We start from the raw sequence: 55,451 nt of genomic DNA, 5'->3' as shown, positions 1-55,451 counted from the left end.
GCCTGGTCGAGCGCGCGGGCCGCAAACCGGGGCTGAGCTCGGTCGGCTCGTCCGTGCGCAGCGGGCTGATCGCCAACGCGGCCCTGCGCGCGCTCTCCGGCTTCCTGATCTTCTTCCTGGCGTTCCTGCTGCGCGAGCACCCGCTGTCCGGGCAGAGCGCCGCCGTGTCGCTGGGCGTGGTCGGCGTCTCGGCGGGCGTGGGCAACGCGCTCGGCACGGCGGCGGGCTCGATGCTGCGCTCGCGGGGCCCGGAGATCATCATCGTGGCGGCGCTGCTGGCCGCGCTGGGCGCGGGGGTGTGCGCGGCGGCGTTCTTCAGCGGGGTGCTGATGGCGGTGCTCGGGGCGACCGCGGGCTTCACGCAGGCGTTGGCGAAGCTGTCCCTGGACGCGATGCTCCAGCGCGATGTGCCCGAGGAGGTGCGGACCTCCGCGTTCGCCCGTTCGGAGACCGCGCTCCAGATGTCGTGGGTGGTGGGCGGTGCCATAGGGATCGTGCTGCCGCTCAACGGCGTGCTCGGGATGTCGGTCGCGGCGGGCCTGCTCGCGGTGGGCGCGCTCACGTCCGTACGGGGGCTGCTGAGCTCGTCGCGGCGCGGCACACCACACCCGCGCGTGGCGTGATCTCGGCGGACCGATAGCCTTCGGCTCATGACCGCCTCGTTCACCTCCGGTAAGGCCCGCCGGGCCGGCATCGCCCTGGGCGCTGTCTCCGTCGGCCTCCTCGCCCTCTCCGCCTGCGACAAGCCGACGCCCCTCGCGACCGTGACGGTCGGGACGACCTCGGTGAACGCCGAGGCCGCCTGCCGCAACGACGGCAAGGTGCTCTCCGAGGAGAAGCTCACCACCTGCCTGAGCAGCGTGAAGACCTCGAAGACGATCAAGTACTCGCCGGGCTCGACCCTGCGTCTGGGCGTGGACCCGGACGTGGTGGAGCACGGCGACAAGTGGATCGCGCTGCTCGACGGTTCGCCGATCTTCGGCGAGCCCATCAGCACCACCTACCGCTCGTTCCCCAACGCCGACGTCTTCGCGACCGGCGGCCAGTCCGCGGCGCCGAAGTCCCGGAAGATCAACATCGTGCAGGTGAACGAGGACAACAAGCCGAAGTCGGTGTGGGGCTTCACCCTCAAGCACGACAACGGCTGACATGCGCGTCCTGGTCGTGACCGCCGTCCCCGCCGAGCGGGACGCGGTCACGCGGGCGTGCCCGGCGGGCGCGGACGTCCTCGTGGGGGGCGTGGGCCCCGCCTCGGCCGCCGCCGCCACGGCCACCGCTCTGGCCCGCACCCCGTACGGCCTGGTCGTCTCGGCCGGGATCGGGGGCGGGTTCCCGTCCGCCGCGCCCGTCGGCGGCCTCATCGTCGCGTCCCGGATCGTCGCCGCCGACCTCGGGGCCGACACGCCCGAGGGATACCGGGACGTGGAGGCGCTCGGCTTCGGGCGCTGCGCCCATCTGCCGCCCGAGCCGCTCGCGCGGGCGGCCGCCGGGGCCATCGGCGCCGTGTACGGGCCCGTTCTCACCGTCTCCACCGTCACCGGCACCGCCGCCCGCGCCGCCGAGCTGGCCGCCCGGCACCCGGGGGCGGCCGCCGAGGCGATGGAGGGCTTCGGGGTCGCGGAGGCCGCGGCCCAGCAGGGGGTTCCCGTGCTGGAGATCCGGGCCGTCTCCAACGCCGTGGGGCCGCGCGACCGTTCCGCCTGGCGGATCGGGGACGCGCTCGCCGCACTCACCGACGCCTTCGGGAAGCTCCCGCCCGTACTGGAGAGTTGGAACGGTCATGACTGAGCCGCTGCGCATCGCCTACTCGCCCTGCCCCAACGACACGTTCGTCTTCGACGCCTGGGCGCACGGCCGCGTCCCCGGGGCGCCGCGGCTCGACGTCACCTTCGCGGACATCGACATCACCAACGGCATCGCCGAACGCGGCCCCGGCGACGGCGGCTTCGACCTGCTGAAGGTGTCGTACGCCGTGCTGCCCTGGGTCCTGGACGACTACGCGCTGCTGCCCTGCGGCGGGGCGCTGGGGCGCGGCTGCGGCCCGCTGGTGCTCACCCGCGAGCCCGGTGTGGACCTCACCGGCAGGACCGTCGCCGTGCCGAGCGAGCGCTCGACGGCGTATCTGCTCTTCCGGCTCTGGGCGGCCGACGTGGTGCCCGGCGGCGTCGGCAAGGTCGTCGTGATGCCGTTCCACGAGATCATGCCCGCCGTGCGCGACGGCCGGGTGGACGCCGGACTCGTCATCCACGAGGCCCGCTTCACGTACCAGGAGTACGGGCTGCACTCGCTCGCCGACATGGGCGAGCACTGGGAGTCGACGACCGGGCTGCCCATCCCGCTGGGCGCGATCATCGCCCGCCGCTCGCTCGGCGAGGCCCGGCTGCGCGAGCTGGCCGAGGCCGTCCGGACCTCCGTCCGCATGGCCTGGGACGACCCGGAGGCCTCCCGGCCGTACGTACGGGAGCACGCCCAGGAGATGGACCCGGCGGTCGCCGACCAGCACATCGGGCTCTACGTCAACGAGTTCACCCACGACCTGGGCGAGGACGGCTACGCGGCGGTGCGGGGGCTGCTGACGCGGGCCGCGGCCGAGGGGCTGGTGCCTCCGCTCGGCCGCGACGCGCTCAGGTTCGTGGACTAGCCCGGGTTCGTGGACCGGCTCAGGCTCGGGGACCGGTTCTGGTTCGTGGACCGGTTTGGGTTCACGGACCGGTTCGGGTTCGCGGTCCAGCGGACTAGACGTCGAGCTGGTCCGCCACCGCCCGCAGCAGGCCGGCGATCTTCTTGCCGGCCGCCTTGTCGGGGTAGCGGCCGCGCTCCAGCATCGGCGTGATGTTCTCCAGCAGGGTCGTCAGGTCCTGGACGATGGAGGCCAGTTCGTCCGGCTTGCGGCGCTGGGCCGCGGCGACCGAGGGGGCCGGGTCGAGGACGGTCACCGAGAGCGCCTGGTCACCGCGCTGGCCCGCGACCACGCCGAACTCGACGCGCTGGCCGGGCTTGAGTGTCTCGACCCCGGCGGGGAGCACGGACGAGTGGACGAAGACGTCGCCGCCGTCGTCGCGGGAGAGAAAGCCGAAGCCCTTCTCGCTGTTGAACCATTTGACCTTGCCGGTAGGCACGTCTGTCCTCGTCCTCGTACTCGTCGTGGGTGCTCGGGGCGCCGCGGAGAACGGCTCTGGATAGCACTGCAGCGGGTCGCCTTGGGACCCGCCGACACCAAGGCTAATGGTCCAGAGGCTGCTGACAAGACGTCCCGGCGGGTCCTTACGGGCAGGGAACTACCCTGACCGAGTGAGTAACGAAACCCAAGCGAATTCGGCCAGGGACGAGTCGAACAGCGGGGACCGGCTGGTTCGCGCCGGTGTCATCGTCTTCTTCGTCGGCGCGCTCGCCACGCTGGTCACGGTGGCGCCGCTGTTCCTGCACACCTCCCCGTTCCCGCCCGTCGCCTACGCGGTGTGCATGCTGATGGGCGTCGGCTTCCTGATCGCCGGGGCGGGTGTGGTGCGGTCGGTGCGGGCGGGCCGCGGGGCGGCCTAGGGAGCGGGCTGGGGAGCGGCGGGGGGAGCGGCCCGGAGGGTGTCCTGCGCGCTGACGTACGCCTTCCACCACGGGCGGAACTCCGTGAGGTCGGCGAGGACGACGTCCGCGCCCGCCTCGCGCAGCTCCCGCGTGCCGATCGGGCCGGTCGGCACGGCCACCGAGAGCGCGCCCGCGGCGTGGGCGCCGCGGACGTCGCCGGTGTGGTCGCCGACGTACACCGAGGCGCCGTGCGCGCGCAGCGCCTCCGCCTTGGCCTCCGCCCACAGCCCGCCGATCAGCTCGTCGGGCTCCAGCCCGAGGTGGGTGAGGTGCAGGGCGGCCTGCGGCCGGTTCTTGGCGGTGACGACGATGGCGCGCCCGCCGAGCTCCTGGACCGCGCGTATCGCGTCGGCCGCGCCGGGGAGGGCGTGGGTGGGGGCGATGGCGTACGTGGGGTACAGCTCGCGGTACCGCGCCGCCATCTCCGGGACGCGGTCCTCGGGGAACCAGTGGCTCAGCTCCCACTCCAGCGGGGGGCCGAGGCGGCTGACGGCGGCGTCGGCGTCGATGGGGGTGTGGGTGTCCTCGGCGAGGCGGGTGTAGCAGGCGTGGATGCCGGGGCGGGAGTCGATGAGGGTCATGTCGAGGTCGAACCCGACGGTACGCGTAGCCATGCCCCCCATTGTGTCTCCCCCACCCCGCCCCTCCCCTGAACCCTCCGGGGGCGAGAGCCACCTTCCCTGGGCCGCGCCCCGGACTCCCGAACGGGGCCGCGCCCCGGACTCCCGAACGGGGCCGCGCCCCGGACTCCCGAACGGGGCCGCGCCCCGGGCCCCGTCTTTCGTCTGCGGACCGTGCTGGGCCGGTCGCGCAGTTCCCCGCGCCCCTGAGGCACCTCCCCGCAGCCGAACTCCCCCACTCGCCCCCTCCAGGGGCGCGGGGAACGGCGCGAGCAACCGGCCACGGCCCGCAGCCGAAGTCCGAGCCCTGAAGGGGCGCGGGGAACGGCGCGACCAGGCACCCACGGTCCGCGGACGAAGTCCCGGCCCGACAAGGGGCGCGGGGAACTGCGCGACCAGCCCACCACCCAGGTGCAGACAAAGACCCGGCCCTTCAGGGGCGCGGAACTTCGCGGCCAGCCGGCGTCGGCCCGCAGGCAGAACTCACGGCCGCCCGCCCAGGGCTTTCGGGAAGGGGTGGGGTGGGGGAAAACCCCTCAGCGGGGACGCCGCGCCCGCCAGAACAGGAAGGCCGCCGACCCCACCGCGGCCCCCCGCACCACCCACGGCCACACCCCCGCCACCGCATCCCCCATCGCCCCCTCCGCGATCGGCGTGCCCCAGCGGCCGTCCTGGCGGCCCCACAGCCAGGCCGCGCCCGCGGCCACCGCCAGGCCGGGCAGGCCCAGGACCGCCCACTTCGTCTCCGCGGGCGTCAGACGGCGTGACACGTACGCCAGGAGCCAGCCACCGCCCAGCGCCAACCAGTTGCCCAGGGCCGCGCCCACCACCAGCAGCGCCGCCGCGGCCAGCAGCAGCGGGCTGGAGAAGGACGGGCGGGGGAGCCGGATCCTCCGCGCCAGAGGCTCGTCGAGGGCCGCCTCGACCGGCTCTTCGGCGCCCTCGGCCACCTTCGCGGCCTCGGCCGCCTTCGCCGCCTCCGCCCTCGCCGCCTCCGCCTTCGCCAACTCCTCCGGCGGCCGCAGTATCTCCGGGATCTCCACCCCGCCCACGAACCCCGCCACCGACTCCCCGGGGCCGCCCCCGAACGGGCCCGGTTCGATCCGCCACCAGTCCGGCTCGCCGTCGGAGGAGCCGAGTTCGTCCATGCCGGCGAGGTGCGGCGGCGACGCGGCCGTCACCGGCGGAGGCGGAGGCGAGGAGGGAGATGGGGACGAGGGCGCGGGGGCGGGCGGGGGGTTCGGGGACGACTCGCGCGGGCGGGGGAAGAGCTGACGGCGTCCCCGGCCCCCGTCCCGCTGCCCCGGCACCCCCCGACCCGCCGTCTCCACCTCCGGCGGCGCCTCGTACGCCCCGGCCGTCGAGACGGACTCCACCACCTCGTCCGGCGTACCGAGCCGCCCCAGGATCCGGCGCACCGCCGCCGGGGAGTCGGCGCCGAACTTCGCCCGTCTGCGGTCGATCTCGTCGCGCAGCCCGGACACCAGACGCATCCGTGCCGCGGAGGGCAACTGCCGCCGCTGGGCCAGGTCGCCGACCCGGCTCAGGTAGTCGTAGACCAGCTGGTCGCTCTCGATCCCCACACCGTTCCCCTTCGTGCCCCGCCGGGGCCCGCCGCCGCCTCCCTGCCCTGACGGTAGCGCGCAGCGGCTACCGTGGGGCGGATGGGGACTGGCGAGCGCGACCAGGAGGCGCACGTGTCCGAAGCACCGACCGGAGCGGGTGGAGTGAGCGGACCCGACAGCCGTGCTGCCCGCGCCGACCACGCCGCCGGTGGCCACACCGCCGACGACCACGCCGCCGGCGGCACCCGCGTGCCCGCCGCGCCCCGCACCCTCGCCGAAGCGCTCCGCTCGCGCCCCGACTCCTCCCTCGCCGCGCTCCTGCGCGCCCGGCCCGATCTGCTCACTCCCGTACCCAACGACCTGACGCAGCTGGCCACCCGCGCCGGGACGCGGGCCTCGGTGGTGCGGGCGCTGGAGCGGCTGGACCGGTTCGCGCTCCAGACCGCGCAGGCGCTGGCCGTGGCGCCCGACCCGGCGCCCTATCCGGTCCTGCTCGCGCTCCTGGCGGGCGACGAGGGCGACCCGGCCGTCGAGGAGGCGCTGCCGGGGGCGGTCGCGGGGCTGCGGGAGCAGGCGCTGGTGTGGGGGACCGACGAGCGGCTGCGGCTGGTGCGCACCGCCCGCGAGCTGCTGGCGCCCTCCCCCGCGCACCCCTCCCCCACCGGCCTCGGCCCGACCGTCGCCGAGGCCACGGCCGGGATGTCGCCGGGGCGGGTGCAGGAGATCCTCCGGGCCGCCGGGCTCCCCGCCACCCATGACCCGGTCTCCGCGGTCGCCGCGCTGACCTCGCTCTTCACCGACCGGACGCGGATGTCGGAGCTGCTCGACACCGCCCCGCCGGAGGCGCTCGCGGTGCTCGACCGGCTGGTGTGGGGGCCGCCGTACGGCGAGGTGTCGGCGGATCCGGCGCCGCCGGTGCGCTGGCTGCGCGACCACGGGCTGCTGCTGCCGACCTCGGCGCGGACGGTGGTCCTGCCGCGCGAGGCCGCCCTGCATCTGCGCGCCGGGCGCGCGCACCGGGCGCCCGAGCCGGTGGCGCCCGCCGTCGCGCCGGCCCGGGAGTACAAGCCGCAGGTGGTGGACTCCGCGGCGGCGGGGCAGGCGCTGACCGCGCTGACCATGGTCGAGGACCTGCTGGCCGAGTGGAACGAGGGCGGGCCGGCCGTGCTGCGCGCGGGCGGTCTGAGCGTGCGTGACCTGAAACGGACGGCCGCCGCCCTGGACACCACCGAGCAGGCCGCCGCTTTCTGGCTCGAACTCGCCTACGCGGCCGGGCTGCTGGCGTCCGACGGGGAGGCGGACGAGCGGTACGCGCCGACGCCCGCGTACGACGACTGGCTGGACCTGCCGCCCGCCGAGCGCTGGTCGCGGCTGGCCGCCGCGTGGCTCGCCGCGACCCGTACGCCGGGCCTGGTCGGCGACCAGGACGCCCGCGCCCGCACCCTCGCGGCCCTCGGCCCCGACCTGGACCGCTCCCCCGCCCCGGAGGTGCGCCACCGGGTGCTGGCCCTGCTCGCGCTGCTGCCCGAGGGGACCGCACCCGACCCCGAGACGCTGCTGGCCCGGCTGCGCTGGGAGCACCCGTCCCGTACCGGCCCCGAGGACCTGCGGCCCCGGCTGGCCCGGTGGACGCTGGCCGAGGCGGAGTGGCTGGGCGTGACGGGCCGGGGCGCGCTCGCCGGGCACGGACGGGCGCTGCTCGCCGCGGCCGGCGACACCGCCAGGGCGCCCCGGTCCGGCGCCACCACCCCGCCCGCCGGTCTCGCGGCCGCCGCCGCGCTCGCGCCGCACCTGCCCGAGCCCGTCGACCACGTCCTGCTCCAGGCCGACCTCACCGCGGTCGCGCCCGGCCCGCTGCGGCGCCCGCTCGCCGCGACCCTGAACGTGCTGGCGGACATCGAGTCGAAGGGCGGCGCGACGGTGTACCGGTTCACGCCCGCCTCGGTGCGCCGCGCCCTCGACGCCGGGCAGGCCGCCTCCGACCTGCACGCCTTCCTCGCCGCGCACAGCGCCACCCCGGTCCCGCAGCCGCTCAGCTACCTCATCGACGACGTGGCCCGCCGCCACGGCCACCTCCGGGTCGGCGCGGCCTCGGCGTACGTGCGCTGCGACGACGACGCGCTCCTCGACGAGATCGTCGCGGACAAGCGGTCCGCGGGGCTGCGGCTGCGGCGGCTCGCCCCGACCGTGCTCGCCGCCCAGGCCGACCCCGCCGCGCTCCTCGAAGGGCTGCGCGCGATGGGGTACGCCCCGGCCGCCGAGTCCGCCGAGGGCGATGTGGTGATCACCCGCGCCGACACCCGCCGCACCCCGCCCCGTGCCGTCCCCGCGCCCGTGCCGGAGGGCCCGCCGCTGCCCGACGAGACGCTGCTCGGCGCGGCGGTCCGGGCGATCCGGGCGGGCGACGAGGCCGCCACGGTCGTCCGCAAGGAGGTTCCGCGCGCCACGCCCGCCGAACCGGGCGGGCTGCCGCGCACCACGGCCGCCGAGACGCTGGCCACCGTCCAGGCCGCGGTGATGACCGGCTCGGCCCTGTGGATCGGCTACGTCAACGCGGACGGCGCCGCCAGCCAGCGGGTGATCGCGCCGGTGCGGGTGGAGGGCGGGTTCGTGACGGCGTACGACCACACGGCCGACGAGGTGCGCACCTATCCGCTGCACCGGATCACCGGGGTCGCGGAGCTGGCGGACGACCCCGCCTGAGCCGACGGCCGTCCCCCCGGGCCGGCCGTCGCGCCCCCGCCCGCGCCCCGCTGAGGCACACTGGAGGTTTCGCCGCCTCCACGTACGTACGGAATGAGGGTGCACCGCGTGAACGGGCCACTGATCGTCCAGTCGGACAAGACCCTGCTCCTGGAAGTCGACCACGAGCAGGCCGACGCCTGCCGCCGGGCCATCGCGCCCTTCGCCGAGCTGGAGCGGGCGCCGGAGCACATCCACACCTACCGGCTGACCCCGCTGGGGCTGTGGAACGCGCGTGCGGCCGGGCACGACGCCGAGCAGGTGGTGGACGCGCTCGTCGAGTTCTCCCGCTACCCGGTGCCGCACGCCCTGCTCGTCGACGTCGCCGAGACGATGGCGCGCTACGGACGGCTCACCCTCAGCAAGCACCCCGTCCACGGTCTGGTGCTGACCAGCACCGACCGGCCGGTCCTCGAGGAGATCCTGCGCTCCAAGAAGATCGTCCCGCTGGTCGGCGCGCGGCTGGACGCGGACACGGTCGCGGTGCACCCCTCCGAGCGCGGCCAGATCAAGCAGACCCTGCTCAAGCTCGGCTGGCCCGCCGAGGACCTCGCGGGGTACGTGGACGGCGAGGCGCACCCGATCGAGCTCGCGGAGGACGGCTGGGCGCTGCGGCCGTACCAGAAGCAGGCCGTCGAGGGGTTCTGGCACGGCGGCAGCGGGGTGGTCGTGCTGCCCTGCGGCGCGGGCAAGACGCTGGTGGGGGCGGGCGCCATGGCGCAGGCCAAGGCGACCACGCTGATCCTGGTCACCAACACCGTCTCGGCCCGGCAGTGGAAGCACGAGCTGGTCAAGCGCACCTCGCTGACGGAGGAGGAGATCGGCGAGTACAGCGGGACGCGCAAGGAGATCCGGCCGGTCACCATCGCCACGTACCAGGTGCTCACCACCCGCAGGAAGGGTGTGTACCCGCACCTGGAGCTCTTCGACTCCCGGGACTGGGGGCTGATCGTCTACGACGAGGTGCACCTGCTGCCCGCGCCGGTCTTCAAGTTCACGGCCGACCTCCAGGCCCGCCGGCGGCTCGGTCTCACGGCGACGCTGGTGCGCGAGGACGGGCGCGAGTCGGACGTCTTCTCGCTGATCGGCCCGAAGCGGTTCGACGCGCCGTGGAAGGAGATCGAGGCGCAGGGCTACATCGCGCCCGCCGACTGCGTGGAGGTCCGGGTCAATCTGACCGACTCCGAGCGGCTGGCGTACGCGACGGCCGAGACCGAGGAGAAGTACCGGTTCTGCGCGACCACCGCCACCAAGCGGAAGGTCACCGAGGCGCTGGTGCGGAAGTTCGCGGGCCAGCAGATCCTCGTCATCGGGCAGTACATCGACCAGCTCGACGAGCTGGGCGAGCATCTGAACGCGCCGGTGATCAAGGGCGAGACGCCCAACGCGCAGCGCGAGAAGCTCTTCGAGTCCTTCCGGCAGGGCGAGATCTCGGTGCTGGTCGTCTCCAAGGTCGCGAACTTCTCCATCGACCTGCCCGAGGCGACGGTCGCCATCCAGGTCTCCGGCACGTTCGGCTCACGCCAGGAGGAGGCCCAGCGGCTCGGCCGGGTGCTGCGCCCGAAGGCGGACGGCCACCAGGCGCACTTCTACTCCGTGGTGGCCCGCGACACCCTCGACCAGGACTTCGCGGCGCACCGCCAGCGGTTCCTGGCGGAGCAGGGGTACGCGTACCGGATCGTGGACGCGGACGATCTGCTCGCGGGGGACGTGGGCTGACGGGGGCCGAGTCCGGCGGTCCCCCGGACCCGTGACCGGCCGGGTCATTGTCTGCGGGCCGTGGTCGGTTGCTCGCGCGGTTCCCCGCGCCCCTCGGGTGCGCCGGGCCGCAGGCGGGTGGCGGCCCGGGCTGACAGGGCGAGTGCCAGCAGTGCGTACGGTGATGCCAACGGCTGCTGCCACCAGGGCAGGTGGAGGTCCAGCTCCCCCTCGTGCGGCACCAGCCACAGCGTGCGCGCGGTGAACACCACCGCCACGGCGACGGCGGTACGGACCCGCCCCTCGGCCACCAGGACCGCCAGCAGCGGAACGCACCACACCCAGTGGTGGGACCAGCTGACCGGGGAGACGAGCAGCGCGGTGAGGGCGGTGACCAGGACCCCCCACCGCTCGGGCGCCCGCCGGGCGATCCACAGCCCGGTCACCGCGACGAGCGCCGCCACCGCCACCCCCGCCGCGCCGGGCGCGGGCGTGTGGAGCAGCCGGGCCACCAGCCCCTGGAGCGACTGGTTGTCGACGATCCACACCTTGCCGACCCGTTCGGTCTCGAAGAGCCGCCGCGTCCAGAAGTCCACGCTGGCGCCGGGCAGGACGAGCCCGCCCAGCAGCACGGTCCCGGCGAACGCGGCGGCGCCCGCCCCCGCCTCCCGCCACCGCCCCCTGAGCAGCGCGTACAGCAGGAAGAGCGCCGGGGTGAGCTTGATGCCCGCCGCCACCCCGGTCGCGAAGCCCTTGCCGGGGGAGCCGGGCGGCCTGGTGAGGTCCCCCAGGACCAGGCAGGTCAGGGCGAGGTTGATCTGGCCGAACAGCAGCGTCTGGAACACCGGTTCAAGCCAGAGCCCGGCGGCGGTGGCGGCGAGCAGGGCGGCCGGGTGGACCGTGATTCCGGCGAACCGGCAGGACAGCCGTACCAGGAGGGCGAGCAGCAGCGCGTTGCCGACGGCGAAGGCGGCCTTGAGCACCGGTACGGGGAGCCAGGTGGTCGGCACGAACAGGAGCGCGGCGAACGGCGGGTAGGTGGCGGGCAGGTGCCAGCGGGTGACGGTGAAGCCGTACAGATCGGTGCCGTGCGCGACGGCCGCGCCCTCCGCCCGGTAGACCAGGGCGTCCGCCATGGGGACGCGCAGGGCGAGGCAGAGCGCTGCCAGTGCGGTGAGTGAGAGGGCGAGCAGGACCACGCCGGTCGCGGGTGTGACGGCTGCGGCGGCTGCGGCGGATGTAACGCGTTCGGCGGATGTGACGGGTTCGGCGGGTGTGACGGCTGCGGCGGATGTGGCGGGTGTCGCTCTGCGCGAACGATCGGTCACGTTCCGGTACTTCACGGGCGTGACCCTAGAGGATCCGACGAGCGGGCCGGGGCAGGCTCAGCGGGCAGGGAGGGTGAGGGGGGCCGGGTGTTCGGCTGCGGGTCGCCGCGGGCTGGTCGCGCAGTTCCCCGCGCCCCTTGGGGGGATCGGGTCAGCGGTGGCGGCGGCGGACGCCCGCTTCCTCCGAGTACTCCCCGAGGACGACAACGCTCAGGGCGGCGCCCGCGAAGGCCTTGGCGGCGCGCAGGGCGTTGCCGACGCGGTGCGGGGCGTGCTCGGCGCCGGTGGCGGTGGCGCCCCGGGGGGCCGGGACGGTGGGCGCGGGGGTGCAGGTCACGGTGCTCATGTATCCATGGTGCTCCCGGGCCCCTCCTCTTTCATCGCTCTGCGGTCGGAACCGTCCGGCCCCCCATGTCCACCTCTGGTCCAAGGCCGTCCCCTACGGGTAGGACCCCGCTCCCTAGGGGCTGCCCCGGGGTCCCGGCCGGCCCCGGGAAAATTCGTTCGCCCCGCCCGGCCCCCCTGACTACAATCGCCGCTTCCCCGCCTCCCTCCGAGGAGCGCCGCCGCCCGGACGGAAACCGGCCGGCCGCCGAAGCCGCAAGGCGATCCCGCCCGATCAGCCTCCCGGAGGAACCCCGTGTCCCCGCACGACCCCGAAGACCCCCTCAGCCGTGAGCGCGCCCACCTCGCCGAGTCGCGCGCGGCCCTGCGTGCGATGCGCGAGGACGTGCAGAACCTCGACATCAAGGACGTCACCGCGAACTGGGTGAACGCCGCCGTCCTCCAGCGCCAGATCGACGACCGCATCAAGGCCCTGGCGGACCTCTCGCACACCCCGCTCTTCTTCGGCCGCCTCGACTATCTGCACGCCCCCGGCGCCGAGTTGGCCGAGGGCGCCGGGGGCGAGCGGTTCTACATCGGGCGCCGCCACGTCCACGACGCCGAGGGCGACCCGATGGTGATCGACTGGCGTGCGCCGGTCTCCCAGCCGTTCTACCGCGCCTCCCGCAAGGACCCCCAGGACATCGGGCTGCGCCGCCGCTTCGGCTACACGGGCGGCGAGCTCACGGCGTACGAGGACGAGCACCTCACCGACCCCGCCGAGGCGGCCACCACCAGCAAGCTGCTCCAGGCGGAGATCGAGCGCCCGCGTGTCGGCCCGATGCGCGACATCGTGGCGACGATCCAGCCGGAGCAGGACGAGATCGTCCGGTCCGGGCTCGGCGGATCGGTCTGTGTGCAGGGCGGCCCCGGCACCGGCAAGACGGCCGTCGGCCTGCACCGGGTCGCGTACCTCCTCTACGCCCACCGCGACCGCCTCGCCCGCACCGGCACGCTGGTCATCGGCCCCAACGCCTCCTTCCTCCACTACATCGAGCAAGTGCTGCCCGCGCTGGGCGAGTTGGAGGTCAAGCAGGCGACCGTCGACGACCTGGTGGCGCACGTCGAGGTGAAGGGCGTCGACGACGCGCCCGCCGCGATCGTCAAGGGCGACGCCCGGATGGCCGAGGTGCTGCGCCGGGCGGTCCGCAGCCATGTGAGCATGCCCACCGAGCCCCTGGTGGTGGTGCGCGGCTCGCGCCGCTGGCGGATCCCGGCGTACGAACTGGAGGAGATCGTCCGCGAGTTGCAGGAGCGGGACATCCGGTACGGGGCCGCCCGGGACGCTCTGCCGCAGCGCATCGCGCACGCCGTGCTCGTACGGATGGAGCAGGCGGGCGAGGCGCCCGACGACCGGGTGCAGGACGCGGTGGCGCGCAACGCGGCGGTGAAGGCGGCCGTGAAGGAGCTCTGGCCGCCGGTCGACCCCGCGAAGCTCGTACTGCGGCTGCTCTCCGACGCCGACTTCCTCGCCGCGCACGCGGAGGGACTGCTCAGCGCGGACGAGCAGAAGACGATCCTGTGGGCGAAGCCCGCCCGCAGTGTCAGGGCCGCCAAGTGGTCGGCGGCGGACGCGGTGCTGATCGACGAGGCGAACGACCTGGTGGCGCGGACCCACTCGCTCGGCCATGTGGTGGTCGACGAGGCGCAGGACCTCTCCCCCATGCAGTACCGGGCGGTCGGCCGCCGCTGCTCGACCGGCTCGGCGACCGTCCTGGGCGACCTGGCGCAGGGCACCACGCCCTGGGCGACGGCGAGCTGGGACGAGGCGCTGAGGCATCTGGGCAAGCCGGATGCGGTGGTGGAGGAGCTGACGGCGGGCTTCCGCGTGCCGCGCGAGGTGATCGCGTACGCCTCGCGGCTGCTGCCGTCGATCTCGCCGGGCCTGGCCCCGGTGGAGTCGGTGCGTGAGACCCCCGGCTCGCTGGCCGTGCGCGCCTCGGCCCCGGACGAGCTGGACGCGGACGTGCTGGCCGCCTGCCGCCAGGCGCTGGAACACGAGGGATCGACCGGCCTGATCGCGGCGGACGCGCGGATCCCGGTGCTCGCCGAGGCGCTGACGGCGGCGGGCCTGGCGTTCCTGGACCCGGGCGAGGAGACCACGGCCGAGTCCCGGCTCACCCTGGTCCCCGCCTCCCTGGCGAAGGGCCTGGAGTACGACTACGTGGTCCTGGACGAGCCCTCGGCGGTGGTCGACGGCGAACCGGACGAACGTACCGGCCTGCGCCGCCTGTACGTGGCGCTGACCCGGGCGGTCTCGGGCCTCACCGTCTGCCACGCGGCGCCCCTGCCCGCCCAGCTGACCTGATCCGCCGCCGCTGAGCCCCAGGCCGCCCCAGGTCGCCGATGTCCGCCTCGCGTAGCGCTTTCGTCCTGGCGACGTCATGAATCGGCCACGGGCCCGGGCATTTCGGACACCCCGCTGGCGACGCGTCGCGCTCGTCCCGTAGGAACTCTGTTCGTAGAGATCGCCAAGGCGGTCCACAGCATCGGTCCACAGCGTCATCGCTTCAACGGGGGAGTTCACACCATGAGCAGTTCTGTCATGCGCAAGGGCGGCGGCCGGGTCAAGCTGGCGTCCGTCGGCCTGGTGGTCGTCGGTTCGCTGGCGCTGAGCGCGTGCAACGGGGACGACGGCGCCGACCAGCCGGTCGGCGGGGCGAAGCCGACGCCGTCCGCACCCGCGTCCCAGGCGCCGTCCACCCAGCCCCCGGCGCCCTCGGGCGGCGGCGGAGCCGGCCAGGCGAAGGGCGGCCAGACGTTCAAGCTGGGCGAGGCCGCGCGGTTCCCGTTCACCTACGGCACCACGACAAAGGGCGAGATCGCGCTCACCGTCGACGCGATCGAGAAGGGCGCCCCCGCCGACCTGGCCCCGCTCAAGCTCGGCGACAAGGTCAGCGGGAAGGTCCCGTACTACATCCGCTACACGGTCGAGAACGTCGGCACGACGGACCTGGCGTACGCCTCCGTCGGCCACATGAAGGGTCACCTCGGCGACGACACCGAGGCGCAGAACCTCATGGTCATCGGCCACTTCGACAAGTGCCCGAACGAGTCCCTGCCCAAGGACTTCACCCACGGCAAGACCCAGAAGGGCTGCGCGGTCGCGCTGGCGCCCTCCGCGACGACGAAGGTCGTGTCGGCGGAGTACTGGGGCAGCCCCTTCACCATGGGCCAGGGCCTCTACTGGAAGTAGCCCGCTCCTAGCCGGCCGCGTACGGGACGAACCGCGCCCACGCGGCCGGCGACAGGGCGAGCGCGGGGCCCTGCGGGTCCTTGGAGTCGCGGACGTGGATGGTGGCGGGGCAGGCGGCCACCTCCACGCAGTCGCCGTCCCCGCTACTGCTGTACGTGGATTTGCGCCAGTCGAGGGCGACTTCGACGCAGTCGTCACCGGATCCGCTGCTGTAACTGCTCTTGAACCAGGCGAGTTCGGTGCTGGTCATAACGCTCCTCGCAGTTGCTCCAACAGGCGCACGGAGTCCTCGGGAGTGAGGGCTTGCGTGCGCAGTTTCGCATACCGCATGTGGAGCGTGCTGATCTCTTTGGGATCGGAAACGAACAGGCCGCCTCGCTGCCCCTCGCAGTAGCCGAACCACCGGTTGGCCGGGGTTTCGAGCAGCTGGATGGGACCGCCCAGTCCGGCGTGAACTCCCGTGGTCATCGGCATGATTTGCAACTGGATGTTCCGAGCGGAAGTGCACTCCAGGATGAAGTCGATGAGCTCGCGGGTCACCTCCGCTCCACCCGTGCGCCGCAGGAAGACGTGCTCCTCGATGATGAAACTGAACGACGTGTTGGGCCGGTCCCGCAGCAGTTGCTGCCGCTCCTGCCGGGCCGCCAACTGGACCTCGACCTGGGCGTCGGCCAGGGGCGGCACGCGCTCCCCGAACAACGTCCGCGCGTACGCCTCCGTCTGCAACAGCCCCGGTACGAGCCGCGACTCGTACGTGTAGAGGCTGATCGCGCACCGCTCGTACTGCGCCCAGCGGCGGAACCAGCGGGCGAGGCCCGGCTGGCGGTTGAGGTACTGCATCGCGCTGCGCAGCGCGTTCGTGTTGCCGAGGGCCGCCTCCGCGCTCTCGACGAAGTCGGGGTCGGGCATGCGGCGGCCCAACTCAACGGACGCGACGGTGTGTTTGGAGAAGCCGACCAGGACGGCGAAGTCCTCGCGGCTCAGCCCCGCGTGTTCCCGCAGGGCCTGGAGGACCGCGCCGAACGTCCGCAGACTGTCCGACGGCTCCGGCTCGCTGTCGTACCCCTCGTGGTCCCAGGCCATGTGGCTGCCCTCCGGTGAGTGGATCTCCCCGCGCGTAACTCACCCAGAGTTACGGCCCGTTGGCCGTACTGTCTACAGGACGGCCGCGTACGCTCGCGCGGAGTACGCGCTTCCAGCCTGGTCACGGGCGTGCGAGCGGCGTCACTGTGGCCCCATGCACCCCGAGAACGGAACGACGACCGCCCATCTGTCCACTACCGTACGTATGTTCAGGCGCCGGATCTCCGCCACCCGGCACGGCGCGCGGCTGGCCCGGCTCCTCGCCGTCCGGCGGCTGGCGGAGTGGGGCGTGCCGCGCCACGGCGAGGCGTCGGACACGGCCGCGCTGGTCGTCGCGGAGCTGGCGTCCAACGCGGTGCTGCACGCGCGCGTGCCCGGCCGCGACTTCGAACTGGCCCTGGCCCTGCGGGAGGGGACGCTGCGGATCGCGGTGACGGACGGGCGGGGGGACCGGCGGCTGCCGGCCACCGTGGGCGCGTCGGCGGACGCGGGCGGACGTGCCGAGGCCGAATCGGGGCGGGGGCTGCTGCTGGTGGCAGCGGTGGCCGCGCGCTGGGGCACGGACGAGGGGCCGGTGCCGCGCAAGACGGTGTGGGCCGAGGTACGGGTGGACGGGTAGCCGGATGCCGTCGCGATGGACGTACCGTTGGTGGCGCTTGTGTTCGAAGGGGGCATGTGTGGTGGGATAAGACGATGCGCTCCCCCGCCCGCATGCACCCTCGTCCCCGTAACCCCTATGACGAACTCGCGGCCCTGGCCGATCCCGAGCCCGGCTCGGAGGGCGGACCCGAGCCCGCCGGGCTCACGGTTCTCCCGCTCGACCTCAGCCGTATGTACGCCGAGCCCGAGGACGACGCGTGGTCCCCGCCGGACCACCGCCGCGCCGGGAAGGGCCGGCGCGCGAGGCGCGGCCGTCGGCGCCGCCGCAGTCCCTTCGCCGCGCTCCCGCGCCTCGCCAAGCTGATGTTCGCGCTGGTCGTGTGCGTCGGGTTCCTGGTCCTCGCGGACCGGTGCGCGGCGATGTACGCGGAGAAGAAGGCGCGGCAGGCGCTCCAGGACGAACTCCATCTGGCCGCCGCTCCCGAGGTGGACATCCACGGGTTCCCGTTCCTCACGCAGGTCCTGGACAAGCGGCTGGAACGGGTGGACGTCACCGTGCCGCACGTGGCCGCCGACCGGATATCGCTCGCGAAGGTGCAGGCCAGCGCGCGGAACATCACCCTGACGGGGGATCTGCCGAACGACATCCGCAGTGCGGTCATCGGCGATCTCCACGGTCGGATCACCCTGTCCTTCGACGACATGAACCGGGAACTGGCGGCCTCGCAGCTGAAGTTCAGCCGGGTGAGCGGCGACACGGTGGGCGCGGACGGCCGGCTGACCATCGCCGGGCAGGAGCTGCGCGTACGGGCACGGGCCCAGGTGCGGCTCGTGGGCTCCAGCGGGCTGTCCACGGACGTCGACGGCATGAGCCTCGACATGCCGGGCGTGGCCACGTACCGGCCGGGGCGGAACCGGGGGCTGACGCTGCACCGCGAGGCCGCCGACCTCATCAGCCGGGACACCGCGCGCGTGAAGGCGCTGCTGTCGGTCCCGGCGGTGGTGGAGCGGCTCGGAGTGCCGAAGGAGGACGTGGCGGCGGCGCTGCGCAGCGAGGAGAAGCTGCACGAGCTGACCGGCACGCCCCGGTTCGCCGAACAGCTGACACAGGTCAACCTCGTCGACGTGGTGGCGGACCACCCCTGGCTGCTGTCGAAGATCGGCATCGACCCGAAGCTGGTCACGGGCCTGCTGGCGATGCGGCCGCCGGAGCTCTCCGACCGCCTGTCCTTCTCGTACACGCTGCCGCGCGAGGCGCGGATGCTGCGGGTGCGGGACGTACGGGTGGAGAAGGACGGCGTGGTGGCGACGGTCTCGGGGGTGGAGCTGGCGGTGGGGAAGGGGCGGTAGGCCCCGGGGCTGCCGGGGCGGGGGTCCGGGTTTGGACCCCCGCCGTCGTTCGCGCCTACGCGTCCAGGGTCTCGCGCCACTGGGCGACGGCCCGGGCCGAGACGGGGGCCGCCCAGCCGTCGGGGCGCGACGCGCCGCCGATGTGCACCGCGTCGATCCCGGCGTCCCGCAGGCGCGGCAGGTGGTCGAGGCGGAGGCCGCCGCCGACGAGGATGCGGGGCTCGTAGCCCGGCTCGCCGGACCGGCCCGCCTCCGTGACCAGCGTCTCCAGGCCGTCGTCGACGCCTCCGGCCGCACCCGCCGTCAGATACGTGTCGAGGCCGGGCAGGCCCGCGAGCTCCTTGCGCAGGGCGTCGCGGTCGGCGGCGCGGTCGACGGCCCGGTGGAACGTCCACCGGCATCCGTCCAGCTCCGCCACCAGCGCCCGTACGGCCGTCATGTCCGGGGCGCCGGTCTCGTCGAGGAAGCCGAGCACGAACTCCTCCGCGCCCTCCGCGCGCAGCGCCCGGGCGTCCCGTACGAGCGCGTCCACGTCGCCCGCCGCGAAGCCGTCCGCCGCGCGCAGCATCACGCGCAGCGGGATGTCCACGGCGGCGCGGACCGCCGCGAAGGTCCGCCGGGACGGGGTGAGGCCGTCGGCCGCCATGTCGGTGACCAGCTCCAGCCGGTCCGCGCCACCGGCCTGTGCCGCGACGGCGTCGTCCGCGTCGAGAGCGATCACCTCAAGCAGTGCACGGTTGCTCATCTGACCCCAATTCCTCGGCTGCCTACCCGCTCAACAGGTCTAGTCCAATAACAGCCTACGCGGCGGGGCCCGGGGCCGCATGCGTCAGGGGGCGGCGCGCCGGGGGCTCACTCCACGAACCGCACCTCCGGCCAGCGCCGCGAGGGCCGCTCCAGGAGGCCGGCGTCGTCGCGGCAGCGCAGCCACCGGTCGAAGAAGGCGGCGACGTACGCCTGCTGGGCGGCGACGGAACGTACCGGGTCGATGGTGCCCACGTTCCCGGTGACGAAGGCGTCCGGCAGCCCGAGCCGGCGGGCGATCTGCGGGATCTGCGACTGAAGGTCGGTGAACGAGGCGTGGGCGGTGCCGGTGAGGGTCAGGTCCCGGCGCCAGCCGGTGCTGTGCCGCCACACGGCGCCCCAGGAGGGGAGGGTGTGGTGGTCGTCGCCGTCCATGCCCATGAGGAGCAGGGGGCGGGTGACGCCGTCGGTGCCGACGGAGGACGGGTTCGCCGGGTCGTGGTCGTTCTCGGTGTAACCCATCACGCCGTCCATGTTGAGCGCGGCGCGGAGGCGGCGGTCGTCGTGCAGGGTCTGCGCGGCGGTGAACCCGCCCGCGCTCTGCCCGAACATCCCGACGGCCCCGAGGTCGAGGAGGCGCCCGAGGGGGTCGGGGAGGTGGCGGAGCCGGTCGAGGACGAACCGGGTGTCGGCCACCCGCACGTCCACGACCTTCCTCAGCAGCGCGACGACGTGCTCGGGCCCGGCCTCCTTGGCGCGGGCGTAATCGCGGGGCAGCACGGTCCGTTCGAGCCGGCCCCGGGGGAACTCGACGACCTGGGCGTCGTACGGGTGGTCCAGCATCACCACGACGTACCCGCGCGAGGCGAGCTCGTCGCAGTGGGTGGTGCCCAGGGTGCGGGGGTCGCCGGCGCCGGGCGAGTAGAGGACGACGGGGAAACCGGCGGAGTGGGGGGCGGGGTGGGCGACGGGGGCACGGGTGTGGGCGTGGCTGCGGGTGGCTCCCCAGTCCACGCTTCCCTCGGGCACGTCGAGTCCGCTCATCCGGCCGTACGCGTCGGCGGCGGCGCGGGTCATCTGCGGCGCACGCGCGTACCCGCGCACCCGGCGGGCGGGATACCGCACCCCCACCATCAGCTCCCGGCAGCCCCGCGTACCCCACGGATCCCGCCGCGCCCGGTCGACGAGCCGCAGACTCACGGTGCCGACGGGGTGGGGGCCGGTGGGTGGGGGGAGTTCGGTGTGGATGCGGGGGGTTGCGGTGGCGGTGGCGGCTCCGCTGCCGAGGAGGACGGTGGCGGCGGCGGCGGTCAGGACGATCCGGCGAGAGGGCGCGATCATGCCTCCGACTGTCCCAGGGGCCGACTCCCCTGCCCATCGGGGAGGCCCCCGGGGCGGGGCGGGGGGTAGCCCGAGGGTGCTCACCTGCGCCCCGGTGGTGGGTGACTCGCGCAGTTCCCCGCGCCCCTCAAGGGGCCGGAGATTCGCCTGCGGGTCGGTGGCGGCTTGCTCGCGCAGTTCCCCGCGCCCCTTATCGGGCCCGGACCTCGTCTGCGGGTCGGCTTCGGTCGCTCGCGCCGTTCCCCGCGCCCCTAGGGGGTCGGCCGTAGCCGGAACAGTTGGCTCAGCCACAGGCTTTTAGGGGCGCGGGGAACTGCGCGGCCGGCCACCCACCACCCGCAGACAACAACCGGACCGGCACCCTTCCAGGGGCGCGGGGAACTGCGCGGCCAGCCCACCACCTACCCGTACACGAAAGCCGGACCCGGACACCCCAGGGGCGCGGGGAACTGCGCGGCCAGCCCACCACCAACCCGCACACGAAAGCCGGACCCGGACACCCCAGGGGCGCGGGGAACTGCGCGAGCAGCCCACCACCGGGCCGCAGGCGAACACCGGGCCCGATAAGGGGCGCGGGGAACTGCGCGGCCGGGGTGCCGCCTCCCGCAGGCGGAAACGGGGCCCGGGGCGTCGTTAGGCTCGGGGGATGGTCGATCTCGTTGCCCGTTGGGCCGACACCCTCAGCGCCGCCCGCCAAGGCCCCACCCCCGACCCCACCCCCTACGCCACCAACCTCCTCACCCGCTGGAGCGAACCCCACCGCAAGTACCACACCGTCGCCCACCTCACCGCCGTACTGCGCCACATCGACACCCTCGCCGACCACGCCGCCGCCCCCGAACTCGTCCGCCTCGCCGCGTGGTTCCACGACGCCGTCTACCGGCCGGACCGCTCCGAGAACGAGGAGCGCAGCGCCGCCCTGGCCGAACGGGCGCTGCCCGAGGCCGGGTTGGGAGCCGAGGACACCGCCGAGGTCGCCCGGCTGGTACGCCTGACCGTCACCCACGACCCCGCCGAGGGCGACACCAACGGCGAGGTCCTGTGCGACGCGGACCTCGCGGTTCTGGCGGGCGGCCCGGAGGAGTACGCCGCGTACGCCGCCGCCGTCCGCGAGGAGTACGCCTTCGTCCCCGACGACGCCTTCCGCACCGGCCGCGCCCAGGTCCTGCGTCAGCTCCTCGCCCTGCCGAGGCTCTTCCGTACCCCGTACGGCGCCCACGAGTGGGAGACCCGCGCCCGCGAGAACCTGGCGACGGAGCTGGAGCTGCTGAGCTGCTGAGCTGCGGCCCCGGGCGCCACGGCCGTCACCCCGGCTACGGCGCCGGCCGCCCCTTGGGCCGTCGCAGCCCCGCCCCCGTCAGCCGCCGCACCAGCTCCTTGGAGCCGACCTCCACCGCCCCCGCCCGCACCGCGTCCGCGTACCGCGACTCCGGTACGTCGTAGTGGTCGCCGTCGAAGGCGCGCGGCGGGCAGCCGACGGCGGCGGCGAACGCGTGCAGTTCCTCGTACGACACATCGCTGACCAGGTGCGACCACAGACGGCCGTGGCCCGGCCAGGTCGGCGGGTCGATGTAGAGCGTCATGCGAGCGGGCCCGCGCCCAGGCCGCCGACCGGGGCCACCGTCACCCCCGCCTTGCCGCACACCCAGTGCGGGTCGGGCCCGAGCTCGGGCTCCACGTCGAGGGCGTGCGGGTCCCCGGCGTGGCAGACGGGGCAGATGGGCCAGCGGCCGTACTTCTCCAGGAGCGCGTCCTGCACGTCCTGCGCGACCAGCCCGGCGACGTACGACGCCCCGTCCGGCCACTGCTCCACCCACCAGCGGCGGTGCGTCACCGCGTCCTCGACCAGCGAGACGACATCGGCCTGGGCCACGTCGCGCGCGGCCAGGTCCGCCAGCACCAGGGCGCGGGCGGCGTGCAGGTACTGCTCCAGGGGGTCGACGTCGTCCATGGAGCCATTGTCACCCCATCCACCACTTCCGCCCGTCCCGGGCCGAGGGGTTGACCCCGCCCCACCTGCGAAAATATCTTTCAAGCGTGAACCACGACGTGAAGGAAACTTTCACCGGCGACGCGGCTCCCCCGGCCCCCGCCGCCCTCGCGGCCAAGGTGCGCACCCTGGCACCGTCGATGACCCGCTCGATGCAGCGCGTCGCCGAGGCCGTCGCCGGGGACCCGGCCGGGTGCGCCGCCCTCACCGTCACCGGCCTCGCCGAGCTCACCGGCACCAGCGAGGCCACCGTGGTCCGCACGGCCCGCCTCCTCGGCTACCCCGGCTACCGCGATCTGCGCCTCGCGCTCGCCGGGCTCGCCGCCCAGCAGCAGTCGGGGCGCGCCCCGGCCGTCACCGCCGACATCGCCGTCGACGACCCCCTCGCCGACGTGGTCGCCAAGCTCGCCCACGACGAGCAGCAGACCCTCGCCGACACCGCCGCCGCCCTCGACACCGTCCAGCTCGGCGCGGCCGTCGCCGCCCTCGCACAGGCCCGCCGCATCGACGTGTACGGCGTCGGCGCCTCCTCCCTCGTCGGCCAGGACCTCGCCCAGAAGCTGCTCAGGATCGGCCTCGTCGCGCACGCCCACACCGACCCGCACCTCGCCGTCACCAACGCCGTGCAACTGCGCGCGGGGGACGCGGCCGTGGCGATCACCCACTCCGGCTCGACCGGCGACGTCATCGAGCCGCTGCGCGTCGCCTTCGAGCGGGGCGCCACCACCATCGCCCTCACCGGCCGCCCCGACGGCCCCGTAGCCCAGTACGCCGACCACATACTGACCACCTCCACCGCCCGCGAGAGCGAGCTGCGCCCGGCCGCCATGTCCTCGCGCACCAGCCAGCTCCTCGTCGTGGACTGCCTGTTCATCGGTGTCGCCCAGCGCACGTACGAGACGGCCGCCCCCGCGCTCGCCGCCTCCTACGAGGCGCTCGCCCACCGTCACAGCCCGCGCACCCGCTGACCCCGGATGCCCCCGCCCACGTCACGAGAGAGCAGCGCCATGACTTCCACGTACGGGGAACTCCGCGCCCAGCTGGCCACCCTGACCACCGAGGCGTTCCGCCCCGAGCTCGCCGACATCGACCGGCTGCCGACCGCCGAGATCGCCCGGATCATGAACGGGGAGGACGCCACGGTCCCGGCCGCCGTCGCCGCCCAGCTCCCGCGCATCGCCGCCGCCATCGACGCGACCGCCGAGCGGATGGGCCGGGGCGGGCGGCTCGTCTACGCGGGTGCGGGCACCGCCGGGCGGCTCGGGGTGCTGGACGCCAGCGAGTGCCCGCCGACCTTCAACACCGACCCCTCCCAGGTGGTCGGGCTGATCGCGGGCGGCCCGGCGGCCCTCGCCTCCTCCGTCGAGGGCGCCGAGGACTCCCGGGAACTGGCGGCGGCCGATCTGGACGGGCTCGCCCTGACCGCGCTGGACACGGTGGTGGGGGTCTCCGCCTCCGGCCGCACCCCGTACGCGGTGGGAGCCGTCGAGCACGCCCGGGCGCGTGGGGCGCTGACCGTCGGCCTGGCCTGCAACGCCGGTTCGGCGCTCGCCGCCGCCGCCGAGCACGGCATCGAGGTGGTGGTCGGCCCGGAGCTGCTGACCGGCTCGACCCGGCTCAAGTCCGGCACCGCCCAGAAGCTCGTCCTCAACATGATCTCGACGATCACGATGATCCGGCTCGGCAAGACGTACGGGAACCTGATGGTCGATGTCCGCGCCTCCAACGAGAAGCTGCGCGCCCGCTCCCGCCGGATCGTGGCACTGGCCACGGACGCGGACGAGGAAGCCGTCGAGACGGCCCTGACCGCCGCCGGCGGCGAGGTGAAGACGGCGATCCTGATGCTGCTCGCGGATCTGGACGCGGCGGCGGCGGCCCGGCGGCTGGCCGAGGCCCGGGGCCGGCTGCGCGCCGCCCTGCCGTAGCCGCCCGCCGGGGTACGTGAACGCCCGCCGGGGTCCGTGAACGCCGAAGGGCGGCACCCCCGTGGGGTGCCGCCCTCCGTACGTAACCGGGCTTGCCGATCCTGCGACGAGGATCAGAAGTCCATGTCACCGCCCGGCATGCCGCCCGGAGCGCCGCCCGCGGCGGCCTTCTCCGGCTTGTCGGCGATGACGGCCTCGGTGGTGAGGAACAGCGCGGCGATCGACGCGGCGTTCTGCAGCGCGGAGCGCGTGACCTTCGCCGGGTCGATGATGCCCTCGGCGATCATGTCCACGTACTCACCGGTCGCGGCGTTCAGACCGTGGCCGACGGGCAGGTTGCGGACCTTCTCGACGATGACGCCACCCTCGAGACCACCGTTGACGGCGATCTGCTTCAGCGGGGCCTCCAGGGCGAGCTTCACGGCGTTGGCGCCGGTCAGCTCGTCACCCGACAGGTCCAGCTTCTCGAAGACCGAGGAGGCCTGGATCAGGGCCACGCCACCGCCGGCGACGATGCCCTCCTCGACGGCCGCCTTGGCGTTGCGCACGGCGTCCTCGATGCGGTGCTTGCGCTCCTTGAGCTCCACCTCGGTGGCGGCGCCGGCCTTGATGACGGCCACGCCGCCGGCCAGCTTCGCCAGACGCTCCTGGAGCTTCTCGCGGTCGTAGTCCGAGTCCGAGTTCTCGATCTCGGCGCGGATCTGGTTCACGCGACCGGCGACCTGCTCGCTGTCACCGGCACCGTCGACGATGGTGGTCTCGTCCTTGGTGATGACGACCTTGCGGGCGCGGCCGAGCAGGTCGAGACCCGCGTTCTCCAGCTTGAGGCCGACCTCCTCGGAGATGACCGTGCCGCCGGTGAGGATGGCGATGTCGTTCAGCATGGCCTTGCGGCGGTCGCCGAAGCCCGGGGCCTTGACGGCGACGGACTTGAAGGTGCCGCGGATCTTGTTCACGACCAGGGTCGACAGGGCCTCGCCCTCGACGTCCTCGGCGATGATCAGGAGCGGCTTGCCCGACTGCATGACCTTCTCGAGGAGCGGCAGCAGGTCCTTGACCGAGCCGATCTTCGAGTTGACGATCAGGATGTACGGGTCGTCGAGCGCGGCCTCCATGCGCTCCATGTCGGTCGCGAAGTACGCCGAGATGTAGCCCTTGTCGAAGCGCATGCCCTCGGTGAGCTCGAGCTCCAGACCGAAGGTCTGGGACTCCTCGACCGTGATGACGCCTTCCTTGCCGACCTTGTCCATCGCCTCGGCGATGAGCTCGCCGATCTGGGTGTCGGCGGCGGAGATGGAGGCCGTCGAAGCGATCTGCTCCTTGGTCTCGACATCCTTGGCCTGCTCCAGGAGCGCACCGGAGACGGCCTCGACGGCCTTCTCGATGCCGCGCTTCAGGGCCATCGGGTTGGCACCCGCGGCCACGTTGCGCAGACCCTCGCGCACGAGCGCCTGGGCGAGGACGGTCGCGGTGGTCGTACCGTCACCGGCGACGTCGTCCGTCTTCTTGGCGACTTCCTTGACCAGCTCGGCGCCGATCTTCTCGTACGGGTCCTCGAGCTCGATCTCCTTGGCGATGGAAACACCATCGTTGGTGATCGTGGGGGCGCCCCACTTCTTCTCGAGGACGACGTTGCGGCCCTTGGGGCCAAGGGTGACCTTGACGGCGTCGGCGAGCTGGTTCATCCCGCGCTCGAGACCGCGCCGTGCCTCCTCGTCGAACGCGATGATCTTGGCCATGTGAAGTGGTCCTCCCGGACAGGGGTGGCGTTCTTCGTGGACCGCGCCGGTGCCCGCGACGGACGGCTCGCGACCCTTGTGGTTCCTTGCCCCACCCGGTCCGCGGGCCTCACTGACCCGATCCAAGTTCTGTCACTCTCACTCGGAGAGTGCTAACGCCAATGATTAGCACTCGACCCCGGAGAGTGCAAGGCCGTCCCACCGCCACGGCCCGGTCCCGGACACCCGCCCGCCGGGGTCCGGGCCACCGAGGCGGGCCCGGACACACACGTGGGGCCCGCATCCATTTACAGAGGATGCGGGCCCCACGGGCCTGTATGCGTCGGTGGCCGATCGCGCCGAGATCAGACGGCGAGCTTGACCATGTCCGCCTGCGGACCCTTCTGGCCCTGCGAGATCTCGAACTCGACTCGCTGACCTTCTTCAAGGGTGCGGTACCCGTCCATCTGGATCGCGCTGTAGTGGACGAAAACATCCGCACCACCGTCGACCGCGATGAAGCCGTACCCCTTCTCCGCGTTGAACCACTTGACGGTGCCCTGAGCCATGCCTAACTCCCCTATTACTGGCCCTTGCACGGGACCACACTTCGCGGACCCGGGTCAGATCTCCACCCTCCGACAGGAGAGGGTGTGCGCCGGAACGCGTCGACCGCGGCTGAATGTATCTGCCCAACTGCCCTCTGCAACAGGTCAGTCGGACGAGAATTCCGGGCGGGGGCCAGGAGCGGAATGCCGCCTATTCCAGCATTACGGGGCAAGTCGGGCCGGGCAAAGCGCACTTAAGGAGCAATATGCTCGAACACTTTGACTGCATCTCGACGCCGGTTCGTCGCGTTCTCATATGCACGTGGCATGCGCAACGAAGGGGACTTCCCCACTGTACCGCGCTCAACCACACTGAATTGCCCCCTCCGCTTAGCTTGCGGAGGGGGCAATTCAGGTAACGCGGAGTAGCTCAGCAGCCGCCCGCGACGGCCGGAATGATCGAGACCCCGGCGCCGTCCGGCGTGGCCGTCTCCAGGCCCTGCTCGAAGCGGACGTCGTCGTCGTTGACGTACACGTTGACGAACCGGCGCAGCTTGCCCTGGTCGTCCAGGACCCGGGCGGCGATCCCCGTGTGGTTCTTCTCCAGGTCGGCGATGACCTCGGCGAGGGTGGCACCCTCGGCCGCGACCTCGGCCTGTCCGCCGGTGTACGTGCGGAGGATGGTGGGGATGCGGACGTTGACGCTCATGGGGCTTCCTGCCTTCCGTCTGGGAGCTGGTGGGTCAGCCGGCCAGGCCGGCGTCGCGGAACGCGTCCAGGCTCGGGCGGATGGTCGCGGTCGGTCCGGTGGTCGGCGCCACCGCGTCCAGGGTCTTGAGGCCGTCACCCGTGTTGAGGACGACAGTAGTCAGGGCCGGGTCGAGAAGCCCCTCCTCGATGAGCTTGCGGGTGACACCGACCGTCACGCCGCCCGCCGTCTCGGCGAAGATGCCCTCGGTCCGGGCCAGCAGCTTGATCGCGTCCACGATCTGCCCGTCGTTCACGTCCTCCACCGCGCCGCCGGTGCGCCGGGCGATGTCCAGGACGTACGGGCCGTCCGCCGGGTTGCCGATGGCGAGGGACTTGGCGATGGTGTCCGGCTTCTGCGGGCGGACCACGTCGTGGCCCGCCTTGAAGGCGGTCGACACCGGCGAGCAGCCCTCGGCCTGGGCGCCGAAGATCTTGTACGGCCGGTCCTCGACGAGCCCCAGCTTCACCAGCTCCTGGAGCCCCTTGTCGATCTTCGTGAGCTGGGAGCCGGAGGCGATCGGGACGACGAGCTGGTCGGGCAGCCGCCAGCCGAGCTGCTCGCAGATCTCGTACGCCAGCGTCTTGGAGCCCTCGCCGTAGTACGGGCGCAGGTTCACGTTGACGAAGCCCCAGCCCTCGCCGAGCGGGTCGCCGATGAGCTCCGAGCAGAAGCGGTTGACGTCGTCGTAGTTGCCCTCGATGCCGACCAGCTCGCCGCCGTACACCGCGGCCATGACGACCTTGCCCTGCTCCAGGTCGTGCGGGATGAAGACGCAGGAGCGCAGGCCGGCCCGGGCGGCGGCGGCGCCGACCGCGCCCGCGAGGTTGCCGGTGGAGGAGCAGGAGAGCGTGGTGAAGCCGAAGGCGCGGGCGGCCTCGACGGCGATGGCGACGACGCGGTCCTTGAAGGAGTGCGTCGGGTTGCCGGAGTCGTCCTTGACGTAGAGACCGCCGGTGACGCCCAGCTCACGGGCGAGATTGTCAGCCTTGACGAGCTTGGTGAATCCCGGATTCAGGTTGGGCTTTTCAGCCACATTGGCCGGAACGGGCAGCAGGGGCGCATAGCGCCAGATGTTGTCCGGGCCCGCTTCGATCCGCTTGCGGAGCGCCTCGGGATCACCTGTCGGAAGGTCGTACGCGACTTCGAGCGGCCCGAAACACAGGGCGCAGGCGAAGATGGGGCCGAGATCGAACCGCTCTCCGCATTCCCGGCAGGAAAGCGCGACGGCGGGACCGAGATCCACGGAGGTGGCGGCGTCTGCGGTGGTGGCGTCCGCGGTGGCGACAGGGGTGGCAGCTACGTCGGCGGTGTGCACAGCCATGATGGCGAGGCCCTTTCTCCTCATCTTCCCCATGGCGCATTTCGCCATGAGACGGAATTGGCACCTTCCCCACCGTGACCTCGCGGTCGGCAGGAGGGTTGCCGGGACTTCAACGGGCCGTTCCCTCAGTCCCTCTGGATGAGCGCTGTGGCACCGGGTCCAGGACCCGGGCGTTTGTCCGCGCGACGACCCCGACATGCGAGCGCCGTCCGCGTTGTTCAAGACTGTAACCGAAGGCCCGGACGGTTGAGATAGTCGTCCGAACCGCGAGATGGATCACAGGCGGCACCCGCGCCGTCCCGCGCACCGTCACTCACAGAGGGGTCACCGATCGTGCTGGAAGAGGTGGAACGCTGGCTGAGCAGGCGTTCCTGGTCGGCGGCCGACCGCCCGCTGGACGCGATCACGGCGGCCAAGCGCCGCACCGGCACCACGGTCAGCGTGGTCCTGCCCGCGCTGGACGAGGAGGCCACCGTCGGGCAGATCGTCACCGCGATCCGCCGCGAGCTGATGACCGCCGCCGTGCCGCTCGTCGACGAGCTGGTCGTGGTCGACTCCGGCTCCACCGACCGCACGGCCGAGGTCGCGACCGCCGCGGGCGCCCGCGTGGTCCACCGGGACGCGATCCTGCCCCGGATACCGGCGCTGCCCGGCAAGGGCGAGGTCCTGTGGCGCTCCCTGCTGGTCACCACGGGTGACATCGTCTGCTTCATCGACGCGGACCTGAAGGACTTCGACCCCGGCTTCGTCTCCGGGATCGTCGGCCCGCTCCTGACCGACCCGGACGTGCACCTCGTCAAGGCGATGTACGACCGCCCGTTCGGAGACTCCCCAGGTCAGGGTGGTCGCGTCACCGAACTGGTGGCCCGGCCGCTGCTCAATCTGCACTGGCCGCAGCTGGCCGGGTTCGTCCAGCCGCTGGGCGGCGAGTACGCGGCCCGGCGCTCCCTGCTGGAGCGGCTGCCCTTCCCCGTCGGTTACGGAGTGGAGCTGGGGCTGCTCGTCGACGCGCTGCACACCGTGGGTCTCGACGCGCTGGCCCAGGTCGACGTGGGCGTGCGCAGACACCGCCACCAGGACGGGCAGGCGCTCGGCCGGATGGCCGCGGCGATCTACCGCACGGCCCAACTGCGCCTGTCCCGGGCCCACTTGGTCCGTCCGTCGCTGACGCAGTTCGAACGGGCCGAGGAGGGCTTCGTCCCGCGCACCTACGCGGTGGACACCGAGGAACGCCCGCCGATGCGCGAGATCTCGGAGTACGCGGTGCACCGCGCGGCGTGAGCGGGCGCGGTCGCCGGGGGGTCCGTGACGCGGTTCGCACGTTTGAGGCATTCCGCTTCGGGCTAGGTTCGTCTCCATGGTCCCCGCGCGTGCTGCCCAGATCCTCGTCGCGTCCAACCGCGGCCCGGTCTCGTACACCCTCGACCCCGACGGAACACTCACACCCCGCCGCGGCGGCGGCGGCCTGGTCTCGGGCCTCTCCGCCATCGGCGCCGAGGCGGACACCCTGTGGGTGTGCTCCGCGCTCGGCGACGGCGACCGGGAGGCGGTGCGGCGCGGGGTGGGCGAGCCGGGCGTGCGGATGCTGGACATCGACGCGGCCGTCCACACCGACGCCTACAACGGCATCGCCAACTCGGTGCTGTGGTTCGTCCACCACATGCTCTACCAGACACCGCTGGAGCCCGCCTTCGACGCGGAGTTCCGGCGCCAGTGGGGTGCGTACGAGGCGTACAACCGGGCCTTCGCCCAGGCGCTGGCGGACGAGGCGGCGGACGGGGCGGCCGTGATCGTCCAGGACTACCACCTGGCGCTGGTCCCCGGCATGCTCCGCGAACTCCGCCCCGACCTGCGCATCGGCCACTTCTCCCACACCCCGTGGGCGCCCCCCGAGTACTTCCGGATGCTCCCCGACGACGTGGCCGCGCAGCTCCTGAAGGGGATGCTCGGCGCGGACCGGCTCGGCTTCCTCACCCACCGCTGGGCGGACGCGTTCACCCGCTGCTGCGAGGACGTCGTCGGCGGTACGGGCACCACCCGGATCGGGGTGCACGGACTCGGCGCGGACGCGGAGTTCCTGCGGCGCCGCGCGCACGAGAGCGACGTCGAGGAGCGGATGGCGGCGCTGCGCGAGGAGATCGGCGCGGGCCGCCGCGCGATCGTGCGGGTCGACCGCACGGAGCTGTCGAAGAACATCGTGCGCGGCATGCTGGCGTACCGGCAGCTCCTCGACGAGCGCCCCGAGTGGCGCGAGCGGGTGGTGCACGTCGCCTTCGCCTATCCGTCGCGCCAGGACCTGGCGGTGTACCGGGAGTACACCGAGGAGGTGTCCCGGGTGGCCGCCGCCATCAACTCCGCGTACGGGACGGACGACTGGACCCCGGTCGTCCTCCACGTGAAGGACGACTTCGCCCGCTCGCTGGCGGCGTACCGGCTCGCCGACGTGGCGCTGGTCAACCCGATCCGGGACGGCATGAACCTGGTCGCCAAGGAGGTCCCGGTGGTCTCGGACTCCGGGTGCGCGCTGGTGCTGTCGCGGGAGGCGGGGGCGTACGAGGAGCTGGGCGAGGACGCGGTGGTGGTGAACCCGTACGACGTGTCGGGCACGGCGGCCGCGCTGCACGAGGCGCTGTCCATGGGACCGGAGGAACGGACCGCCCGCACGAAGCGGCTGGCCGCCGCGGCGACCGCGTTGCCGCCGCAGCGGTGGTTCTTGGAGCAGCTGGAGGAGCTGCGGCCGTCCGGGCGCTGAGGTAACGGGGGCGTTTGCTTCGTCCGCGGACCGTGCTGGGTTGCTCGCGCAGTTCCCCGCGCCCCTAACTGCCTAGGGGCGCGGGCCTGTGCTGACGTGCGGCTCCGCCGCGTGGGCTCGGCCGGCCTCGTCCACGGTCCGCAGACGGCCGATCTCCGCCGGAGGTTTTCGGGAAGGGGTGGTTGGGGCTCCTACAGGCACTCACCCAGCGCCGAGAGGAACTCCACCACCGACGCCGGCCCCGGCACCCGCACATCCGCCCGCTCCGCGAGCTCCGGCACCTCCCCCGCCCCACTGCACACCAGCAGCCCCGGAACCCCGTCCGAGCGCAGCTTCTCGACCGCCCCGAAGGCGGGCAGGTCACCGAGGTCGTCCCCCGCGTACACCACGGACCCCGCGCCCACCTCGCGCAGGTACTCCGCCAGCGCCACCCCCTTGTCCATCCCCGGGGGCCGCAGCTCCAGGACCAGCCGGCCGGGCTCCAGGATCAGGCCGTGCCGGGCGGCGAGGTCGGCGAGCGGGTCGTGCAGGGCGGCGTACGCGGCCTGGGGGTCCGAGGCGCGGCGGGTGTGGACCGCGACCGCCTGCCCCTTCTCCTCGATCCAGGTGCCCCGCCAGGCCCCGTGCGCGTCCAGGACGCCCGGCAGCTCGGCCCGGGCGGCGGTGACGCCGGGGTGCGGCGCGGGCGCGTGGACCGTCCCGGTCACCGCGTCCCAGCGCTCGGCCCCGTAGTGGCCCAGCACCACCAGGTGCTCCAGACCGGGGACGCCCGCGAAGCCGCCGTACCGTACGGCCACTCCCGCGGGCCGGCCGGTGATCACGGCGACCGAGGCGACCTTCGGGGCGAGCGCCGCGAGCGCGGGCACCGCGCCGGGGTGCGCCCGGGCCTGTTCGGGGTCGGCGACGATCTCGGCGAGCGTGCCGTCGAAGTCGAGTGCGATCACGGCCCGCTCGGGCGCGGCCAGGATCGCGGCCAGCGCCTCGCGCCCGGCGGACGTGGCAGGGGTCGGCAAAGGATGCGTGTGGCTGCCCATGCCACGACCCTAACGGCGCGGCCCGGATCACAGCCATGCCGGGGTGGGGGAAAGCGCCGGTCAGCCCCGGCGAGGGGCGGGTCGACCCCGGCGAGGGCTCGGCCGGACCCGCCGAAATCCCCGTCCGCCCCGCCGCGAGCCCGGTCAGCCCCGGCGCTCGCGCTGGGCCTCGCGGACCCGGCGCAGCCGGTTCACCGTGACCGGGTCGTGGGCGAGCGCCCGCTCGTCGTCGAGCAGGGCGTTGAGGAGCTGGTAGTAGTGCGTCGGCGAGATCCCCAGCCGCTCGCGCACGGCCCGCTCCTTGGCGCCGGGCCCGGCCCAGGAACGCCGCTCGATGGCCAGCACGGCCCGAGCGCGCTCACTGAGGTCGTCGTCGGTCATACAAGCCAACGTATCGCGGCCGGACCGCCCCTCGCGGCGCCCGGACCTACTCCGCGTTCTCGGCCTCCGTGGCGACCTTGGCGATGCCCTCCAGCACCGACCGGGGATCCCCCTCCGGGGACACCGCCCCGCCGATCCGCTTCTTGATCGTCTCGCTGACCTTCGGCCAGGAGGTCTTGCCGACCGGCGGCAGCTCGGAGGTGGGCAGCGCGGCCAGGAACTCGTTCAGCTCCGGGTGCTTGCCGTCGTTCTGCATGGTCTGCGACGCCGTACGGGTCGCGGGCAGCAGGTCGTACTTGTCGGCGAAGGCCAGCACGTTCTGGTCGTTGAACGCGAAGTCGAGGAACTTGCCGATCTCCTCGCGATGGCCGTTCTGCTTGAAGCCCATGATCCAGTCGGCCACGCCCATCGAGGCCTTGGCCTTGCCCTCCACGCCCGGCAGTTCGACCTTGCCGAACTTCACGCCCTTCTTCCTGGCCTGCTCCATGAGCGAGGGGTGGCCGTTGAGCATGCCGACCTCGCCCTTGGCGAACGCGTCGAAGGCCGCCTGCCGGTTGAGCTTCGCCGGGGCGACGGGCCCGGTGAGACCCTCCTCCACCAGGTTCTTCTTCAGCCAGTTGAAGGTCCTGATGTTCTCGGGCGAGTCGATGTCGTAGCCGGAGATCTGGTTGACGTAACCGCCACCGCCGCTCAGCATCCACATCATCGTCTCGGCCTGGGCCTCCTCGCTGCCCAGCGGCAGCGCGAACGGGGTCTTCACCCCCTTGGCCTTCAGCGCCTTCGCGTCGGACGCCAGCTGTGCCCAGGTCTGCGGCGGCTTGATGTGCGCCTTGTCGAAGAGCGTCTGGTTGTAGAAGAGCAGCCGCGTGGAGGCGACGAAGGGGATGCCGTACTGGACGCGCTTCATCTCGCCCGCGTCCGCCAGCGGCGCCAGGAAGTTCGCCTGGACGGGGATGGAGAGCAGCTGGTCGACGGAGTAGAGCTTGCCGCCGGCGGCGTAGTCGGAGTACGCGCCGATCTGCGCGATGTCGGGGGCCTTGCCCGCCTTCACCATCTCGGCGACCTTGGCGTCGACGACGTCCCACGACAGGACGGAGACCTCGACCTTGATGCGGGGGTTGTTCTTCTCGAACGCGCCGACGACGTCGTGCCAGTACGCCTTGGTGCTGTTGCCGCCCGCGATGTCGTAGTCGGCGGCGACCAGCTTGAGGGTGACACCGCCGGAGCCGCTGTCGCTGCCGCAGCCGGTGAGGCCCGCCGCCGCCATGCCGAGTGCGGCCACCGCCGCCGTCAGACCGAAGAAGCGCCGCTGCACGTGCTCTGTCCCACCCTCGTTGTTCGCCAGTCGGTCCCCCGTGAACGTCCTGTTCGCAACGTCCTGTCTACATGAGCTGCGATCTTCCCTCGTAGCCGGGGCTGAGGTCTACACCAGTTGGATATCACTTCCGCAACTTCTCCCCCTGATGCCCCACTCGTACGGCCGTATTCCGGGCGGCACTTGGGAAAACGCTTACCCCGCCACGCGGTGAGTGGACTAGACCTTTCATGGGTGAACGCGCGAGACTGTCCCCGTGAGACACGTCATCGCCCTGGATGTGGGCGGCACCGGGATGAAAGCCGCCCTCATCGGGGCGGACGGCGGCCTGCTGTACGAGGCGCGCAGGCCCACCGGCCGCGAGCGCGGCCCCGAGGCCGTCGTGGCGGGCATCCTCGACTTCGCCGCCGAGCTGCGCTCGTACGGCGAGGAGCACCTGGGCGAGAGCGCCCGGGCGGCCGGCGTCGCGGTGCCCGGCATCGTCGACGCCGAGAACGGCGTCGCCGTCTACGCCGCCAACCTCGGCTGGCGCGACGTCCCCATGCGGGCGCTGCTGAGCGAGCGGCTCGACGGCCTGCCCGTCGCCCTCGGCCACGACGTGCGCACCGGCGGCCTCGCCGAGGGCCGCATCGGCGCGGGCAGAGGCGCCGACCGCTTCCTCTTCGTCCCGCTCGGCACCGGCATCGCCGGGGCCATCGGCATCGACGGCCGCATCGAGCCCGGCGCCCACGGCTACGCCGGCGAGATCGGCCACATCGTGGTGCGCCCCGGCGGCATCCCCTGCGGCTGCGGCCAGCGCGGCTGCCTGGAGCGCCTCGCCTCCGCCTCCGCCGTCACCCAGGCGTGGGCCGAGGCCAGCGGCGACCCGGACGCGGACGCCGCCGACTGCGCCAAGGCCGTCGCCTCCGGCGACCCGGCGGCGGTGGCCGTCTGGCACGAGGCCGTCGCCGCCCTCGCGGACGGCCTCGTCACCGCGCTCACCCTGCTCGACCCGCGCACCCTGATCATCGGTGGCGGACTCGCCGAAGCCGGGGAAACCTTGTTCGTACCGCTGCGGGCGGCCGTCGAGGAGCGCGTCACGTTCCAGAGGATGCCCGCGATCGTCCCGGCGGCCCTCGGCGACACGGCGGGCTGCCTGGGCGCGGGCCTGCTCGCCTGGGACCTGCTCGCCGCCACCGGCACCGCGCCCGCCACCGGCACCGCACCCGGCACCGGGACCCCTCCCGGCGCCCCCCACTCCACGGAGGTAACCGCCTGATGGCCGCAGTCAAGGTCCTCTCCGGCGCCCGCGTCGTGCTGCCGACCGGTGTCGTCGAGAACGGACGCGTGATCGTCGAGGGCGCGCGGATCGCGGGAAGCGCGCCCGGGAGCGCCGAGCGCGTCGACCTCAGCGGCCACTGGGTCGTCCCCGGCTTCGTCGACATGCACGTCCACGGCGGCGGCGGCGCCTCCTTCACCAACGGCACGGTCGAGGACGTCCTGAAGGGCATCCACACCCACCGCCTGCACGGCACCACCACGATGGTCGCCTCCACCGTCACCGGCGAGATGGACTTCCTGGCCCAGCGCGCCGGGCTGCTCTCCGAACTGGTCGAGCAGGGCGACCTCGCGGGCATCCACTTCGAGGGCCCCTTCATCTCGCCGTGCCGCAAGGGCGCCCACAGCGAGGACCTGCTGCGCCACCCCGACCCGGCCGAGGTCCGCAAGCTGATGGACGCGGCCCGGGGTACCGCCAGGATGTTCACCCTCGCCACCGAGCTGCCCGGCGGCCTGGACTCCGTACGGCTGCTCGCCGAGCACGGGGTGATCGCCGCCATCGGCCACACCGACGCCACCTACGAGCAGACCGTCGAGGCGATCGACGCGGGCGCCACCGTCGCCACCCACCTCTACAACGCGATGCCCGCGCTCGGCCACCGCGCGCCCGGCCCGATCGCCGCCCTCCTGGAGGACGAGCGGATCACCGTCGAGCTGATCAACGACGGCACGCACCTGCACCCCGCCTCGCTCGAACTGGCCTTCCACCACAAGGGTGCCGACCGGGTCGCCTTCATCACCGACGCCATGGACGCGGCCGGGTTCGGCGACGGGCTCTACCACCTCGGGCCGCTGGAGGTCGAGGTCAGGGAGGGCGTCGCCCGGCTCGTCGAGGGCGGCTCCATCGCGGGCTCCACCCTCACCCTGGACCGCGCCTTCCGGCGCGCGGTGGGCGTCGACGGCCTCTCGGTGGAGGACGCGGTCCGCGCGCTCTGCGCCAACCCGGCGCGGCTGCTCGGGGTGTACGACAGGGTCGGCTCGCTGGAGCCGGGCAAGGACGCGGACCTGGTGGTCCTGGACGAGGCGTTCACGCTGAAGGGCGTGATGCGCCGGGGCGAGTGGATCGTGGCGCCCCCGCTGGGCTGAGCCGCTCCGGACACGGGGCGGTGGCCGGACCGGGGCCCGTGGGATCCGGGCCGGGCTCCGGGCACGGCGGTGGCCGGAACCGGGCCCGTGGGGTCTGGGCCGGCCCCCGTCCGTTTGGCATGATCACCCCGTGATCCTGACCGTCACGCCGAACACGGCACTCGACCTGACCTACCGGGTCCCCGAGCTCGTCCCGCACACCGCCCACCGGGTGGAGGAGGTGACCGAGCGCCCCGGCGGCAAGGGCCTCAACGTGGCCCGGGTCCTGGCCGCGCTCGGCCACGAATGCGTCGTCACGGGCTTCGCGGGCGGTCGCACCGGCGCGGTCCTGCGCGAGCTGCTCGCCCCGCTCGCGCCCGTCGACGCGCTGGTCCCCATCGCCGGGACCACCCGCCGCACGATCGCGGTCGTGGACGCGGCCACCGGCGACACCACGCAGCTCAACGAGCCGGGACCGCAGGTCACGGCCGAGGAGTGGGAGGCGTTCCTGGCGACGTACGAGCCGCTGCTGCGGGAGGCGGACGCGGTGGCCCTCTGCGGCAGCCTGCCGCCCGGCGTCCCCGTCGGCGCCTACGCCGACCTGGTCCGCCGGGCCCGCGCGGCGGGCGTCCCCGTCCTGCTGGACACCAGCGGAGAACCCCTGCGGCGCGGCCTCGCCGCCCGCCCCGACCTGATCAAGCCCAACGCGGACGAACTGGCCCGGGTCACCGGCTCCCGCGAGCCCCTGCGCGCGGCCCGCGACGCCCGCCGCCGGGGCGCGCACAGCGTGGTCGCCTCCCTGGGCCCCGAGGGCCTGGTGGCGGTCACCCCCGAGGGCACGTGGCAGGCGGCCCCGCCGTCCCCGGTCCGGGGCAACCCCACGGGCGCGGGCGACTCGGCGGTGGCGGCCCTGCTGTCGTCCCTGGTGGAGGGCCTGCCGTGGCCGGACCGCCTGGCGAGGGCGGTGGCCCTGTCGACGGCGACGGTACTGGCGCCGGTGGCGGGGGAGTACGACGCCGGGGCGTACGAGGACCTGCTCCCCGAGGTACGCGTGAGCGCCCTGCCGGACTGAGCGGGCCGCCCGCGTGCCTCAGTGGCTGGTCGCGCCACGCCATGCGGTCCGCGCCGAACAGACCTGCCGACTGCTACCGCTTCCCGTGCTGCGGGCTACCGCTTCTAGTACTGCTTCTTGGTCTTGCTGATCTCGACCCAGTCGAACACCGCGTCGCACTGGTTCCCCTGCTCACAGGAGAACTTGATGGTGTTCTGGCCCTTCTTGAGCGTGACCTGGGTCCAGGTGTACTGCCAGTTGTTCTCCAGCTTCGGGTCGGTGGACCCCCTGAAGTTCTTCAGGCCTATCGGCTGGGCGTTCGGCTTGCCGTTGACCGTCACGGTCGCGTTGGCGTCCTTCGCCGGGATGGCGAACCGCACGTACAGGTAGTACGACCCGGACGACGGCAGATCGGCCTGCCACGTCAGCGAGGAGCCGATCTGGTTGAAGCCGTTGACGTACGCCCCGTCCGTGCCCTGCGCGCCCTTGACGTCCTTGGCCAGCACCGCGCCCCCGCCCAGCTTCAGCGTCGCCGCGTCCTGCTTGGGGAGTTCCTGGGCCGGGGCGGACGGCGAGTCCGAGGGCTTGTTCGACGGCTGCTGCGGGGCGCCCGTGGAGGTGCCGCCGCCCGTGGGCGAGTTCGCGCCGTCGTCCTTCTTGCCGTCGTCGTTGGTGGCCAGCGCCACACCGATACCGATGACGACCGCCGCGACCACCGCGACCGCGCCGATCAGCAGGCCCTTGGTGTTGGGGCCGCGGCTGCCGCGCCCGCCGCCACCCGCCGCCGGGGGCGCGGGACGGCTGGGACCGCCGGCGCCCCCGCCATAGGTCTCGGGTGCCGCGTACTGGGCGGTGGGCTGGCCGTACTGCTGGCGGCCCTGCTGCTGGGGGGGCTGGCCGTACTGCTGGCCGTACTGCTGCTGCGGGACCTGCCCGTACTGGCGCTCGCCGACCGTGCGCACCTGATTGTAGGAGGTACGGGGCACGCCGGGCTGCTGCGGTGCCGTCGGGTTGGGGTAGCCGTAGCCGCCCGAGCGGGGCGGGGTGGCGCCGGAGGCCTGTCCGTCCTCGTACAGATAGCCGAACGGATCGTCGTCCTCGGGCGTGCTCGCGCCGTTGTTGCCGGGCGTCATCCGGGGTCACTCCTCACTGTTCGCCAGCCGTCGCCGACCGGCCGAGCCTACCCCGAACGGCCGACACCATGGCCGCGACCTCGGTCTCACGCCCGTCGCACGGGAGGCTAACCGGCGCGCCGGTGCACCTTCGCGCGCGACCGCTTCTCGATGTACATCCGCTGGTCGGCGGAGCGCAGGACCTCCTCGACGGACATCCCGCAGCTGGCCCAGCCGATCCCGAAACTCGCCCCGACGCGGACCGCCCGCCCGTCCACCCTGATGGGCGGGATGATCGCGTTACGGAGCCGGACCGCGAGGTCGGCGGCGTCGGCCGCGCCCAGGCCGTCGGCGAGGACGACGAACTCGTCACCGCCGAGCCGGGCGACGGTGTCGCCGTCGCGCACGCCGGTCGTGAGCCGGCGCGCGACCTCGATGAGGACGGCGTCGCCGGTGTTGTGGCCGAACCGGTCGTTGATCGACTTGAAGCCGTCGAGGTCGCAGAAGAGGACGGCGAGCCCCTTGGTGCCGTCGTCCACGTCCCCCTCGGGGGCGACCATGTGCACGTGGTGGTCGAAGGGACCCGCGCCGGGCACCGGGTCGAAGTCGAAGCCGGGGTCGCAGACCGCGTGCCCCGGGGTCTCACCCCGCCCGTCGTGCACCTGCCCGTACGCCGCGTCCAGCGCCTCCACGGCGGTGGCGCCCACCGCGTACGGCCGCTGGCAGAGCCGGGCGGAGAGGCGGGCGCGCAGCTCCGCGCTGTTGGGCAGGCCGGTGAGCGAGTCGTGCGAGGCGCGGTGGGCGAGCTGGAGCTCGTGCCGCTTGCGCTCCTCTATGTCCTCGACGTGGGTGAGCAGGAAACGGGGGCCGTCGGCGGTATCGGCGACGACGGAATTGCGCAGCGACACCCAGACGTAGGAGCCGTCGCGCCGCCCGAGCCGCAGCTCGGCGCGGCCGCCCTCGGCCGAGGTGCGCAGCAGGAGCCCTATGTCCTCGGGGTGGACGAGGTCGGCGAAGGAGTAGCGCCGCATGACGGCGGCGGGCCTGCCGAGCAGCCGGCAGAGCGCGTCGTTGGTGCGCAGCAGGCGTCCGTGCTGGTCACCGCCCATCTCGGCGATGGCCATACCGGACGGCGCGTACTCGAAGGCCTGCCGGAAGCTCTCCTCGCTGGCCCGGAGCGCCTGCTGCTCCCGCTCCAGGCGTACCAGCGCGCGCTGCATGTTTGCGCGAAGCCGGGCGTTGCTGATCGCAATGGCGGACTGCGAGGCGTACATCTGGAGCGCTTCGCGCCCCCAGGCGCCCGGGCGCCGTCCGTTGCGCGGCTTGTCGACGGAGATGACCCCCAGCAGCTCGCGCCCGCCCCCCGAGGCGTACATCGGCGCGTAGAGGCGGTCCTGGGGGTGCCACTCGTCCTCGAAGCGCGGTTCGGGGCCTTCGGTGTACCACTGCGGGACGTCGTCCTCCAGGAGCACCCAGCCCTCGGTGTGCGGGATGAACCGCAGGTCGCCCCAGCCCTCGCCCATGGTGAGCCGGCGCTCCCAGGAGGCGCGGCTGCCGACGCGTCCGGTGATCAGGGCCTCGGCGGCGGCGTTCCCGGCGAAGGCGGCGACGACGAGGTCACCGTCGGGGCGTACGAGGTTGACGCAGGCCAGCTCGTATCCGAGCCCGGCGATGACGCCGTCGGCGACGGTCTGCAGCGTGTCCGCCAGGCTGCGGGCCGTGTTCAGGTCGGTGACCACCTGATGCAGCTGCCGCAGAGTCGCAAGACGGACGTACGGCTCCGACTCGGTCTCCATTGCTCGCTCTCCCCGAGACCTCGACAGCAACTCCAGGATCCTGATTCGGCGCGTTTCTTCTCCGGCTTCCGGCCCGGCTTCCGACTACCCCGTGGGCGCTTTTCGTGCAACGTCCCCGTCACTGAATCACAGCGAGCTGCCCACTCGGTACACAGGGTCAACAATTACTGCACTCTGTGACTCAAGTCACACGGGGTGATGACGGACGCCCCGCCAGGGGTGGGAGCGCTCCGCAGAATTACGGAATGCAAACAGGCGTTAATGCCGGTTTTTGGGGCGGGGTGGGGGTGGTGCGGGGGTCGTGGTTTGCAGTACGGCGGCCTCCCTGCGCTCCCTGGTCCTAGGACCTCTCTGGTCCCAGGGCCCGATGTGCGGCGTTGACCCCGGAGACTAGCGTTCTGTACGTGTTGCAGACAGACGTTCTCCGAGCTCTCCCGTCCCTGCCGTCGCAGACCCCCCATGCTGAGGGGGTGAGCAATGACGAATTCCGTGCCGCGATGTCCCGGCTGGCCGGCGGGGTGGTGCTGGTGACCGCCCACGACGAGGACGCGGGCCCGCGCGGCGAGGACGTCGGCATGACGGCCACGGCGTTCCTGTCCGTCTCCATCGACCCGCCGCTGATCCTGGTGAGCGTACGCAACGGCTCCCGCATGGACGACCTGCTCGCCGAGCAGCCCCTCTGGGCGGTCTCGGTCCTCTCGGAGAGCCAGCGCCACATCGCGGGCCGCTTCGCGATGAAGGGCCGCATCAGCGACCGCCTGCTCTTCGACGACATCGCCTACAAGAGGGGCGAGCTGAGCGGGGCGCCGCTGGTGGGGGGTGCGCTGTCGACGCTGGAGTGCCGGACGGAACAGCGGGTGGAGGCCGGCGATCACACGCTGGTGATCGCCCGGGTGCTGGGGGTGGAGTTGCCCAGTGCGGAGGGGGGACCGCTGACGTACTTCCGGGGGCGGTACCGCCAACTGGGCTGAACCTTCCCTCCCGGGTGGGGCTTCACCTGCGGGCCGGGGATGGGCTGATCGCGCAGTTCCCCGCGCCCCTTGGCGGCCGGGGATTCGTCTGCGGCCCGGTGGCGGGCTGATCGCGCAGTTCCCCGCGCCCCCTATCGGCCGGGGATTCGTCTACCGGCCGGTGGTGGGTTGCTCGCGCAGTTCCCCGCGCCCCTCATCGGCCGGGGATTCGTCTGCCGGCCGGTGGTCGGCTGGTCGCGCAGTTCCCCGCGCCCCTTATCGGCCGGGGATTCGCCTGCGGCCCAGTGGCGGGCTGGTCGCGCAGTTCCCCGCGCCCCTTCAGGGGGCGGTGGGTGGCTGGTCGCGTCGTTTCCTGCGGCTCTGGGGGTCTTGGGCCGAGGGCGGTTCTCGGGGTGCGGCGGAGTACCTCAGGGGCGCGGGGAACTGCGCGACCAGCCCAGCACGGTCCGCAGGCAAAAGAGGGGGCGGGGCGCAGCCCCGTAAGTGGGGCGCGGGGGCCGCAGGCCCCGCCGAGGGGGGTGGGGCCGAAGGTCCCGCCGAAGCGGGTGGGGGGCGCAGGTCCCGCCGAGGGGGGTGGGGGGCGCAGGCTCCCAGAAGGGGGCCGGGGTGCTGGTAACCCGGGGGGCTGGGGTTACCAGTCGCGGCCTGTGCGGCCGCGTTTTGTTTCGCCTCGGGCCTTCTTCTCCCGCAGCCGCCGCTCATTGATCCCCCGGGGAATCCGCGTCGCCCGCCGGGGCTTCGGGGGCGGCGCGGTCGCCTCGGCCAGCAGCGCCGCCAGCCGCACCGCCGCCGTCTCCCGGTTGCGCCACTGCGACCGGTGCTCGGAGGCCCGGACCGTCACGACCCCACCCACCAGCCGCGACTCCAGCCGCGCCAGCGCCCGCTCCTTCCACACCTCCGGCAGCGCCTCCGTACGCGCGAGGTCGAAGCGGAGCTCCACCTGCGAGTCGCTGGTGTTGACGTGCTGCCCGCCGGGCCCGGAGGACCGCGAGAAACGCCACATGAGCTCGGCCTCCGGGAGGGAGACGGAGCCGCGGATGAGGTAGGGCCCGGACATGGGCTCCATGGTCCCCCGCGCGGCGCGCCGCGTCACCCTCTTTTGCCCGGCACCCGCCCGCCGCCGCACTCCCGCCTCTCAACGTCCTCCGGCAAAGAAAGTAAAGCCAACTGGAACCCGGCATGCCCTGCCGACGTTAAGAGGGATGACGGTAGCTTCGGGAACGGCCGTAGCCCGCACATCACGACGTACGACGAAGGGGACTTCCCATGGCTGTAAGCCTGTCCAAGGGCGGCAACGTCTCGCTCACCAAGGAGGCCCCGGGCCTGACCGCCGTCACGGTGGGCCTCGGCTGGGACGTCCGCACCACCACCGGCACGGACTTCGACCTCGACGCCTCCGCGATCGCGGTCAACCCGGCGGGCAAGGTCTACTCGGACGCCCACTTCGTCTTCTTCAACAACAAGTCCACCCCGGACCAGACCATCGTCCACACCGGTGACAACGTCACGGGCCAGGGCGAGGGTGACGACGAGCAGATCAACGTCAACCTGGCCGGCCTCCCCGCCGACGTCGACAAGATCGTCTTCCCGGTCTCCATCTACGACGCGGAGAACCGCTCGCAGAACTTCGGCCAGGTCCGCAACGCGTTCATCCGCATCATCAACCAGGCCGGCGGCGCCGAGATCGCGCGCTACGACCTGAGCGAGGACGCCGCCACCGAGACCGCCATGGTCTTCGGCGAGCTGTACCGCAACGGCGCGGAGTGGAAGTTCCGCGCGGTCGGCCAGGGGTACGCCTCGGGCCTCGTCGGCATCGCCCAGGACTTCGGCGTCAACGTCTGAGCCTCCTCCCCCGACACCGACACCGACACCGGCACCGGCACCGGACCGGCACCGGCATGAGCGCCGGCGCCGGCACCAGCGCCTGAGAGAACGACCCCCGAAGCCCCCCGCGCCCTTCGCGCCGGGGGCTTCGGCGTGCCCGCGCCCGGTACCCGGTTCCCGCCCCCGCGAACCGCACGTTTACCGGACACCCCGTACCCCCTGACGGACACATTCCAGTCAAATACTTGTCGGTACCCTGTCAAGAACCGTTCATCGGCTGGCACGCTCACCCCACGCACCACACGCAGATGCGCCCCACGCACCTGCGCCCAACTCCTGTGCGGACACCGCCCGGACGGGCCCCGCCCGCACGGGAGCCACCCACTCGCACCACCCCCCACCGCGCACCCCCACCGCGCAACGGATCGAGTGAAGGAGACCCCTCCGTGAGAACTTCCCTGCGTGCCGCCGCACTCGCCGCCACCGCCGCCATGGTCGTCGTCGGCGTCCAGTCGGGCACCAGTGCCGGAGCCGCCGACCGCGAGGCGGGTGCAGGCGCCCGCGTGCTCGGTGTGGCCGAGCGCGCCGGCGCGCTCCAGGCCGCCCAGGCCGCCGCGCCCGCCACCGCCCACCGGCTGGGCCTCGGCGCCAAGGAGGCGCTCGTCGTACGGGACGTCGTCAAGGACGTGGACGGCACCGTCCACACCCGTTACGAGCGCACCTACGACGGCCTGCCCGTCCTCGGCGGCGACCTCGTCGTCCACGCCAAGAAGGACGGCTCTTTGAAGGGGGTCAGCAAGAGCACCGAGGGCCGGATATCCGTCGCCACCTCCGGCGCCTCCCTCAAGGCCGCCCCGGCCCACGCCCGCAAGGTCGTCTGGGCCGCGAGCGGCAAGCCCGTCCTGGCGTACGAGGCGGTCCTCACCGGCACCCAGCGCGACGGCACCCCCAGCGAGCGCCATGTCATCACCGACGCCGCGACCGGCGCCGAGCTCTACGCGTACGAGGCCATCGACACCGGGACCGGCACCAGCGAGTACTCCGGCAAGGTCACCCTCGGCACCTCCAAGTCCGGCACCACGTACAGCCTGACGGACGCCGGGCGCGGCGGGCACAAGACGTACGACCTCAAGCACGGCTCCTCCGGCACCGGCACCCTCTTCACCAAGTCGGTGGACACCTGGGGCGACGGCACCCCGCAGAACCGTGAGACCGCCGGGGTGGACGCGCACTACGGCGCCGCCGTGACCTGGGACTTCTACAAGGCCGAGCTCAACCGCAACGGCATCGCGGGCAACGGCAAGGCCGCGTACTCCCGCGTCCACTACGGCAACGCGTACGTCAACGCCTTCTGGGACGACAGCTGCTTCTGCATGACGTACGGCGACGGCGCGAACAACCTCAAGCCGCTCACCGCGCTCGACGTCGCCGGCCACGAGATGAGCCACGGCCTGACCGCCGCCACCGCCAAACTCAACTACAGCAAGGAGTCCGGCGGGCTCAACGAGGCCACCAGCGACATCCTCGGCACGTCGGTGGAGTTCTTCGCCAACAACGCCAGTGACCCCGGTGACTACCTCATCGGCGAGAAGATCGACATCCGCGGCAACGGCACCCCGCTGCGCTACATGGACAAGCCGAGCAAGGACGGCCAGTCGGCGGACTACTGGTCGAGCACGGTCGGCAACAAGGACGTGCACTACTCGTCCGGCGTCGCCAACCACTTCTTCTACCTGCTGTCCGAGGGCAGCGGCGCGAAGGTGATCAACGGCGTCAGCTACAACTCCCCGACGTCCGACGGCTCCAAGGTCACCGGCATCGGGCGGACCAAGGCGTACAAGATCTGGTACAAGGCGCTGTCCACGTACATGACGTCGACGACCAACTACGCCAAGGCGCGCACCACGACCCTCCAGGCCGCGGCCGACCTGTACGGGGCGAGCAGCACCGAGTACAAGACGGTGGCCGCCGCGTGGACCGCCGTCAACGTGAAGTGACACACCGGTAGGCCGGCCCGCCGGCACAACCCACCGGGCTCTACGGGGACTTGGGCTTGCCCTCCCCGTAGAGCCAGGTGTCCCACAGGTCCGTCAGGTCCTCGTCGGACCGCTCCTCCACGAACCGGACGAAGTCCTCCGTGGAGGCGTTCGCGTGCCGGTACCGCTTCGTCCAGCCCTGGACGAGGTCGTAGAACGCGTCGTCCCCGACGGCCCGGCGGATCCGGTGCACCACCATCGCGCCGCGCTCGTACACCGGCTTGTCCGAGATCCGGGCGGCCGACGGGGGCTCGGCGGGCGGGAAGTCCCACACCTCGTCGTCGTCCGGCTTGGCGTACACCTCGTCGAAGTGCGCCTGGGCGGACCTGCCGCCGTGGTCCTCGCTCCACAGCCACTCCGCGTACGTCGCGAAGCCCTCGTTCAGCCACATGTCCTTCCAGCGCCGGGGCGTCACCGAGTCGCCGAACCACTGGTGGGCGAGCTCGTGGACGAGCGTCGTGGTGTCGAGCTGGTCGGCGGGGATCACCGGCCGGTTCTGGGTCTCCAGCGCGTACTCGGCCGACCCCTCGGGCGCCACGATCACCCCCGTGGAGGAGAAGGGGTACGGACCGAAGTTCTCCTTCCCCCAGGCGAGGATCTCCGGGAGCTGCCCGACCACCTCGGCGGACTCCTTGACCGCGGCCCGGTCGACCGCGGTGTGGACGGGCAGTCCCGCCACCGTGGTGACCGGCTTCAGGTCGTACCGCCCGATCGCCACCGTCGCCAGATAGCTCGCCATCGGCTCCCCGGTGTGCCAGGTGAAGGTGGTGCGCCCGTTCCTGGTGACCGTCGAGGCGAGCTCGCCGTTGGAGACCGCCGTGAACCCCTCGGGCACGGTGACCGCCAGGTCGTACGTCGCCTTGTCGGCGGGGTGGTTGTTGGACGGGAACCAGCTCATCGACCCGGCGGGCTCGCCGAGCGCGAGCGCGCCGCCGCCGGCGGGCCGCAGCCAGCCCTCGTGCGAGCCGTCCTGGTCGGTGAGGGTCCTGGGCTTCCCGGAGTAGGCGACGCTCGTACGGAACCGCTCCCCCTTGCCGATCTCGTCCGCCGGACGCAGGGTCAGCTCGCTGCCCGCCCGGTTGGCGTCCGCGCGCTCGCCGCCGACGGTCGCCGACGTCACCTCCATCCCCGCGAAGTCGAGGTTGAAGGCGCTGAGGTCGCGGGTGGCGCGGGCGTCGAGGGTGACACGGCCGGTGAGGTGGTCGCGGGCCGGGTCGTAGTCGAGGACGACGCTGTAGTGCTCGGCGTCGTACCCGCCGTTGCCGAGCCGGGGAAAGAGCCCGTCCCGCAGCCCCGCCGCCCCCGGCTTGCCCTCCACCCCGCCCGTGCAGCCGCCGAGGGCGAGCAGGACGGCAGCGGCGGGGAGGGCGAGCCGGCGACGTCGTATCGCGCTGCGGTGATCCACACGGCGATCCTACGGGCGGGGGGGCGCGGGGGGCGTGAGGACGCGGGGCGGGGGGACGGTTTCGCGCCAGGCGGGGGGCTCGCGCCGGGCGGCTCGGTTGGCGGGGCTGCCCCGTCGCCGGGGTTGCCCGGTCCGGGGGGCTCCTTGCGTCCGGGGGCTGCTTGGCCCGGGCGGGGCTACTTGGTGGGCTACTTGGTCAGTGCGGCGACGCCCGCCCGGGCGAACTTCTCGTCCAGGTCGCCGCTGGGGGCGCCGGCCACGCCGATGCCCGCGATCGGGGCGCCCGCGTCCCGTACGGGCGCGCCGCCCGCGAGGAAGAGCGTGCCGGGGATGTCCTTGAGCTGGGGCGCCTGGGCGAGGCGGCCTGCCAGCACGGACGTGGGGGCGTTCCAGGAGACGGCCGTGTACGCCTTGCGCCCGGCCGACTCGTACGACTGCGGGCCGGCGCCGTCGCCGCGCAGGGTGACCACGGTGTTGCCGTTGCGGTCGACGACGGCGACCGAGACGCGCTGGTCGTCCTTGCGGGCGGCGTCGAGGGCGGCGGTGGCGGCCCTGGTCGCGGCGGCGACGGTGAGGTGGGTGGAGTGGGTCAGGTCGCGGTCGCCCGCGTCGGCGCGGGTGGCGGCGGGAGCCTCGGAGGCGGGGGCGGCGGCGCTGGCGCCGACCGCGCCGAAGGTGCCGGCGGCGAGGGCCGTGGCGGCGAGGGTGCCGACGAGGAGCTTCCTGGTGGGCCGGAAGCCGAGCGAACGGGAGGCGTTCCGGCCGGTGCCGGAGCCGATGTCCGCGCCCGTGCTGGTGCGGGTCCTGGTGCTCGTGCTCGTGTTCTTGTCCATGCTCTGGTTCGTGTCCATGCTTCGATCGTGGGCCCCGGGAGGCCGCCGCCCGGTCGGCGCACCGGCTGGTCCCCAGGGGCGGACCGGTCGACCCGGCCGTCATCCGATCGGCTGATGCGAGGGTGGCCGGACGGGGTGAGGATGAGTACGGATACGTACGTACGCGCAGGTCAGGAGCCGGACAGTGGAGGCAGCGGCGGAGCGGTGCGGCGAACGGCCGGCGGCCGACGAGCGCTGGCTGCCCGCGGTGATGCACGCGGCCTTCTTCCTGCTGCTCGGCGCCTCGCTCGCGCGCTTCCTGATCCGCCACCCCGGCGACGGCCGCACCGCGTGGATCGTCGCGCTCTCGGCCGCCCTGGCCGCTCTGTACGTCCTCGGCCCCGCGCTGGGGACGCGGCCCACCCCCCGGCGGCTCGGCTGGCTGGGGGTGGTGGTGACGGTGTGGATGGTGCTGGTGGTGCTCGCGCCGAGCTTCTCGTGGTGCGCGGTGCCGCTCTTCTACACCGGACTGCGGACGCTGCCGACCCGGGCCGCGCTGGTGCTGGTGGCGCTGCTGACGGCGTTCGTGGTGGCCGCGCAACTGATGCTGGCCGAGGGGATCGACCCCAACCTGGTGGTCGCGCCGCCCGCGGTCGCGGCCGTCGCCACCGCCGTCTTCGTCCATATGCAGCGCCAGGGCGACCGCCAGCGCCTGCTCATCGACGACCTGCTGCGCACCCGGCGCGAACTGGCCGCCACCGAACGGCGCGAGGGCACGCTCGCGGAGCGCCAGCGCCTGTCCATGGAGATCCACGACACGCTCGCGCAGGGCCTGTCGAGCCAGCAGATGCTGCTCCAGGCGTCCGAGCGGGTGTGGGAGTCCGACCCGGCGGCGGCCCGCCGCCACGTCCGTACGGCCGAGTCGATCGCGGAGCGGAACCTGGCCGAGGCGCGCCGCTTCGTCCACGACCTCGCGCCCGCGGAGCTCGCGGCGGGCGGCAGCCTGCCCCAGGCGCTGCGGGCGCTGGCCGCGCGGGCGGCGGCCGAGTCCGGCCTGGACGTACGGCTGCACGTCGACGGGGTGCCGGTGGCGCTGCCCGACCGGGTCGAGTCGGCGCTGCTGCGGATCGCGCAGGGGGCGCTGGCGAACGTGACCGAGCACGCGCGTGCGGCCACGGCCGCGCTCACCCTCACCTATCTGGGAGACCAGATCGTGCTGGACGTGGCGGACGACGGACGCGGGTTCGCGGTCGCGGGCGTGGAGCCCCGGGGCGGCCGGGGCCACGGGCTGCCCGCGATGCGGGCGCGGGTGCGGCAGCTCGCGGGGACGCTGACGGTGGAGTCGGCGCCGGGCGAGGGCACGGTGCTGTCGGCGGCGGTCCCCCTGGAGGAACGGTGAACGCGGTGGTGCGGATCCTGTTGTGCGACGACCACGCGGTCGTACGGGCCGGGCTGCTCGCCCTGCTCGGCAGCGAGCCCGACATCGAGGTGGTCGGGGAGGCGGGCAGCGGCGAGGAGGCGGTCGCGGCGGCGGCCCGGGTACGCCCCGACGTCGTGCTGATGGACCTCCAGCTCGGCCCGGGCATCGACGGGGTCGAGGCGACGCGGCGGATCGCGGGGACGGGGGTGCGGGTGCTCGTCCTGACGACGTACGACACGGACGCGGACATCACGCGGGCGATCGCGGCCGGGGCGACGGGGTATCTGCTGAAGGCCGAACGACCGGAGGAGCTGTTCGCGGCGATCCGCGCGGCGGCCCAGGGCCGTACGGCGCTGTCGCCGCCGGTGGCGAGCCGGGTGATGGAACGCATGCGGGGCACGGGCGCGCCCTCGCTCACCGACCGCGAACTGGACATCCTGGCGCAGCTGTCCCGGGGCCTGGGCAACCGTGAGATCGCGCGGGCGCTGTTCATCAGCGAGGCGACGGTGAAGACGCATCTGGGGCGGATCTACGAGAAGTTGGGGGTGGAGACGCGGGCGGGGGCGGTGGCCCGAGGCAAGGAGCAACGCCTCCTCCCGTAAGCCCCCTTCCCGGGCCGCGCCCAGCCCCCTCCTCCCGCCTGCGACCGGATGGCGAGCCGGCCGCGCGGTTCCCGCGCCCCTTCGGGCCTGGGGCTCGTCTGCGGGCCGGTGGGGCGCTGGCCGCTTTGCGCAGCTCCCCGCGCCCCTTATGGGCCGGGACTTCGCCTGCAGGTCGTGGGAGGTTGCTCGCGCAGTTCCCCGCGCCCCTCAAAGGCCGGACTTCGCCCGCAGGTCGCGGGTGGCTGGTCGCGCAGTTCCCCGCGCCCCTCAAAGGCCGGACTTCGCCCGCACGTCGTGGGTGGCTGCTCGCGCAGTTCCCCGCGCCCCTCAAAGGCCGGACTTCGCCCGCAGGTCGCGGGTGGCTGCTCGCGCAGTTCCCCGCGCCCCTAGGGGGTTGGCCGCAGCCGGAACAGCTGGCTCAGCCACAGGCTTTTAGGGGCGCGGGGAACTGCGCGACCGGCCCACCACCGGCCGCCAGACGAAGTCCGACCCGATAAGGGGCGCGGGGAACTGCGCGAGCGGCCCACCACCGGCCCGCAGACGAAGTCGGAGCCCTGAAGGGGCGCGGGGAACTGCGCAAAGCGATCAGCACCCCACCGGCCCGCAGACGAACCCCTGGCCCGAAGGGGCGCGGGGAACTGCGCGAGCAGCCACGGACGGTCCGCGGACGGACCCCGGGCGGCCGTCACGCCGCCGCCATCCGCAACCCCCGTACCGCCCCCACCCCCGCCTCCACCCCACTCGCGAACGCCACCTCCGACAGGACACCGGGGGCCGCCACCTGGTCGCCCGCCAGGAACACCCCGTGGCCGCGGTCGATCGCGGGGCGGTCGCGCCACGTGGTGCCGGGCAGGTCCACCGCCCCCGTACGCCCCGCCGCGAGCGCGTCCCGCCGCCAGGTGAGCCGCTGGCGCCACCCCGAGAACGCCGCGTCCAGCAGCCGCTCCCCCCGCGCGACCCCGTCCGCCTTCGACTCGTGCGGCGCGATGGGGAACTGCGCCTGGAGGAGCTGGTGCCCGGCCGGCGCGAGCGTACGGCCCGCCGCCGTGAAGCGTTCGATCCAGCCCGGGGTCTCCAGGTCGGAGACGACGAACGGATCGCCCCGCCGGCTGGTGAGCCCGACGTCGAGCAGGACGGTACGGCCGCTGGTCCAGCGCAGCGAGTCGTCCCCGAGCAGCCGGCGCGCCGCGTCGAGGGAGGTCGCGACGACCACCGGCCCGTGGTCGTCGGGGAGCGCGTCCACGCGCGCGGTGGTCTCCACGTGCACCCCCAGCTCCCACGCGCGCGTGGCCATCCGGTCGACCAGCGCCCCCCACCCGCCCACCGGATAGCGCGCCTCGGGCGGCAGCGCGGCCGCGCGGTGCAGCCGCTCCTGGACGAACGCGGCGGACAGCGACCCGGGGTCGTGGTGGAAGAGGGCGACCGCCGCGTAGTTGGCGGCGGCCCGCGCGGCCTTCGCGCCGACGATCCCGGCCGCCCAGGACGCGAAGTCGCTGTCCACGGGGGCGCTTTCCGGACTCTGCCGGGCCAGCTTCAGCAGGGCCAGAGGCGGAGTGTGCCGCAGCGAGCCGTCCCAGTGGAAGCGGAATCTGGCGGCCTCCAGCGGCGGTACGGAGGCGACCTGCCCCAGCAGGCCCCGGCGTTTGAGCCAGGCCCAGTGCGGGCCGCCGTTGTACAGCGCGTGCGGACCGTCGTTGGTCAGGTACGGGCCCTCGGCGGTGCGCGCGCGTCCGCCCAGCGTGTGGTGCGACTCGTACAGGTTCACCCGGGCGCCGGACTCGGCGGCGGTGATGGCCGCGGTGAGCCCGGCGAGGCCGCCGCCGATGACGGTGATCCGGTCCATTCTGCTCTCCTGTCGCTGTGCGGGCACTCATCGTTAGAGACGGAGAGAGGAGGGTGGAATGTGACAGGTAGGGGTGGGTCGGTTGTCAGTGGCGTGGTCCAGCATGGAGTCATGGCGAAGAGGGCGAGCGAAGTGACGGCGGTGCGGCGTCCGGAGGTCCGGCTGCCCCCGCTGGCACCACACGGTCCGGCGGAACTGGAACCGGAGGGTGACTACGACGGCCTGGAGTTCCGGAATCTGGACCTGTCGGGCCAGGAGGGCACCGGGGCCCGCTTCATGGACTGCGGGGTGTTCGGCTGCGTACTGGACGGGACGCGGCTGCCCGGGTCCCGTCTCATCGACACGGTGCTGTCGGGGGTCCGGGGCGTGGGGACCGACCTCTCGCGCGCGTCCCTGCGCGATGTGGAGGTCCACGACGTCCGGATGGGTGGTGTGCAGCTGCACGGCGCGGTGCTCGAACGGGTCCTGATCCGCGGCGGAAAGATCGACTACCTCAATCTGCGCGACACCGACCTGCGGGACGTGCTCTTCGAGAACTGCGTCCTGGCCGAGCCGGACTTCGCGGCGGCCCGGCTCGACCGGGTGGCGTTCGCGGGCTGCGAGCTGCGCGGCGCGGACTTCACCGGCGCCCGGATGAAGGACGTGGACCTGCGCGGCGCCTCGCTCCTGGACATCGCCCGGGGCGTGGACCGTCTGGCGGGCGCGGTGATCACACCGTCCCAGCTGGTCGACCTGGCACCGGCGTTCGCGGCGCAGGTGGGGGTGCGGGTGGTGGCGTGAGGTCCGGGCCCGGGTCCGGGCTCGGTCCGGACCGGGCCCGGGCTCGGGCTCGGGCTCGGGCCCGGCGCCTAGTCCGTCAGGCGCGGGAAGCGGGACTGGAGGGTCCAGATCACCGGGTTCTCGGCGAGGTCGTCGTGCATGTCGCTGAGGTCGGCGATCACGTCGTGCAGGAAGTCGCGGGCCTCGCGGCGCAGCAGCCGGTGGCTGAAGGTGAGCGGGGGCTCGTCGCCGGGCATCCAGTCGGCCTCGACGTCGACCCAGCCGAAGCGGCGCTCGAAGAGCATGCGGTCGCTGGACTCGGTGAAGTCGATCTCGGCGTACTGACTCCGGGAGGAGCGGCTGCCGCGCGGGTCGCGGTCGAGCGCCTCCACGGTGTCGCAGAGCGCCCAGGCGAAGTCGAGCACCGGCACCCATCCCCAGGCTGTGGACACCTCGCGGTCCGCCTTGGTGTCGGCGATGTAGACGTCTCCGCAGAAGAGGTCGTGGCGCAGGGCGTGGACGTCCGCGCGGCGGTAGTCGGTCTGCGGGGGGTCGGGGAAGCGGTTGGAGAGGGAGTAGCCGATGTCGAGCACGCTCGATGGTCCCACGCCCAGGAGACGCCCTCCTGCCGCAGCCCCCTTCCCCGGCGGCCGGGCCCCGGGGGGCACGGGAAACCGCGCGGGCGGCCGGGCCAGCGGACCCGGCGGCCAGGAGGCGCCCTCCTGTCCCATCCCCCTCCCCTGGCTACCGGGCCCGGGGGCATGAGACCGCGCGGAGCCGGCGGCCGGGCCAGCGGACCCGGCGGCCAGGAGGCGCCCTCCTGGCCGCAGCCCCTCCCCTGCCACCGGGCCCCGCAGGGCGCGGGAAACCGCGTAGGCGGCCGGGTGGCGCCGGTCCCCCGGCACGGCCGCTCCCCGGAACGTCAGTGCCGGCCCGAGATGCGGTCCGCCACCGCCGCGATCCGGTGGGTTTCGGCCGCGTGCGTGGTCAGCTCCCGGCGGTCCGCCTCGCGGTACGCCGCGTACATCCCCCGCACCCCCGCCCACCGCAGCGGTTCCGGCTCCCAGCGGCGGACTTCGTGGCCCACCCACGGCAGCGCGGTCAGCTCGGTGGGGCCGGCCTGGCCGGAGTCCTGCTGGACCAGGTCGCGCAGGGTGCGGGCGGCGAGGTTGGCGGTGGCCACGCCCGAGCCGACGTAGCCGCCCGCCCAGCCGAGGCCCGTCGAGCGGTCGAGGGTGACGGTGGCGCACCAGTCGCGCGGCACCCCCAGCACCCCGGACCAGGCGTGCGTGACCGCGACGCCCGCGAGCTGGGGGAAGAAGCGGATCAGGACGTCGCGCAGGGCCTCGACCGTCTCCGGCCGCGTCCGGCCGTCGTTGTCGGTGCGCGAGCCGAAGCGGTACGGCACCCCGCGCCCGCCGAGCGCGATCCGGTCGTCGGCGGTGCGCTGCGCGTACATGTACGCGTGCGCCATGTCGCCCAGCGTCTCCCGGCCCTCCCAGCCGATCGTCTCCCACAGCTCCGCCGGCAGCGGCTCGGTGGCGATCATGGAGGAGTTCATCGGCAGCCAGGTGCGGCGCAGGCCCTTCAGGGACGCGGTGAACCCCTCGGTGCAGCGCAGCACGTACGGGGCGCGGACCGTGCCGTACGGAGTGACCGCGTGTTTGGGACGTATCTCGGTGACCGGGGTCGACTCGTGGACGGTGACGCCCAGCGCCTCCACGGCCGCCGCCAGCCCCTTGAGCAGCTTGACGGGGTGGACGCGGGCGCCGTGCGGGGTCCAGGCGGAGCCGACGGCCCCGGCGACCCGGACGCGCTCGGCCGTCTCACGGGCCCCCAGCAGCAGCCGGTCCTTCTCCCCGAAGGCGAGTTCGGCGGCGTGGAAGGCCTTGAGGCGGCCCAACTGGGCCGGGGTGTAGGCGACTTCCAGCACGCCGCCCCGGTGTATGTCGGCGTCGATCGACTCCTCTGCGGCGGCCCGCACGACCTCCCCGACCGTGTCGTTCATGGCCCGCTGGAGCCGCACGGCGGCCTCGTGGCCGTGCAGCTTCGCGTACCGGTCGCGGCCCGCGATGCCGTTGTAGAGCCAGCCGCCGTTGCGGCCGGAGGCGCCGTAACCGCAGAAGCGGGCCTCCAGCACGGTGATGTCGAGGAAGGGCACGGCCTTCTTCAGGTAGTACGCCGTCCACAGGCCCGTGTAGCCGCCGCCGACGATGACGACGTCCGCCGTCGCGTCGCCCGTCAGGGGCTCGCGCGGGGTCGGGATGCCGTCCTGCGCGTACCAGAAGGAGATGCCGCCGTTGATCGTCCGCGTGCTCATGGGGCTTGTTGGTACACCCGCCGGACGAGCCCTGTCCAGATACGGAATCCGCAGCTACGGAAACCCCGGCCAGGGAATCCGCGGCCAGGGAAAGCCTCGGCCGGGGCAGGGCCGGGCCGTGGCGCGCCGCCCGCGGCAGCGCGCCCCTCGTCGCGGGCTCACCCGGGCAGGTCGTGGACCGGGGCACCAGGACGCGCCCGACCCGGAGCGGCTGGGGGGTGGCGCTGCGGCCGCGGTCCCGCCGAGCCCCGTCCGCGGAGCGGAACCCCCGCGACCGCTCCCCCGCCGCCCGGCTACCCTGCGGCCATGATTCGTAGCGCGACGCCCGACGACGTCCCCGTCATCCACGCCATGGTCCGCGAGCTGGCCGCGTACGAGAAGTGCCCGGACGAGGCGCGGGCGACGCCGGAGCAGTTGCACCAGGCGCTGTTCGGCGAGCACCCGGCGGCGTACGCGCACATCGCCGAGACCGACGCCGGTGAGCCCGCGGGCTTCGCGCTCTGGTTCCTCAACTTCTCCACTTGGCGCGGAGTTCACGGCATCTACCTGGAGGACCTGTACGTACGTCCGGAGCTGCGCGGCGGAGGCCACGGCAAGGCCCTCCTGACCGAGCTGGCCCGCATCTGCGTGGCCCGCGGCTACGGGCGCCTGGAGTGGTCGGTCCTGAACTGGAACGCCCCCTCCATCGCCTTCTACGAGTCGCTGGGCGCCCGGCCGCAGGACGAGTGGACGGTCTACCGGCTGGCGGACGGGGCGCTGGCGGAGCTGGGAGCGGCGCGGTAACCGACGGCGTCCGCACGGGGCCGCCGAAGCCGCCCGCCCGCAGCCGCCGAAGACCGCCGGCCCGCAGCCGCCGAAGACCGCCGGCCCGGAGCCGTCGAAGGCCGCCCGGAGCCGCTGAAAGGCCACCCGGGACCGCCCGGAGCCGCTGAAAGGCCACCCGGGCCGCCCGAAGGCCGCCGGGCGGGACCGCCTTCGGGGTCGCGCTTCACCGGCCCCGGTCCCTACTCCACCTCGATCCCGAAGTCCCCCACCAGCTCCTCCAGACCGCCCCGATACCCCTTCCCGCCGACCACGAAGTCCCAGTCGCCGCCCGCGCGGCGCCGGAACGAGCCCAGCACCAGGGCCGTTTCGCCCGCGCGGCCGTCCG

Annotated in this window: 53 protein-coding genes and 1 riboswitch (2 of these 54 running past the window's edge); of the genes, 26 read left to right on the top strand and 27 right to left on the bottom strand. The window is 73.4% G+C overall.

Translation table 11 applies throughout. The features are described from left to right. The 4 genes in view from ABZ404_RS12130 to ABZ404_RS12115 are tightly spaced (at most 27 nt apart) and all read left to right on the top strand, a layout consistent with a single transcriptional unit that may run on beyond the window. Positions 1 to 623, top strand: the end of a protein-coding gene (locus ABZ404_RS12130; RefSeq protein WP_358831503.1) for an MFS transporter. It extends 724 nt beyond the left edge of the window; only the last 623 of its 1,347 coding nucleotides appear in the window; its start codon lies off the left edge, out of view; its stop codon occupies positions 621 to 623. Between the two features lie 27 nt (positions 624 to 650). Further along, entirely contained in the window at positions 651 to 1,148 is a 498-nt protein-coding gene (locus ABZ404_RS12125; RefSeq protein ID WP_358831504.1) for a DUF2771 domain-containing protein, read from the top strand. Between the two features lies 1 nt (position 1,149). Further along, positions 1,150 to 1,788 carry a futalosine hydrolase gene (locus tag ABZ404_RS12120; RefSeq protein ID WP_358831505.1) on the top strand — a complete coding sequence of 213 codons (639 nt, stop codon included), beginning with the start codon at positions 1,150 to 1,152 and terminating at the stop codon, positions 1,786 to 1,788. Beyond that, a complete protein-coding gene (locus ABZ404_RS12115; RefSeq protein ID WP_358831506.1) occupies positions 1,781 to 2,641 on the top strand; it encodes a 1,4-dihydroxy-6-naphthoate synthase in 861 nt (286 codons plus the stop codon). The genes ABZ404_RS12120 and ABZ404_RS12115 overlap by 8 nt, the downstream gene beginning before the upstream one ends. A gap of 94 nt (positions 2,642 to 2,735) precedes the next feature. On the opposite strand, the gene ABZ404_RS12110 is transcribed toward ABZ404_RS12115, so the two are convergent. Further along, entirely contained in the window at positions 2,736 to 3,119 is a 384-nt protein-coding gene (locus ABZ404_RS12110; protein ID WP_358831507.1) for a cold-shock protein, read from the bottom strand. Positions 3,120 to 3,291: 172 nt separating this feature from the next. Here ABZ404_RS12110 and ABZ404_RS12105 point away from each other — a divergent pair, with 172 nt between their 5' ends. Then, positions 3,292 to 3,540: a hypothetical protein gene (locus ABZ404_RS12105; RefSeq protein ID WP_358831508.1), complete on the top strand. Its 249-nt coding sequence runs from the start codon at positions 3,292 to 3,294 to the stop codon at positions 3,538 to 3,540. Here ABZ404_RS12105 and ABZ404_RS12100 read toward each other — a convergent pair. Both ABZ404_RS12100 and ABZ404_RS12095 read right to left on the bottom strand, forming a co-directional pair. Beyond that, on the bottom strand, positions 3,537 to 4,196 hold the full coding sequence (locus tag ABZ404_RS12100) for an HAD family hydrolase (RefSeq protein ID WP_358831509.1): 660 nt from the start codon (positions 4,194 to 4,196) through the stop codon (positions 3,537 to 3,539). The genes ABZ404_RS12105 and ABZ404_RS12100 overlap by 4 nt on opposite strands. Positions 4,197 to 4,738: 542 nt before the next feature. Continuing rightward, positions 4,739 to 5,785, bottom strand: a complete 1,047-nt coding sequence (locus ABZ404_RS12095) for a hypothetical protein (RefSeq protein ID WP_358831510.1) — start codon at positions 5,783 to 5,785, stop codon at positions 4,739 to 4,741. An 81-nt stretch (positions 5,786 to 5,866) separates the two neighbouring features. Here ABZ404_RS12095 and ABZ404_RS12090 point away from each other — a divergent pair, with 81 nt between their 5' ends. Next, on the top strand, positions 5,867 to 8,470 hold the full coding sequence (locus tag ABZ404_RS12090) for a helicase-associated domain-containing protein (RefSeq protein WP_358831511.1): 2,604 nt from the start codon (positions 5,867 to 5,869) through the stop codon (positions 8,468 to 8,470). A 108-nt stretch (positions 8,471 to 8,578) separates the two neighbouring features. After that, on the top strand, positions 8,579 to 10,228 hold the full coding sequence (locus tag ABZ404_RS12085; RefSeq protein ID WP_358831512.1) for a DNA repair helicase XPB: 1,650 nt from the start codon (positions 8,579 to 8,581) through the stop codon (positions 10,226 to 10,228). A 44-nt stretch (positions 10,229 to 10,272) separates the two neighbouring features. Here the strand turns inward: ABZ404_RS12085 and ABZ404_RS12080 are convergent, their stop codons facing one another. Beyond that, on the bottom strand, positions 10,273 to 11,400 hold the full coding sequence (locus ABZ404_RS12080) for a glycosyltransferase 87 family protein (RefSeq protein WP_358831551.1): 1,128 nt from the start codon (positions 11,398 to 11,400) through the stop codon (positions 10,273 to 10,275). Between the two features lie 286 nt (positions 11,401 to 11,686). After that, positions 11,687 to 11,881: a hypothetical protein gene (locus tag ABZ404_RS12075; RefSeq protein WP_358831513.1), complete on the bottom strand. Its 195-nt coding sequence runs from the start codon at positions 11,879 to 11,881 to the stop codon at positions 11,687 to 11,689. Between the two features lie 294 nt (positions 11,882 to 12,175). On the opposite strand from ABZ404_RS12075, the gene ABZ404_RS12070 reads away from it, so the two are divergent. Together ABZ404_RS12070 and ABZ404_RS12065 are read left to right on the top strand one after the other, a co-directional pair. Continuing rightward, positions 12,176 to 14,227, top strand: coding sequence for an ATP-binding domain-containing protein (locus ABZ404_RS12070; RefSeq protein WP_358831514.1), 2,052 nt, complete (start codon positions 12,176 to 12,178; stop codon positions 14,225 to 14,227). 222 nt (positions 14,228 to 14,449) lie between these two features. Further along, complete coding sequence (locus tag ABZ404_RS12065) at positions 14,450 to 15,115, top strand: hypothetical protein (protein WP_358831515.1); 666 nt, start codon at positions 14,450 to 14,452, stop codon at positions 15,113 to 15,115. A 7-nt stretch (positions 15,116 to 15,122) separates the two neighbouring features. On the opposite strand, the gene ABZ404_RS12060 is transcribed toward ABZ404_RS12065, so the two are convergent. Together ABZ404_RS12060 and ABZ404_RS12055 are read right to left on the bottom strand one after the other, a co-directional pair. Next, positions 15,123 to 15,365 carry a DUF397 domain-containing protein gene (locus ABZ404_RS12060; protein WP_358831516.1) on the bottom strand — a complete coding sequence of 81 codons (243 nt, stop codon included), beginning with the start codon at positions 15,363 to 15,365 and terminating at the stop codon, positions 15,123 to 15,125. Then, positions 15,362 to 16,198, bottom strand: coding sequence for a helix-turn-helix transcriptional regulator (locus tag ABZ404_RS12055; protein ID WP_358831517.1), 837 nt, complete (start codon positions 16,196 to 16,198; stop codon positions 15,362 to 15,364). Before ABZ404_RS12055 ends, ABZ404_RS12060 begins: the two co-directional genes overlap by 4 nt. Before the next feature lie 205 nt (positions 16,199 to 16,403). On the opposite strand from ABZ404_RS12055, the gene ABZ404_RS12050 reads away from it, so the two are divergent. Continuing rightward, positions 16,404 to 16,817 carry an ATP-binding protein gene (locus tag ABZ404_RS12050; protein WP_358831552.1) on the top strand — a complete coding sequence of 138 codons (414 nt, stop codon included), beginning with the start codon at positions 16,404 to 16,406 and terminating at the stop codon, positions 16,815 to 16,817. Between the two features lie 92 nt (positions 16,818 to 16,909). Continuing rightward, positions 16,910 to 18,148 (top strand): DUF2993 domain-containing protein, encoded by a 1,239-nt coding sequence (locus ABZ404_RS12045; protein WP_358831518.1) that lies wholly within the window; start codon positions 16,910 to 16,912, stop codon positions 18,146 to 18,148. Between the two features lie 55 nt (positions 18,149 to 18,203). Here ABZ404_RS12045 and ABZ404_RS12040 read toward each other — a convergent pair whose 3' ends face one another. Next, positions 18,204 to 18,893, bottom strand: coding sequence for a copper homeostasis protein CutC (locus ABZ404_RS12040; protein WP_358831519.1), 690 nt, complete (start codon positions 18,891 to 18,893; stop codon positions 18,204 to 18,206). A gap of 107 nt (positions 18,894 to 19,000) precedes the next feature. Continuing rightward, positions 19,001 to 20,233 carry a hydrolase gene (locus ABZ404_RS12035; RefSeq protein WP_358831520.1) on the bottom strand — a complete coding sequence of 411 codons (1,233 nt, stop codon included), beginning with the start codon at positions 20,231 to 20,233 and terminating at the stop codon, positions 19,001 to 19,003. 646 nt (positions 20,234 to 20,879) lie between these two features. Between ABZ404_RS12035 and ABZ404_RS12030 the strand changes: the two genes are divergently transcribed. Next, the gene (locus ABZ404_RS12030) at positions 20,880 to 21,512 is read left to right on the top strand and encodes a hypothetical protein (RefSeq protein WP_358831521.1); all 633 of its coding nucleotides are present in this window, start codon (positions 20,880 to 20,882) and stop codon (positions 21,510 to 21,512) included. A 34-nt stretch (positions 21,513 to 21,546) separates the two neighbouring features. Here ABZ404_RS12030 and ABZ404_RS12025 read toward each other — a convergent pair whose 3' ends face one another. Both ABZ404_RS12025 and ABZ404_RS12020 read right to left on the bottom strand, forming a co-directional pair. Beyond that, positions 21,547 to 21,816 carry a DUF4031 domain-containing protein gene (locus ABZ404_RS12025; RefSeq protein ID WP_358831522.1) on the bottom strand — a complete coding sequence of 90 codons (270 nt, stop codon included), beginning with the start codon at positions 21,814 to 21,816 and terminating at the stop codon, positions 21,547 to 21,549. Continuing rightward, the gene (locus ABZ404_RS12020) at positions 21,813 to 22,184 is read right to left on the bottom strand and encodes a hypothetical protein (RefSeq protein ID WP_358831523.1); all 372 of its coding nucleotides are present in this window, start codon (positions 22,182 to 22,184) and stop codon (positions 21,813 to 21,815) included. The genes ABZ404_RS12025 and ABZ404_RS12020 overlap by 4 nt, the downstream gene beginning before the upstream one ends. 86 nt (positions 22,185 to 22,270) lie before the next feature. Here ABZ404_RS12020 and ABZ404_RS12015 point away from each other — a divergent pair, with 86 nt between their 5' ends. Next, a complete protein-coding gene (locus ABZ404_RS12015; RefSeq protein WP_358831524.1) occupies positions 22,271 to 23,191 on the top strand; it encodes a MurR/RpiR family transcriptional regulator in 921 nt (306 codons plus the stop codon). A gap of 39 nt (positions 23,192 to 23,230) precedes the next feature. Next, entirely contained in the window at positions 23,231 to 24,148 is a 918-nt protein-coding gene (murQ, locus tag ABZ404_RS12010) for an N-acetylmuramic acid 6-phosphate etherase (protein ID WP_358831525.1), read from the top strand. Between the two features lie 113 nt (positions 24,149 to 24,261). Here murQ and groL read toward each other — a convergent pair whose 3' ends face one another. The 4 genes from groL to thrC form a co-directional block, all read right to left on the bottom strand. Next, complete coding sequence (groL, locus tag ABZ404_RS12005) at positions 24,262 to 25,887, bottom strand: chaperonin GroEL (protein WP_358831526.1); 1,626 nt, start codon at positions 25,885 to 25,887, stop codon at positions 24,262 to 24,264. Positions 25,888 to 26,231: 344 nt separating this feature from the next. Then, complete coding sequence (locus ABZ404_RS12000) at positions 26,232 to 26,435, bottom strand: cold-shock protein (protein ID WP_005315736.1); 204 nt, start codon at positions 26,433 to 26,435, stop codon at positions 26,232 to 26,234. 409 nt (positions 26,436 to 26,844) lie between these two features. Further along, a complete protein-coding gene (locus ABZ404_RS11995; protein ID WP_358831527.1) occupies positions 26,845 to 27,123 on the bottom strand; it encodes a MoaD/ThiS family protein in 279 nt (92 codons plus the stop codon). A gap of 34 nt (positions 27,124 to 27,157) precedes the next feature. Next, positions 27,158 to 28,510, bottom strand: coding sequence for a threonine synthase (gene thrC / locus ABZ404_RS11990; RefSeq protein ID WP_358831528.1), 1,353 nt, complete (start codon positions 28,508 to 28,510; stop codon positions 27,158 to 27,160). Continuing rightward, a riboswitch (SAM riboswitch) is annotated at positions 28,504 to 28,631 on the bottom strand. (Overlaps the previous gene by 7 nt.) Before the next feature lie 188 nt (positions 28,632 to 28,819). Here thrC and ABZ404_RS11985 point away from each other — a divergent pair. Together ABZ404_RS11985 and ABZ404_RS11980 are read left to right on the top strand one after the other, a co-directional pair. Next, positions 28,820 to 29,767, top strand: coding sequence for a glucosyl-3-phosphoglycerate synthase (locus ABZ404_RS11985; RefSeq protein WP_358831529.1), 948 nt, complete (start codon positions 28,820 to 28,822; stop codon positions 29,765 to 29,767). A 76-nt stretch (positions 29,768 to 29,843) separates the two neighbouring features. Then, positions 29,844 to 31,238, top strand: coding sequence for a trehalose-6-phosphate synthase (locus tag ABZ404_RS11980; RefSeq protein ID WP_358831530.1), 1,395 nt, complete (start codon positions 29,844 to 29,846; stop codon positions 31,236 to 31,238). Between the two features lie 191 nt (positions 31,239 to 31,429). Here ABZ404_RS11980 and otsB read toward each other — a convergent pair whose 3' ends face one another. The 3 genes from otsB to ABZ404_RS11965 form a co-directional block, all read right to left on the bottom strand. After that, positions 31,430 to 32,272, bottom strand: coding sequence for a trehalose-phosphatase (otsB, locus tag ABZ404_RS11975; protein ID WP_358831531.1), 843 nt, complete (start codon positions 32,270 to 32,272; stop codon positions 31,430 to 31,432). 144 nt (positions 32,273 to 32,416) lie between these two features. Continuing rightward, the gene (locus ABZ404_RS11970; protein ID WP_358831532.1) at positions 32,417 to 32,653 is read right to left on the bottom strand and encodes a DUF3263 domain-containing protein; all 237 of its coding nucleotides are present in this window, start codon (positions 32,651 to 32,653) and stop codon (positions 32,417 to 32,419) included. Positions 32,654 to 32,699: 46 nt separating this feature from the next. After that, entirely contained in the window at positions 32,700 to 33,920 is a 1,221-nt protein-coding gene (locus ABZ404_RS11965) for an extracellular solute-binding protein (protein WP_358831553.1), read from the bottom strand. 304 nt (positions 33,921 to 34,224) lie between these two features. Between ABZ404_RS11965 and ABZ404_RS11960 the strand changes: the two genes are divergently transcribed. From ABZ404_RS11960 to ABZ404_RS11950, 3 genes are all read left to right on the top strand, one after another. Next, a complete protein-coding gene (locus ABZ404_RS11960; protein WP_358831533.1) occupies positions 34,225 to 35,226 on the top strand; it encodes an ROK family protein in 1,002 nt (333 codons plus the stop codon). Continuing rightward, the gene (gene nagA / locus ABZ404_RS11955) at positions 35,226 to 36,371 is read left to right on the top strand and encodes an N-acetylglucosamine-6-phosphate deacetylase (RefSeq protein WP_358831534.1); all 1,146 of its coding nucleotides are present in this window, start codon (positions 35,226 to 35,228) and stop codon (positions 36,369 to 36,371) included. Before ABZ404_RS11960 ends, nagA begins: the two co-directional genes overlap by 1 nt. A 130-nt stretch (positions 36,372 to 36,501) precedes the next feature. Then, a complete protein-coding gene (locus tag ABZ404_RS11950; RefSeq protein WP_358831535.1) occupies positions 36,502 to 37,422 on the top strand; it encodes a 1-phosphofructokinase family hexose kinase in 921 nt (306 codons plus the stop codon). A gap of 104 nt (positions 37,423 to 37,526) precedes the next feature. Here ABZ404_RS11950 and ABZ404_RS11945 read toward each other — a convergent pair whose 3' ends face one another. Further along, positions 37,527 to 38,534, bottom strand: coding sequence for a CBM35 domain-containing protein (locus tag ABZ404_RS11945; RefSeq protein ID WP_358831536.1), 1,008 nt, complete (start codon positions 38,532 to 38,534; stop codon positions 37,527 to 37,529). Between the two features lie 107 nt (positions 38,535 to 38,641). Beyond that, a complete protein-coding gene (cdgB, locus tag ABZ404_RS11940) occupies positions 38,642 to 40,309 on the bottom strand; it encodes a diguanylate cyclase CdgB (RefSeq protein WP_358831537.1) in 1,668 nt (555 codons plus the stop codon). Positions 40,310 to 40,716: 407 nt separating this feature from the next. Between cdgB and ABZ404_RS11935 the strand changes: the two genes are divergently transcribed. After that, positions 40,717 to 41,280, top strand: coding sequence for a flavin reductase family protein (locus ABZ404_RS11935; RefSeq protein WP_358831554.1), 564 nt, complete (start codon positions 40,717 to 40,719; stop codon positions 41,278 to 41,280). A gap of 631 nt (positions 41,281 to 41,911) precedes the next feature. Here the strand turns inward: ABZ404_RS11935 and arfB are convergent. Then, complete coding sequence (gene arfB, locus ABZ404_RS11930; RefSeq protein WP_358831538.1) at positions 41,912 to 42,346, bottom strand: alternative ribosome rescue aminoacyl-tRNA hydrolase ArfB; 435 nt, start codon at positions 42,344 to 42,346, stop codon at positions 41,912 to 41,914. 200 nt (positions 42,347 to 42,546) lie between these two features. Between arfB and ABZ404_RS11925 the strand changes: the two genes are divergently transcribed. Both ABZ404_RS11925 and ABZ404_RS11920 read left to right on the top strand, forming a co-directional pair. After that, positions 42,547 to 43,122 (top strand): TerD family protein, encoded by a 576-nt coding sequence (locus ABZ404_RS11925; RefSeq protein WP_101388906.1) that lies wholly within the window; start codon positions 42,547 to 42,549, stop codon positions 43,120 to 43,122. Positions 43,123 to 43,595: 473 nt separating this feature from the next. After that, positions 43,596 to 45,101: a M4 family metallopeptidase gene (locus ABZ404_RS11920; RefSeq protein WP_358831555.1), complete on the top strand. Its 1,506-nt coding sequence runs from the start codon at positions 43,596 to 43,598 to the stop codon at positions 45,099 to 45,101. Between the two features lie 40 nt (positions 45,102 to 45,141). Here the strand turns inward: ABZ404_RS11920 and ABZ404_RS11915 are convergent, their stop codons facing one another. Both ABZ404_RS11915 and ABZ404_RS11910 read right to left on the bottom strand, forming a co-directional pair. Continuing rightward, positions 45,142 to 46,545, bottom strand: coding sequence for a M1 family metallopeptidase (locus tag ABZ404_RS11915; RefSeq protein WP_358831539.1), 1,404 nt, complete (start codon positions 46,543 to 46,545; stop codon positions 45,142 to 45,144). A gap of 188 nt (positions 46,546 to 46,733) precedes the next feature. Continuing rightward, the gene (locus ABZ404_RS11910) at positions 46,734 to 47,396 is read right to left on the bottom strand and encodes a heme-binding protein (RefSeq protein WP_358831540.1); all 663 of its coding nucleotides are present in this window, start codon (positions 47,394 to 47,396) and stop codon (positions 46,734 to 46,736) included. Between the two features lie 232 nt (positions 47,397 to 47,628). Here ABZ404_RS11910 and ABZ404_RS11905 point away from each other — a divergent pair, with 232 nt between their 5' ends. Further along, positions 47,629 to 48,756 (top strand): sensor histidine kinase, encoded by a 1,128-nt coding sequence (locus tag ABZ404_RS11905; protein WP_358831556.1) that lies wholly within the window; start codon positions 47,629 to 47,631, stop codon positions 48,754 to 48,756. Beyond that, the gene (locus tag ABZ404_RS11900; RefSeq protein ID WP_358831541.1) at positions 48,753 to 49,379 is read left to right on the top strand and encodes a response regulator transcription factor; all 627 of its coding nucleotides are present in this window, start codon (positions 48,753 to 48,755) and stop codon (positions 49,377 to 49,379) included. The genes ABZ404_RS11905 and ABZ404_RS11900 overlap by 4 nt, the downstream gene beginning before the upstream one ends. A gap of 685 nt (positions 49,380 to 50,064) precedes the next feature. On the opposite strand, the gene ABZ404_RS11895 is transcribed toward ABZ404_RS11900, so the two are convergent. After that, entirely contained in the window at positions 50,065 to 51,222 is a 1,158-nt protein-coding gene (locus tag ABZ404_RS11895; protein WP_358831542.1) for an NAD(P)-binding protein, read from the bottom strand. Positions 51,223 to 51,333: 111 nt separating this feature from the next. On the opposite strand from ABZ404_RS11895, the gene ABZ404_RS11890 reads away from it, so the two are divergent. Next, a complete protein-coding gene (locus ABZ404_RS11890; RefSeq protein ID WP_358831543.1) occupies positions 51,334 to 52,002 on the top strand; it encodes a pentapeptide repeat-containing protein in 669 nt (222 codons plus the stop codon). Between the two features lie 68 nt (positions 52,003 to 52,070). Here ABZ404_RS11890 and ABZ404_RS11885 read toward each other — a convergent pair whose 3' ends face one another. Then, complete coding sequence (locus ABZ404_RS11885; RefSeq protein WP_358831557.1) at positions 52,071 to 52,574, bottom strand: hypothetical protein; 504 nt, start codon at positions 52,572 to 52,574, stop codon at positions 52,071 to 52,073. Between the two features lie 329 nt (positions 52,575 to 52,903). Continuing rightward, complete coding sequence (locus ABZ404_RS11880; RefSeq protein ID WP_358831544.1) at positions 52,904 to 54,301, bottom strand: FAD-dependent oxidoreductase; 1,398 nt, start codon at positions 54,299 to 54,301, stop codon at positions 52,904 to 52,906. A 306-nt stretch (positions 54,302 to 54,607) separates the two neighbouring features. On the opposite strand from ABZ404_RS11880, the gene ABZ404_RS11875 reads away from it, so the two are divergent. After that, positions 54,608 to 55,084, top strand: coding sequence for a GNAT family N-acetyltransferase (locus ABZ404_RS11875; protein WP_358831545.1), 477 nt, complete (start codon positions 54,608 to 54,610; stop codon positions 55,082 to 55,084). Positions 55,085 to 55,305: 221 nt separating this feature from the next. On the opposite strand, the gene ABZ404_RS11870 is transcribed toward ABZ404_RS11875, so the two are convergent. After that, a protein-coding gene (locus ABZ404_RS11870; protein ID WP_358831546.1) for a restriction endonuclease crosses the window boundary here: on the bottom strand, positions 55,306 to 55,451 show its 3' end. It continues 1,999 nt past the right edge of the window; only the last 146 of its 2,145 coding nucleotides appear in the window; the start codon falls outside the window, past its right edge; the stop codon is at positions 55,306 to 55,308.

This window comes from Streptomyces sp. NPDC005878 (assembly GCF_040629815.1).
Taxonomy (GTDB): Bacteria; Actinomycetota; Actinomycetes; order Streptomycetales; family Streptomycetaceae; genus Streptomyces.
Note: the sequence above shows the minus strand (reverse complement) of the source record. Positions and strands in the feature narration are given on the sequence as shown.

Coding starts and splice junctions, on each gene's coding strand:
- ABZ404_RS12125 (WP_358831504.1), top strand. CDS start 651: ATGACCGCCTCGTTCACCTCCGGTAAGGCCCGCCGGGCCGGCATCGCC.
- ABZ404_RS12120 (WP_358831505.1), top strand. CDS start 1,150: ATGCGCGTCCTGGTCGTGACCGCCGTCCCCGCCGAGCGGGACGCGGTC.
- ABZ404_RS12115 (WP_358831506.1), top strand. CDS start 1,781: ATGACTGAGCCGCTGCGCATCGCCTACTCGCCCTGCCCCAACGACACG.
- ABZ404_RS12100 (WP_358831509.1), bottom strand. CDS start 4,196: ATGGCTACGCGTACCGTCGGGTTCGACCTCGACATGACCCTCATCGAC.
- ABZ404_RS12090 (WP_358831511.1), top strand. CDS start 5,867: ATGGGGACTGGCGAGCGCGACCAGGAGGCGCACGTGTCCGAAGCACCG.
- ABZ404_RS12075 (WP_358831513.1), bottom strand. CDS start 11,881: ATGAGCACCGTGACCTGCACCCCCGCGCCCACCGTCCCGGCCCCCCGG.
- ABZ404_RS12065 (WP_358831515.1), top strand. CDS start 14,450: ATGAGCAGTTCTGTCATGCGCAAGGGCGGCGGCCGGGTCAAGCTGGCG.
- ABZ404_RS12060 (WP_358831516.1), bottom strand. CDS start 15,365: ATGACCAGCACCGAACTCGCCTGGTTCAAGAGCAGTTACAGCAGCGGA.
- ABZ404_RS12055 (WP_358831517.1), bottom strand. CDS start 16,198: ATGGCCTGGGACCACGAGGGGTACGACAGCGAGCCGGAGCCGTCGGAC.
- ABZ404_RS12050 (WP_358831552.1), top strand. CDS start 16,404: ATGTTCAGGCGCCGGATCTCCGCCACCCGGCACGGCGCGCGGCTGGCC.
- ABZ404_RS12045 (WP_358831518.1), top strand. CDS start 16,910: ATGCACCCTCGTCCCCGTAACCCCTATGACGAACTCGCGGCCCTGGCC.
- ABZ404_RS12040 (WP_358831519.1), bottom strand. CDS start 18,893: ATGAGCAACCGTGCACTGCTTGAGGTGATCGCTCTCGACGCGGACGAC.
- ABZ404_RS12035 (WP_358831520.1), bottom strand. CDS start 20,233: ATGATCGCGCCCTCTCGCCGGATCGTCCTGACCGCCGCCGCCGCCACC.
- ABZ404_RS12030 (WP_358831521.1), top strand. CDS start 20,880: ATGGTCGATCTCGTTGCCCGTTGGGCCGACACCCTCAGCGCCGCCCGC.
- ABZ404_RS12025 (WP_358831522.1), bottom strand. CDS start 21,816: ATGACGCTCTACATCGACCCGCCGACCTGGCCGGGCCACGGCCGTCTG.
- ABZ404_RS12020 (WP_358831523.1), bottom strand. CDS start 22,184: ATGGACGACGTCGACCCCCTGGAGCAGTACCTGCACGCCGCCCGCGCC.
- murQ (WP_358831525.1), top strand. CDS start 23,231: ATGACTTCCACGTACGGGGAACTCCGCGCCCAGCTGGCCACCCTGACC.
- groL (WP_358831526.1), bottom strand. CDS start 25,887: ATGGCCAAGATCATCGCGTTCGACGAGGAGGCACGGCGCGGTCTCGAG.
- ABZ404_RS12000 (WP_005315736.1), bottom strand. CDS start 26,435: ATGGCTCAGGGCACCGTCAAGTGGTTCAACGCGGAGAAGGGGTACGGC.
- ABZ404_RS11995 (WP_358831527.1), bottom strand. CDS start 27,123: ATGAGCGTCAACGTCCGCATCCCCACCATCCTCCGCACGTACACCGGC.
- thrC (WP_358831528.1), bottom strand. CDS start 28,510: ATGAGGAGAAAGGGCCTCGCCATCATGGCTGTGCACACCGCCGACGTA.
- ABZ404_RS11980 (WP_358831530.1), top strand. CDS start 29,844: ATGGTCCCCGCGCGTGCTGCCCAGATCCTCGTCGCGTCCAACCGCGGC.
- otsB (WP_358831531.1), bottom strand. CDS start 32,272: ATGGGCAGCCACACGCATCCTTTGCCGACCCCTGCCACGTCCGCCGGG.
- ABZ404_RS11970 (WP_358831532.1), bottom strand. CDS start 32,653: ATGACCGACGACGACCTCAGTGAGCGCGCTCGGGCCGTGCTGGCCATC.
- ABZ404_RS11965 (WP_358831553.1), bottom strand. CDS start 33,920: ATGGCGGCGGCGGGCCTCACCGGCTGCGGCAGCGACAGCGGCTCCGGC.
- nagA (WP_358831534.1), top strand. CDS start 35,226: ATGGCCGCAGTCAAGGTCCTCTCCGGCGCCCGCGTCGTGCTGCCGACC.
- ABZ404_RS11945 (WP_358831536.1), bottom strand. CDS start 38,534: ATGACGCCCGGCAACAACGGCGCGAGCACGCCCGAGGACGACGATCCG.
- cdgB (WP_358831537.1), bottom strand. CDS start 40,309: ATGGAGACCGAGTCGGAGCCGTACGTCCGTCTTGCGACTCTGCGGCAG.
- arfB (WP_358831538.1), bottom strand. CDS start 42,346: ATGGAGCCCATGTCCGGGCCCTACCTCATCCGCGGCTCCGTCTCCCTC.
- ABZ404_RS11925 (WP_101388906.1), top strand. CDS start 42,547: ATGGCTGTAAGCCTGTCCAAGGGCGGCAACGTCTCGCTCACCAAGGAG.
- ABZ404_RS11920 (WP_358831555.1), top strand. CDS start 43,596: ATGGTCGTCGTCGGCGTCCAGTCGGGCACCAGTGCCGGAGCCGCCGAC.
- ABZ404_RS11910 (WP_358831540.1), bottom strand. CDS start 47,396: ATGGACACGAACCAGAGCATGGACAAGAACACGAGCACGAGCACCAGG.
- ABZ404_RS11905 (WP_358831556.1), top strand. CDS start 47,629: ATGCACGCGGCCTTCTTCCTGCTGCTCGGCGCCTCGCTCGCGCGCTTC.
- ABZ404_RS11895 (WP_358831542.1), bottom strand. CDS start 51,222: ATGGACCGGATCACCGTCATCGGCGGCGGCCTCGCCGGGCTCACCGCG.
- ABZ404_RS11890 (WP_358831543.1), top strand. CDS start 51,334: ATGGCGAAGAGGGCGAGCGAAGTGACGGCGGTGCGGCGTCCGGAGGTC.
- ABZ404_RS11880 (WP_358831544.1), bottom strand. CDS start 54,301: ATGAGCACGCGGACGATCAACGGCGGCATCTCCTTCTGGTACGCGCAG.
- ABZ404_RS11875 (WP_358831545.1), top strand. CDS start 54,608: ATGATTCGTAGCGCGACGCCCGACGACGTCCCCGTCATCCACGCCATG.